General features: G+C 52.5%; 52 protein-coding genes, 4 tRNA genes and 1 pseudogene (2 of these 57 only partly in view). 24 read left to right on the top strand and 33 right to left on the bottom strand.

What is annotated here, in order from left to right:
- The 11 genes from ACM615_RS03780 to mdtD form a co-directional block, all read right to left on the bottom strand.
- Positions 1-540, bottom strand: the 5' portion of a protein-coding gene (locus ACM615_RS03780; protein WP_132967104.1) for a Zn-dependent oxidoreductase. The gene continues 474 nt to the left of window position 1, outside the view; 540 of the gene's 1,014 nt are visible here — the first part of the coding sequence; it begins with the start codon at positions 538-540; its stop codon lies beyond the left edge, outside the window.
- Between the two features lie 10 nt (positions 541-550).
- Entirely contained in the window at positions 551-1,765 is a 1,215-nt protein-coding gene (manD, locus tag ACM615_RS03775) for a D-mannonate dehydratase ManD (RefSeq protein ID WP_112288901.1), read from the bottom strand.
- Positions 1,766-2,047: 282 nt separating this feature from the next.
- Positions 2,048-2,575, bottom strand: coding sequence for a hypothetical protein (locus ACM615_RS03770; RefSeq protein WP_431011462.1), 528 nt, complete (start codon positions 2,573-2,575; stop codon positions 2,048-2,050).
- Positions 2,576-2,776: 201 nt separating this feature from the next.
- Complete coding sequence (gene yiaK, locus ACM615_RS03765; protein WP_129639114.1) at positions 2,777-3,790, bottom strand: 3-dehydro-L-gulonate 2-dehydrogenase; 1,014 nt, start codon at positions 3,788-3,790, stop codon at positions 2,777-2,779.
- Positions 3,777-5,339, bottom strand: coding sequence for an MFS transporter (locus tag ACM615_RS03760; RefSeq protein WP_129639113.1), 1,563 nt, complete (start codon positions 5,337-5,339; stop codon positions 3,777-3,779). Before ACM615_RS03760 ends, yiaK begins: the two co-directional genes overlap by 14 nt.
- Positions 5,340-5,580: 241 nt before the next feature.
- Positions 5,581-6,471, bottom strand: a complete 891-nt coding sequence (gene yegS / locus ACM615_RS03755; protein WP_113876005.1) for a lipid kinase YegS — start codon at positions 6,469-6,471, stop codon at positions 5,581-5,583.
- 387 nt (positions 6,472-6,858) lie between these two features.
- Positions 6,859-8,244: a tRNA 5-hydroxyuridine modification protein YegQ gene (yegQ, locus tag ACM615_RS03750; protein WP_129639112.1), complete on the bottom strand. Its 1,386-nt coding sequence runs from the start codon at positions 8,242-8,244 to the stop codon at positions 6,859-6,861.
- Positions 8,245-8,434: 190 nt separating this feature from the next.
- Positions 8,435-8,773, bottom strand: coding sequence for a YegP family protein (locus ACM615_RS03745; RefSeq protein WP_112288965.1), 339 nt, complete (start codon positions 8,771-8,773; stop codon positions 8,435-8,437).
- A gap of 189 nt (positions 8,774-8,962) precedes the next feature.
- Positions 8,963-9,682, bottom strand: coding sequence for a two-component system response regulator BaeR (gene baeR / locus ACM615_RS03740; protein WP_112288895.1), 720 nt, complete (start codon positions 9,680-9,682; stop codon positions 8,963-8,965).
- Positions 9,683-11,068, bottom strand: a complete 1,386-nt coding sequence (gene baeS, locus ACM615_RS03735; protein WP_431011461.1) for a two-component system sensor histidine kinase BaeS — start codon at positions 11,066-11,068, stop codon at positions 9,683-9,685. It lies immediately after the preceding gene.
- Positions 11,065-12,540, bottom strand: a complete 1,476-nt coding sequence (mdtD, locus tag ACM615_RS03730) for a multidrug transporter subunit MdtD (protein WP_159282019.1) — start codon at positions 12,538-12,540, stop codon at positions 11,065-11,067. Before mdtD ends, baeS begins: the two co-directional genes overlap by 4 nt.
- Before the next feature lie 262 nt (positions 12,541-12,802).
- Between mdtD and ACM615_RS03725 the strand changes: the two genes are divergently transcribed.
- Entirely contained in the window at positions 12,803-13,756 is a 954-nt protein-coding gene (locus ACM615_RS03725; protein ID WP_113876009.1) for an aldo/keto reductase, read from the top strand.
- 75 nt (positions 13,757-13,831) lie between these two features.
- On the opposite strand, the gene yegD is transcribed toward ACM615_RS03725, so the two are convergent.
- The 3 genes from yegD to tal form a co-directional block, all read right to left on the bottom strand.
- Positions 13,832-15,184: a molecular chaperone gene (yegD, locus tag ACM615_RS03720; RefSeq protein ID WP_431011522.1), complete on the bottom strand. Its 1,353-nt coding sequence runs from the start codon at positions 15,182-15,184 to the stop codon at positions 13,832-13,834.
- 138 nt (positions 15,185-15,322) lie between these two features.
- A complete protein-coding gene (gene tkt / locus ACM615_RS03715) occupies positions 15,323-17,317 on the bottom strand; it encodes a transketolase (protein WP_112288890.1) in 1,995 nt (664 codons plus the stop codon).
- A 110-nt stretch (positions 17,318-17,427) separates the two neighbouring features.
- Positions 17,428-18,378: a transaldolase gene (tal, locus tag ACM615_RS03710; RefSeq protein WP_431011460.1), complete on the bottom strand. Its 951-nt coding sequence runs from the start codon at positions 18,376-18,378 to the stop codon at positions 17,428-17,430.
- A gap of 384 nt (positions 18,379-18,762) precedes the next feature.
- Here tal and maeB point away from each other — a divergent pair, with 384 nt between their 5' ends.
- The gene (gene maeB, locus ACM615_RS03705; RefSeq protein WP_113876010.1) at positions 18,763-21,042 is read left to right on the top strand and encodes an NADP-dependent oxaloacetate-decarboxylating malate dehydrogenase; all 2,280 of its coding nucleotides are present in this window, start codon (positions 18,763-18,765) and stop codon (positions 21,040-21,042) included.
- A 120-nt stretch (positions 21,043-21,162) separates the two neighbouring features.
- Here maeB and ACM615_RS03700 read toward each other — a convergent pair whose 3' ends face one another.
- The 4 genes from ACM615_RS03700 to amiA all read right to left on the bottom strand — a co-directional run bounded on the left by ACM615_RS03700 (position 21,163) and on the right by amiA (position 24,583).
- Positions 21,163-22,110, bottom strand: a complete 948-nt coding sequence (locus ACM615_RS03700) for a nucleoside hydrolase (protein ID WP_113876011.1) — start codon at positions 22,108-22,110, stop codon at positions 21,163-21,165.
- A gap of 54 nt (positions 22,111-22,164) precedes the next feature.
- Positions 22,165-22,614: a YaiI/YqxD family protein gene (locus ACM615_RS03695; RefSeq protein ID WP_112288886.1), complete on the bottom strand. Its 450-nt coding sequence runs from the start codon at positions 22,612-22,614 to the stop codon at positions 22,165-22,167.
- Complete coding sequence (hemF, locus tag ACM615_RS03690; RefSeq protein WP_279918992.1) at positions 22,614-23,564, bottom strand: oxygen-dependent coproporphyrinogen oxidase; 951 nt, start codon at positions 23,562-23,564, stop codon at positions 22,614-22,616. Before hemF ends, ACM615_RS03695 begins: the two co-directional genes overlap by 1 nt.
- Before the next feature lie 134 nt (positions 23,565-23,698).
- Positions 23,699-24,583, bottom strand: a complete 885-nt coding sequence (gene amiA, locus ACM615_RS03685; RefSeq protein ID WP_112288884.1) for an N-acetylmuramoyl-L-alanine amidase AmiA — start codon at positions 24,581-24,583, stop codon at positions 23,699-23,701.
- A gap of 275 nt (positions 24,584-24,858) precedes the next feature.
- Here amiA and ACM615_RS03680 point away from each other — a divergent pair, with 275 nt between their 5' ends.
- Positions 24,859-25,284: a GNAT family acetyltransferase gene (locus tag ACM615_RS03680; protein ID WP_013574419.1), complete on the top strand. Its 426-nt coding sequence runs from the start codon at positions 24,859-24,861 to the stop codon at positions 25,282-25,284.
- Positions 25,285-25,357: 73 nt separating this feature from the next.
- Here the strand turns inward: ACM615_RS03680 and ACM615_RS03675 are convergent, their stop codons facing one another.
- On the bottom strand, positions 25,358-25,756 hold the full coding sequence (locus ACM615_RS03675; protein WP_181955542.1) for a YgiW/YdeI family stress tolerance OB fold protein: 399 nt from the start codon (positions 25,754-25,756) through the stop codon (positions 25,358-25,360).
- A gap of 203 nt (positions 25,757-25,959) precedes the next feature.
- On the opposite strand from ACM615_RS03675, the gene ACM615_RS03670 reads away from it, so the two are divergent.
- From ACM615_RS03670 to ACM615_RS03625, 10 genes are all read left to right on the top strand, one after another.
- Complete coding sequence (locus ACM615_RS03670) at positions 25,960-26,403, top strand: DUF2919 domain-containing protein (RefSeq protein ID WP_431011459.1); 444 nt, start codon at positions 25,960-25,962, stop codon at positions 26,401-26,403.
- A gap of 144 nt (positions 26,404-26,547) precedes the next feature.
- On the top strand, positions 26,548-27,177 hold the full coding sequence (locus ACM615_RS03665; protein ID WP_132967086.1) for an RpoE-regulated lipoprotein: 630 nt from the start codon (positions 26,548-26,550) through the stop codon (positions 27,175-27,177).
- Between the two features lie 105 nt (positions 27,178-27,282).
- On the top strand, positions 27,283-28,182 hold the full coding sequence (locus tag ACM615_RS03660) for a Dyp-type peroxidase (protein WP_113876015.1): 900 nt from the start codon (positions 27,283-27,285) through the stop codon (positions 28,180-28,182).
- A gap of 211 nt (positions 28,183-28,393) precedes the next feature.
- Complete coding sequence (locus tag ACM615_RS03655; protein WP_431011458.1) at positions 28,394-29,416, top strand: sulfate ABC transporter substrate-binding protein; 1,023 nt, start codon at positions 28,394-28,396, stop codon at positions 29,414-29,416.
- Entirely contained in the window at positions 29,416-30,246 is an 831-nt protein-coding gene (gene cysT, locus ACM615_RS03650; RefSeq protein ID WP_112290699.1) for a sulfate/thiosulfate ABC transporter permease CysT, read from the top strand. Before ACM615_RS03655 ends, cysT begins: the two co-directional genes overlap by 1 nt.
- The gene (gene cysW, locus ACM615_RS03645; RefSeq protein ID WP_112290701.1) at positions 30,246-31,121 is read left to right on the top strand and encodes a sulfate/thiosulfate ABC transporter permease CysW; all 876 of its coding nucleotides are present in this window, start codon (positions 30,246-30,248) and stop codon (positions 31,119-31,121) included. The genes cysT and cysW overlap by 1 nt, the downstream gene beginning before the upstream one ends.
- Positions 31,111-32,205 carry a sulfate/thiosulfate ABC transporter ATP-binding protein CysA gene (gene cysA, locus ACM615_RS03640; protein WP_431011457.1) on the top strand — a complete coding sequence of 365 codons (1,095 nt, stop codon included), beginning with the start codon at positions 31,111-31,113 and terminating at the stop codon, positions 32,203-32,205. Before cysW ends, cysA begins: the two co-directional genes overlap by 11 nt.
- Before the next feature lie 115 nt (positions 32,206-32,320).
- Positions 32,321-33,205 carry a cysteine synthase CysM gene (gene cysM / locus ACM615_RS03635; RefSeq protein ID WP_431011456.1) on the top strand — a complete coding sequence of 295 codons (885 nt, stop codon included), beginning with the start codon at positions 32,321-32,323 and terminating at the stop codon, positions 33,203-33,205.
- Positions 33,206-33,307: 102 nt separating this feature from the next.
- Positions 33,308-33,991, top strand: coding sequence for a response regulator transcription factor (locus ACM615_RS03630; RefSeq protein ID WP_101076260.1), 684 nt, complete (start codon positions 33,308-33,310; stop codon positions 33,989-33,991).
- Positions 33,992-33,995: 4 nt separating this feature from the next.
- Entirely contained in the window at positions 33,996-35,327 is a 1,332-nt protein-coding gene (locus ACM615_RS03625) for a HAMP domain-containing sensor histidine kinase (RefSeq protein ID WP_181955541.1), read from the top strand.
- Between the two features lie 190 nt (positions 35,328-35,517).
- On the opposite strand, the gene crr is transcribed toward ACM615_RS03625, so the two are convergent.
- The 5 genes and pseudogenes from crr to cysZ all read right to left on the bottom strand — a co-directional run bounded on the left by crr (position 35,518) and on the right by cysZ (position 40,474).
- The gene (gene crr / locus ACM615_RS03620; RefSeq protein ID WP_112290707.1) at positions 35,518-36,027 is read right to left on the bottom strand and encodes a PTS glucose transporter subunit IIA; all 510 of its coding nucleotides are present in this window, start codon (positions 36,025-36,027) and stop codon (positions 35,518-35,520) included.
- Positions 36,006-37,803: pseudogene (gene ptsI / locus ACM615_RS03615) on the bottom strand (phosphoenolpyruvate-protein phosphotransferase PtsI). The gene crr and the pseudogene ptsI overlap by 22 nt, the downstream one beginning before the upstream one ends.
- Before the next feature lie 50 nt (positions 37,804-37,853).
- A complete protein-coding gene (ptsH, locus tag ACM615_RS03610; protein WP_013574433.1) occupies positions 37,854-38,111 on the bottom strand; it encodes a phosphocarrier protein Hpr in 258 nt (85 codons plus the stop codon).
- A 401-nt stretch (positions 38,112-38,512) separates the two neighbouring features.
- Positions 38,513-39,478: a cysteine synthase A gene (gene cysK, locus ACM615_RS03605; RefSeq protein WP_112290710.1), complete on the bottom strand. Its 966-nt coding sequence runs from the start codon at positions 39,476-39,478 to the stop codon at positions 38,513-38,515.
- 210 nt (positions 39,479-39,688) lie between these two features.
- Complete coding sequence (gene cysZ / locus ACM615_RS03600; protein ID WP_120161611.1) at positions 39,689-40,474, bottom strand: sulfate transporter CysZ; 786 nt, start codon at positions 40,472-40,474, stop codon at positions 39,689-39,691.
- A 223-nt stretch (positions 40,475-40,697) separates the two neighbouring features.
- Between cysZ and zipA the strand changes: the two genes are divergently transcribed.
- From zipA to ACM615_RS03585, 3 genes are all read left to right on the top strand, one after another.
- On the top strand, positions 40,698-41,696 hold the full coding sequence (zipA, locus tag ACM615_RS03595) for a cell division protein ZipA (RefSeq protein ID WP_431011455.1): 999 nt from the start codon (positions 40,698-40,700) through the stop codon (positions 41,694-41,696).
- 71 nt (positions 41,697-41,767) lie between these two features.
- A complete protein-coding gene (gene ligA / locus ACM615_RS03590; protein WP_431011454.1) occupies positions 41,768-43,789 on the top strand; it encodes an NAD-dependent DNA ligase LigA in 2,022 nt (673 codons plus the stop codon).
- A 3-nt stretch (positions 43,790-43,792) separates the two neighbouring features.
- Positions 43,793-44,035 carry a DUF3820 family protein gene (locus tag ACM615_RS03585; protein ID WP_112290716.1) on the top strand — a complete coding sequence of 81 codons (243 nt, stop codon included), beginning with the start codon at positions 43,793-43,795 and terminating at the stop codon, positions 44,033-44,035.
- 79 nt (positions 44,036-44,114) lie between these two features.
- On the opposite strand, the gene ACM615_RS03580 is transcribed toward ACM615_RS03585, so the two are convergent.
- The gene (locus tag ACM615_RS03580; protein ID WP_129639103.1) at positions 44,115-45,104 is read right to left on the bottom strand and encodes a bile acid:sodium symporter family protein; all 990 of its coding nucleotides are present in this window, start codon (positions 45,102-45,104) and stop codon (positions 44,115-44,117) included.
- Positions 45,105-45,201: 97 nt separating this feature from the next.
- Here ACM615_RS03580 and ACM615_RS03575 point away from each other — a divergent pair, with 97 nt between their 5' ends.
- A complete protein-coding gene (locus ACM615_RS03575; RefSeq protein ID WP_431011453.1) occupies positions 45,202-46,128 on the top strand; it encodes a LysR substrate-binding domain-containing protein in 927 nt (308 codons plus the stop codon).
- A gap of 47 nt (positions 46,129-46,175) precedes the next feature.
- Here the strand turns inward: ACM615_RS03575 and ACM615_RS03570 are convergent, their stop codons facing one another.
- Both ACM615_RS03570 and ACM615_RS03565 read right to left on the bottom strand, forming a co-directional pair.
- The gene (locus tag ACM615_RS03570) at positions 46,176-46,517 is read right to left on the bottom strand and encodes a FlxA-like family protein (RefSeq protein WP_129639101.1); all 342 of its coding nucleotides are present in this window, start codon (positions 46,515-46,517) and stop codon (positions 46,176-46,178) included.
- Between the two features lie 97 nt (positions 46,518-46,614).
- A complete protein-coding gene (locus tag ACM615_RS03565) occupies positions 46,615-47,127 on the bottom strand; it encodes a nucleotidyltransferase family protein (RefSeq protein ID WP_198659748.1) in 513 nt (170 codons plus the stop codon).
- A 212-nt stretch (positions 47,128-47,339) separates the two neighbouring features.
- On the opposite strand from ACM615_RS03565, the gene ACM615_RS03560 reads away from it, so the two are divergent.
- Genes ACM615_RS03560 through eutC form a run of 3 tightly spaced genes read left to right on the top strand, consistent with a single transcriptional unit; the run spans position 47,340 to position 49,702 of the window.
- Positions 47,340-47,465 carry a hypothetical protein gene (locus ACM615_RS03560; protein ID WP_431011452.1) on the top strand — a complete coding sequence of 42 codons (126 nt, stop codon included), beginning with the start codon at positions 47,340-47,342 and terminating at the stop codon, positions 47,463-47,465.
- 33 nt (positions 47,466-47,498) lie between these two features.
- Positions 47,499-48,881: an ethanolamine ammonia-lyase subunit EutB gene (locus tag ACM615_RS03555; RefSeq protein ID WP_129639099.1), complete on the top strand. Its 1,383-nt coding sequence runs from the start codon at positions 47,499-47,501 to the stop codon at positions 48,879-48,881.
- 11 nt (positions 48,882-48,892) lie between these two features.
- Positions 48,893-49,702: an ethanolamine ammonia-lyase subunit EutC gene (gene eutC, locus ACM615_RS03550; RefSeq protein ID WP_112290726.1), complete on the top strand. Its 810-nt coding sequence runs from the start codon at positions 48,893-48,895 to the stop codon at positions 49,700-49,702.
- A 101-nt stretch (positions 49,703-49,803) separates the two neighbouring features.
- On the opposite strand, the gene ACM615_RS03545 is transcribed toward eutC, so the two are convergent.
- Positions 49,804-49,879 (bottom strand) — tRNA-Lys (locus ACM615_RS03545).
- A gap of 96 nt (positions 49,880-49,975) precedes the next feature.
- Positions 49,976-50,051 (bottom strand) — tRNA-Val (locus tag ACM615_RS03540).
- Between the two features lie 263 nt (positions 50,052-50,314).
- Here ACM615_RS03540 and gltX point away from each other — a divergent pair.
- Complete coding sequence (gene gltX, locus ACM615_RS03535) at positions 50,315-51,733, top strand: glutamate--tRNA ligase (RefSeq protein ID WP_120161621.1); 1,419 nt, start codon at positions 50,315-50,317, stop codon at positions 51,731-51,733.
- 89 nt (positions 51,734-51,822) lie between these two features.
- On the opposite strand, the gene ACM615_RS03530 is transcribed toward gltX, so the two are convergent.
- The gene (locus tag ACM615_RS03530) at positions 51,823-52,614 is read right to left on the bottom strand and encodes a formate/nitrite transporter family protein (protein WP_113876956.1); all 792 of its coding nucleotides are present in this window, start codon (positions 52,612-52,614) and stop codon (positions 51,823-51,825) included.
- 353 nt (positions 52,615-52,967) lie between these two features.
- Between ACM615_RS03530 and ACM615_RS03525 the strand changes: the two genes are divergently transcribed.
- Positions 52,968-53,043 (top strand) — tRNA-Ala (locus tag ACM615_RS03525).
- 75 nt (positions 53,044-53,118) lie between these two features.
- Positions 53,119-53,194, top strand: a tRNA-Ala gene (locus tag ACM615_RS03520).
- A gap of 138 nt (positions 53,195-53,332) precedes the next feature.
- Here the strand turns inward: ACM615_RS03520 and ACM615_RS03515 are convergent.
- Entirely contained in the window at positions 53,333-54,520 is a 1,188-nt protein-coding gene (locus ACM615_RS03515) for a NupC/NupG family nucleoside CNT transporter (protein ID WP_112290733.1), read from the bottom strand.
- Positions 54,521-54,936: 416 nt separating this feature from the next.
- Here ACM615_RS03515 and ACM615_RS03510 point away from each other — a divergent pair, with 416 nt between their 5' ends.
- Positions 54,937-56,166, top strand: a complete 1,230-nt coding sequence (locus ACM615_RS03510; protein ID WP_112290734.1) for an Nramp family divalent metal transporter — start codon at positions 54,937-54,939, stop codon at positions 56,164-56,166.
- 64 nt (positions 56,167-56,230) lie between these two features.
- Here ACM615_RS03510 and ACM615_RS03505 read toward each other — a convergent pair whose 3' ends face one another.
- The gene (locus ACM615_RS03505; protein WP_132967074.1) at positions 56,231-56,656 is read right to left on the bottom strand and encodes a DUF2502 domain-containing protein; all 426 of its coding nucleotides are present in this window, start codon (positions 56,654-56,656) and stop codon (positions 56,231-56,233) included.
- A gap of 159 nt (positions 56,657-56,815) precedes the next feature.
- Positions 56,816-57,339, bottom strand: partial view of an L-glyceraldehyde 3-phosphate reductase gene (gene mgrA / locus ACM615_RS03500; RefSeq protein WP_112290737.1) — the 3' portion only. Its footprint extends 466 nt past the window's final position; 524 of the gene's 990 nt are visible here — the last part of the coding sequence; its start codon lies beyond the right edge, outside the window; it ends in the stop codon at positions 56,816-56,818.

Here is a 57,339-nt window from a genome sequence, read left to right as displayed (position 1 = left end):
CAGTACCTGGATCACCGTCAGTCCCATCGGGCCAGCGCCGTAGATAAGCGCCGTGTCCTGAGGTGTCGGTTTGAGAAAGGCGGTGATATTGGCCGCGATAGTAAAGGGTTCAACCATGCTGGCGAGTTTGTCCGGGATAGCGGCCGGAACCACGTAGGCGTTTTTCGCCGGTGCGCAGGCATAATCACTAAAACCTCCATCGCGGTGGACGCCGATCACCTGCAATTGGGCGCACACATTCGGGCGGCCAATCGAGCACGGATAGCAATGTCCGCAGCTGACGACCGGATCGACTACCACGCGTTCCCCGATGCGTGAAGCCTCTACACCTTCGCCGACGCTGTCGATGTGGCCGAAAAATTCATGACCAATCACCCGCGGGTATTTCGCGAACGGATTATGACCGTGGTAGATATGCACATCGGATCCGCAGATTCCGGCGTAACTGACCCGAACTCGTACTTCACCGGCGGCAGGTACCGGCAAAGCACGTTGCTCGATGACTAATTTTCCGGGTTCTTGTATAACGACGCTGTTCATTTTTGTTCCCTCACCAGTTCCACAAAGTACCGTCTTCCAGACGGGCTACCGGCAGATAGGCCGGTTCATACGGATATTTCGCGGCCAGTTTTTCGTCGAACTCAATACCCAGCCCTGGTTTCTCGCCCGGATGCATATAGCCGTTGTCGAACGTCCAGTTATGCGGGAAGACTTCCAGCATCTGCTCGGAATATCCCATGTATTCCTGCACGCCAAAGTTCGGCACCCACAGGTCGAAGTGCAGGGCAGCGGCCATGCAAATGGGTGAGAGGTCAGAAGGCCCGTGTGAGCCGGTACGTACCTGATACAGCGAAGCAAAATCGGCAATACGACGCATACCGGTAATCCCTCCCGCATGAGTAATCGTGGTGCGAATATAGTCGATCAGTTGTTCTTCAATCAGCTGTTTGCAATCCCAGATGCTGTTGAACACCTCGCCGACCGCAATTGGCGTCACCGTGTGCTGGCGGATCAAACGGAAGCTTTCCTGATTCTCAGCCGGTGTCGGATCTTCCATCCAGAACAGGCGATATTCTTCGATGCTTTTGCCAAAGCGCGCGGCTTCAATTGGCGTCAGGCGGTGGTGCATGTCATGCAGAAGATGTTCATCAAAACCGAATTTATTGCGTACGGCCTCAAAGAGTTTTGGTGTGAAATCGAGATATTTTTCGGTTGACCACAATTGTTCTTCCGGCCAGTTACCTTTCGTTGCCGGTTCGTAAGCCAGGCCTTTGCCTTTCGCCATACCGTAAGTTGTTTTCATGCCCGGCACGCCGCATTGCGCGCGAATGGCTTTGAACCCAAGCTCTTTATGTTTGGCGTAATCGTCGAGTACTTCATCAATGGAATGGCCGGTGGTATGACAGTAAACCATCACGCCGGTGCGTGATGCGCCACCCAGTAACTGATACAGCGGCATATTGGCGGCTTTAGCTTTGATGTCCCACAGCGCCATATCGACGGCAGAAATGGCCGACATGGTAACCGGCCCGCGCCGCCAGTAAGCGCCTTTGTAAAAGAATTGCCAGATGTCCTCGATCTGATGCGCATCGCGGCCGATCAGTTGCGGACAAACGTGATCTTTCAGATAGGAAGCGACCGGCAATTCGCGGCCATTCAGCGTGGCATCCCCGATACCGGTCAGCCCGCTGTCAGTAGTAATTTTCAACGTAACAAAGTTGCGTCCCGGGCAAGTGACAAAGACTTCAGCATTCACGATTTTCATCGGTTAAGACCTTCTGCAGTAAAAGTAGGAAGCATTTTCTATGGTTATAAATACGCCATATGCAAACTACCATACAAGTATGCAAATCGCTTTTTGCCGGAGAAGATCACACTTTACGAGGTGAAAAGTGAATGTATGCAGAGGGGCAGGGGAGCAGGAAACTTGAGCGGGTAATAAAAAGCCTCCATGTCAGGAGGCTGTGCGATTTATGCCGTTTTTTGGTATTTCTCGATGAGTTTGAAACAAATCTCAAGAGTCTTTAATTTATCGGCGCGGTTACGTTCAAAGTCCTTTTGTGTTTGGCGTTTTGTAATACTTTGTTTTAATAACATAATAGCCTCCTCCATCTGAATGCGTTGATAACACCCGTTCGCTTTTTGAGCGAAAAACAAGCCGATCATACGCTTTTTGGTGCGACGACGTATAGGCGTTAAAAAAAATAATCTCCGGCTTTACGTCGCAGATATAATTTTCGATAACGGCGCTTAAGCCTTCAAAAAATCTCAGGTAGTTTGCCCGGCTAAGCAGTTTTTGCGGAAACAACTTATCGAACACTGATTTGCCATTGCGCTTATCTGCGGGTATGTCATCCCATGCAGTGTCGTAAAACGTCACGATATGTCCGTGTCTATCTTTTCCGGACTCACCGATGATTTCCGCCATCCGTTGAAAACTATCCGTTGAAGCGCAGGAAAAATGAAGAAACAAAACTCTGAAAACTTTGATTTCTTCGCAGGGAAGGGTGAACTGAATATCGTAAAAGCTTAAATCTGCCTGGTGTGAAAAATTGATAACCTGATAATAATCCATGAAATATCAGCGTGTTTTGTAAGGTGGCGCTTTTATATCATGGGTTTTTACTCTCAATGCTCATCGTTTTTGAATTCAGGAATATGCCTTCCAAAATAGTTTTGGTTTACATTGCAGGCAGTAGTTTTTATGAATCAACCTCGCATTTTTACGCCCGCATTTTGGCGGGCGTTTTTGATGCTCTTTGTCTTCTGAAGCAACTTATTCCGCCAGTCGCATCACTTCATCCCATACTGTTTGATCTGCCGGGATCCCCAGACGGCGGTTTTCCTCGCGGTTGGCGGCGGCTGTCTGGCCGGGGTAACGGACATCGCGGCTGTTTTCAGCCGGTTCTGACTGATTCACGTAGTCCGCGACGCTGTCCGCCATGCGTTCAGTGAATTCACCGCCACCTAACTGCGTCGGGTCGAATACCATGAAAATCTGGCTGGCGCCGGTGCAGCTCCCTTTACCGATTTTGTCTATTTCATTGGTGGGCGAGCCCGCTGAAAGCAATGCGGCCATAGCGTCCAGCACAATCGCCAGCCCCGAGCCTTTCCAGTAACCGGTGGGTAAAATGCGCATGGAAGCTTCGATCGGACCCGGATCATCTGTCAGATTTCCTTCTTTATCGTAGCCGCCAGGGAAGGGCAGTTTTTCGTTTTTCAGCCGCGTCACCTGCAATTTGCCGTAGGAATACTGCGACATTGCCATGTCCAGCACAATCGGACCTTTGGTTCTTGGTACCGCCATGACAAACGGGTTATTGCCGACGCGGGTGTTTTTTCCGCCCCAGGCGGGCATGCAGGATTCCGTATTGGTCCAGCAAATCGCCGCCATGCCTTGCTGTGCTGCATACCAGCCATAACTGCCGCCGCGCATCCAGTGACTGCTGTTTTTCAGCGCCACGATCCCCACGCCATACTCTTTCGCCATTTCGGTGGCTTTATCCACGGCGAAGAGTGCGTTGGTGATGCCGATACCGCGGTTGCCGTCGTAGATAGCAATGGCGCCGAGGGATTTTTCCAGTTCCGGTTTGGCGTGGATATCAATCCAGCCCTTATGAACGTAATCGACAAAACGCGCTACCCGGTTGAGGCCATGTGATGCGATACCGTCACAACTGGATTCTGTATGGATCCGTGCACAGGTCCGTGCATCTCTCTCATCAAGTCCCGCTTTTTGCAGGGCACGCTGGATGGTTTGTTGCATCAGGCTGAATTCAATTCTTTGCATGGTCGGCTCCGGTTGAAAGCTCTGTGGATGTCAGGGGAAGATGCTCTTCGGTCTGACTAAGAATATTGTTATCGCCCCATAATTTTTCATAAGGCCAGCCGGTGAGTTGCTCGGCGATTAAGCGCGTTTCCGGTGTGACGTCATATTTACTGCCACCGGCTTTAAGGCGTTCAATTTCATTTACCAGCAGGGCATGGTTATAGCGGGTGAGGCGGAATTTCATTGAGCTATATAATCCCACCAGCAGGAAGATGACCGATCCCGCGCCAAATACCAGTGTGATACCGTAAACGGCTTCGGCAGGTTGCGTGGCACTTTTCGGTGTGAATCCGTAATGCTGTAATAACAGGCCTACCCCAAATAACGCCACCGCCTGAACAGCTTTACGCACGAAAGTCATAACACCGGCAAAAATACCTTCGCGTCGTTTTCCTGTCAGCATTTCATCCACATCTGGGATAAAACTGTAAATATTCCAGCAAACATAACTGGTACCGGAACGTCCCACGCCCATTAAAATAACGGAGAGATAAAGCAGCGCCATATTAAAAGGTAATTGCAATAAATGGATGGCTAAAAATAACCCGACACTGGCCAGCATAAATAATTGTGCAATACGATATGACGCGCCATTGCCTAATTTCATACACAGGAAAATAAACAAGGCAACGCAGACGAACTGCACCAGTGTCATTAATGTCATCGCATTAGAAGCAGTAACGGTATTCTGGCCGAGAACAAAAATAATATAATACGCCAGCACAGCGCCAAGGACGTCGAGCGCCACATAGCCTCCCAGGTACATCCCGACATGCTGGCGGAAGGTGCGCACTCTCATGGTCGACACCAGCGATCTGAACAGATGCTTCATATCGCGGCGGAAAGAGAGTTTTGGCGTAGCGACATCAACCGGGATAGGCCGTTCCCAGGTGTAGAAATAAAGCATCAGGATTACCACGGCAAACAACACGCCGAAAATCACCCCCATAATCAGGAAAGATGAGGAGGAGTCTTCACCTAGATAAGCAATAATGCGCCCCGGCAACCAGGCCGCTAATATTGCGGCTCCGGTAGAGAAAAACATTCTGACACCGGTCAGTTTAGTACGCATTTTAAAGCTGGAGGTCATTTCGGCTGCCAGCGTTTCATAAGGTACAATCGCCAGCGTGTAAGCGGCGTAGAATAAAATATAGGTAAACAGGTAGTACCAGAATCCCATCCCGCTGACCCACATAATAATGTAAGTCACCATAATTAATGGTGCGCCGAATAAGAAGAAGAAGCCACGCCGTCCGTATTTTTTTCCCAGAGGGTTGCGGTAAAAATTATCCGTGACATAACCCATCAGTGGATCGAAAAAAGCATCCAGCAGGCGGGCGGTCGCAATAACAGCACCGGCCTCTGCCGGACTTAATCCGGCATAAGTGGTGTAGAAATACATTATCCACAGACCCAGTACTGCAAAACAGCCACCGCCGAAGAAATCACCCCCGCCGTAGGCCAGCATATTTTTTACCGATATCGGTCTTTCTTTATGATGATTAATCATACTACCCCTGGTTTCCGTCTCCGGATTAATAAGAGTCGTCAAAAGAAATGCGTCGTTTGTGCCCGCAGAAATTCAGAAATGAATTATTCAGCGACATCGGCAGAGTAAAATTAGGCAATGCGCATCTACCATACAAGTATGCGGATAAGCTTTTAGCGGAGAAGATCACAAAAATAACGGCAGATTTGCTCTGTACTGCAAGACGGATCACAGTACAGAGAATGAACAGAAGAAGAGAAGGTTAGCCTAAAAGTTCGCAGTGAGGGGGCAAACGACACTGGATTGCAGAGGGAAGAACTTCAATTTTGAACTGTTTACCGGTGAGCGGTTCGCCGTCGAGATTGAACGTCATATCGTGCGGTGCGGTGATTTCGAGCCAGGGCAGACTGGCGGACACAATATTTTTGTTCTCTTCATTATTGAGCAAGCTGCGCAGGAATGACGGCAGCAGCTCCTCTGAGGTCAGCAGACGTAATTGCAGCAGACCATCGTTAATCAGCGCATCCGGGCATATTTGTTGCCCGCCACCGGCCTGGCGGCCATTACCAATACCGATTACCAGCGCATCGCCTTCCCAGCGAAAATCCGGGCCTCTGATTTCACAGCGGTCAGCTTTCAGCGTATCCAGACGTAAGAGACCGTGGATGAAATAGGACACGCCGCCAAGCGCTGCTTTGAGTTTTTCTGGCGTTTCGGTTGTGATACGCGTGCCGAATCCGCCGGTCGCCATGTTGATAAAGAAATGCTGGTCATTCACTTTGGCCAGATCGATATCGACCGCGCGGCCTTTGACCGCCAGCTGTAACGCCTGCTCTGGCTCGAGGGGAATATTGCAGGCCGTTGCGAAATCATTTGCGGTGCCCAGCGGCACGATGCCGAGCACGGGGCGTCGTTGTCCCTCGTATTGTGCCAGCGCACCCGCCACTTCGTTAATGGTGCCGTCGCCGCCACCGGCAATCACGGTTTCGCAGCCCAGTTCAATGGCTTCGTCCACATATCGCGCGGCGTCTCCGTACTCCCAGGTGACACGCACATTGAGATCTTCGCCCTCTTTGCGTAGCGCGCCGATGGCTATCCGCAGCTCTTCGTTGCCTGCGCCTTTTCCATTTAAAATCAGCATTGCTGTGGTCATGTACGCTCCTTTTATCTACTTACACCAACAATAGATGAAAGTAGTGGTATTTGGCTATCGGATAAATCAGCGAAAAGTTGACAATGAGGTTAAATAATTGTGTTGATATTAATTAGAAAGGACGTTTATATTTCAGAAACGTATTTATTTAAAAACATGACATCACGTTATTAAGGTGAATAACTGAAGAGGATTAGTTAAATAAGACGGGTTTTCGTTTTAATGAATACAAAAAGAAAAGCCAGCTCAAGGGAGATTGAGCTGGCCAAGGAGGTGGTTCCTGGTATAGTCCGGTGCTTTATTTTGCATTCGAAGTAAATTGCGAATGCATATTATCCAGCCCGGTCAGAAATAGATGTGATCGAATTCTTGTTTTCGACCAAAACATTATTTCGAATGCGGATTACGGGTGTCCGTGTCTTCCAGATTACGCAATAAAATGGCGAACTCCAGACTGACGTCTTCCGGCAGTGCGACATACACCATGTGGCCGTTACCCGGCGCCACGTCAGTTGGCTGACCTTTCTTATTGCGCAGGGCTTCCAGTTTGAACTGGACGTTACCCTGCGGCGTCATCATTTCCACACTGTCACCGACGCAGAATTTATTCTTCACATCGATTTCTGCCCAGCCATCCATACGATTACCGGTGAATTCGCCGACAAACTGCTGGCGGTCGCTGACAGAGAAACCATATTCGTAGTTCTGCTGTGCATCGTGAGTATGGCGACGCAGGAAACCTTCGGTGTATCCGCGATGCGCAAGACCTTCCAGCGTGGAAAGCAGTGTCGGATCAAATGGCTTACCGGCGACGGCATCGTCAATGGCCCGGCGATAAACCTGTGCCGTGCGTGCGCAATAATAAAAGGATTTTGTACGTCCTTCGATTTTAAGCGAATGCACGCCCATTTTTGTCAGAGTTTCTACATGCTGAATGGCGCGCAGATCCTTAGAATTCATAATATACGTGCCGTGTTCGTCTTCAAACGCGCTCATGTATTCGCCAGGGCGCAGGGCTTCTTCGAGCATAAAGACTTTATCTGTTGGCTGACCGATGCCTAATGTTGGCTCTGCGGCTTCCACCTGCTGAACCGGGATCGGCTCGTACTGATGCACGATATTACCGATGGCGTCTTCTTTGCCTTCCTGAACTTTATATTCCCAGCGACAGGCGTTGGTACAGGTTCCCTGATTCGGGTCACGCTTGTTGATGTAGCCGGAAAGCAGGCAGCGGCCGGAATACGCCATGCACAGCGCACCGTGAACGAAGATTTCGATTTCCATATCCGGCACCTGTGCGCGGATCTCGGCGATTTCTTCCAGCGAAAGCTCGCGCGATAAAATCACACGCGTCAGCCCCATTTGTTTCCAGAATTTCACCGTCGCCCAGTTCACGGCATTAGCCTGCACCGAAAGATGAATGTCCATCTGCGGGAAGGCTTCGCGCACCATCATGATAAGGCCTGGATCGGACATGATCAGGGCATCGGGCCCCATGTCGATCACCGGTTGCAGATCACGGATGAAGGTTTTCAGCTTGGCGTTATGCGGGGCAATATTCACCACCACATAGAATTTTTTCCCCAGAGCATGGGCTTCGTTGATGCCGATTTCCAGATTCTGGTGGTTAAATTCGTTATTACGAACGCGCAGGCTGTAACGTGGCTGACCGGCATAAACCGCATCTGCACCGTAAGCGAAGGCGTAACGCATGTTTTTCAGGGAGCCGGCAGGGGAAAGCAGTTCCGGAACAAAAGAATCGCGGGTAAACATAGTCAATCTCAGTCTGATCACAGGTCAGGGCCGTCCCGGATGCGGGGCGACGAAAGGTCAGAATTGTAACGTCTGAGTTGATCAAAAGCAGCCATTTCGTGTGGGTATTACAGCGCTATTTAGACTATTCAGGAGCCAGATCAATTTCCTCCTCTGCTCCTGAATAGCTAAAAACAGAAATCATTGAGAACTATTGCGTCAAATCGCGAATATCAGTGCTTGCGCCGTTTTTCACCACCGACTGAACACCTTTTTTCGATGCACTTTCCGTGGTGTACATTTCGCTGATACCAATCACCTGATGGTTTTTCGCTTTCAGTACAAAGTAAAACTGACCGTCTTTCGAAGGTTTGATTTCGTACTGCGCTTCCTCAGGGGAGTTGGTCTGAACCGATGAAATCCCGTTTTCTGCTGACGCTTTACTGGCATACATTTCACTGGTGAGAATAATCTCTCCGTTCCCGGCCTTCAGGTTAAAGTGAAACTGTCCATTCTTCGCTTTTTTCAGATCATAGTGACCAGTAGCCATAAAGGTAATCTCCATCAGAGGGGTTATTTTCCAGAGATAAGTGTAGTTAATGGGAACAGTTTCGCGGCGGGAGGAAAGATTTAAGACATGAAATGTGAACTGGCCGACAGACTTTCAGAAACTTTACAAAACTCAATTGCCGGCCAGGTATTCGTTATTCGTTATTCGTTATTAGCTATGAGTCATACGTTATGCCAAATGACAGGGTTCCGCTTCCCAGCGATAGCCCACGCCATAGACGGCGCGGATAAACGCCTTTTCCCCGTCCAGAGATTCGAGTTTACGGCGCAGGTTCTTGATATGACTGTCGATGGTACGGTCAGTGACGACGCGGTAGTCGTCATAGAGATTATTGAGCAGCACTTCGCGGGTAAACACGTAACCCGGTTTGACGGACAGCGTTTTCAGCAGGCGGAATTCTGCCGGTGTCAGTTCAAGTTCATGACCCTGGAATGTGGCCTGAAAGCGCGCTTCATCAATGTGCAGACCGTTATCTCTCGGCACATTGTCTTCCTGACGCACGCAGCGGCGCAAAATAACCTTCACGCGGGCCACAACTTCACGCGGACTGTAAGGTTTGCAGATGTAATCATCTGCACCGATTTCCAGTCCGAGCAGGCGATCAATCTCTTCCGTTTTTGCCGTCACCATCATGATCGGTACATCGGAAAACTGGCGAATGTCTCGGCAAATGGATAATCCGCTGCTGCCTGGCAGCATCAGATCTAACAAAATCAGTGCCGGCGGCTGGTGCTTCACCTGCGAGATGACGTCATGTCCGTCCGCCAGCCATTGGGTGGCATAGCCTGCGGCTTCGAGATAGTCGATTAACAGCTGAGCAAGTTTTGGCTCGTCTTCCACAATCAGAATTTTTAACGGCGCCGGGCCGGACAATACAGAGTCGTTCATTCAGTTTCTCGGGCCTGATGTAACAGAGAGCGGCAGGACGATCGTAATACGAACGCCACCCGCCGGAGAATGGCTGGCGCTGATCTGCCCGCCGTGCGCTTCGACAATATTCTGGCAAATGGCCAGACCTAACCCCGAACCGCCACTGGCGCGGTTGCGCGAGCCTTCGGTACGATAAAACCGTTCAAAAATACGGCCAAGCTGTTCATCGCTGATGCCCGGCGCGCTGTCCTGGAACATCAGGTAAAGTGATTTATCCCGTATTTCGCCCCGGATCTCCAGACCGCCATTCGGGTCAGTATAGCGCAGACTGTTTTCCAGCAGATTGTTGAACAGCTGCGAAAGACGCTGCGGATCGCCAAACACTTCAGCGCTTTCCGGCAGGTGGCTGGTCAGGGTTAGTTGCTTGGCATGGAAACGATCACGCGAACCGGCTTCCGCCAGCTGCACCAGATGTACGACGTCGGTGTCCACCTTGCGGTATGCCAGCGCACCGGCATCGGAAAGCGAAAGCTGATGCAAATCGTCCACCAGTTTGGTCAGAATCGACACTTCAGATTGCAGTGATTCCAGCGATCCAACCGTCATTTTACGCACGCCATCCTGCATGGCTTCCAGCTCACCACGCAGAACGGCCAGCGGCGTGCGCAACTCATGGGAAATATCCGCCATAAACGCCCGGCGCATCTGCTCATTTTTTTCCAGCGTCATCGCCAGCTGATTAAAATCCTGCGCCAGTTTCCCGAGTTCATCTTCACTGTCGACTTCAACCCGTGTGCTGAAATTCCCCGCAGCCAGCTGATGCGTACCGTTCACCAGCCGTTTTACCGGCGCGAGCATTCCGCGGGACAACATCCAGGTGACGGCAGCGGCCAGCAGCGCGGTAAAGGCGACAATCATCCAGCTGGTGCGGCTTTGCTGGCGTTCGAAATTAATATCAGCATCGCGGGTCAGGCGTTCGGCAGGCGTCGAAATCACCGATCCGATGACCACACCATTAACGGTCATCACGCGGCGCGGACCTTGTAAATCCGGTGGGACCGGCTGATCGTAACCGCCGATCCGATTATCGTGGCTGTCGAGGATCCAGAACTTCGTGCGCCATCCCTGCGGCGGCATTCTCGGGCTGCTGTTTTGTTCAAATGAACGCATGATCTGATAGATCAACCGGTCATTGGTTTCCAGAAATTCCCAGCTGCCGTGTTGTTTGTACTGCTCCTGCAAGGTGTCAGCCAGCAGTTCGACGCGCTGTTCGTTGCTCTGACGGATGTAGTCGATAAAGCCCCGTTCAAAGCTCATCCGCACGCCCCAGTTCATGGTGATCAGCACCAGTGCGCAGGTACAAAAAATGGCCATAAACAACTTGGCGGTAATACCAGGTTTCATGATTTTCTCATCGGATCAGGGGAGCCGGCCGCAGCGCGACGACGGTCGATAATGGCATTTTTCTGCGTATCAGGTGGCACTTTGGAAAATACCCAGGCTGGCAGGGCGATCACCAGCGCCATCGACATATAACAATACAGGAACGCGGTGTGCATGGTGGCGCTGTCCGGTGTAATGGCCTGCTGATGGGCGAACACTCCAATCAACAAACCGGCGACACTGACGCCCAGACTCATCGACAACTGCATGATCATCGACAGCAAACTGTTGCCGCTGCTGGCAAGGCGCGACGGCAGATCTTTCAGCGTCAGCGTGTTCATCGACGAGAAGCGCAGGGAGTTCACCATGCCCTGGAAGAACAATACAATCGGGATCATCCAGACCGCACCGTAAATCGCCACCAGCGGGAAAATCAGCGTGATCAGCGCCAGCAGCAAGGTCGCGCTGACCAGTGCCTTCCGGTAGCCGAGCTGATTGACCAGCCGGACCACCACGCGTTTCATCCCCATACTGCCGAGCACCATGGGGATCATCATCAGTCCGGCATGGAAAGGCGTAAAGCCCATACCGAGTTGCAGAAATACTGGCGTCATGAACGGCAACATGCCGCTGCCGATACGCCCGAGCAGACTGCCGATCAGGCCAATTTTAAAGGTCGGGGTATGGAACAGACGCAGTGAAAACAGCGCAGAAAGATTGCCGCGCGCATGCATCCAGTAAACCCCCAGCGCGCCGCCACCGACGACGACCAGCAGAAAAATTTCCAGCACGCTCAGCCCCATACTGCGGCTGCCTTCCAGCGCCAGGGTTAGCGTCGCCATGCACACGGCCAGCATCACAAACCCGCTGATATCAAAGCGGCGGGTCTGCATTTTGTAATTGGGCATAATCATTAAAGTGGCGATACAACCGGCCAGACCGACCGGCAGATTAATCAGGAAGATCCAGTGCCAGCTGGCGTATTGCACCAGAAAACCGCCCAGCGCCGGGCCCAGAAGCGGACCGACCTGGCCGGGTAACGTGACCATCGTCATCGCCGCCATGTACTCGCTTCGCGGGACAATTTTCAGCACCGTCAGCCGCCCGACCGGCACCATCATCGCACCGCCAATCCCCTGAACGATGCGCGACATCACCAGTTCACGCAGACTTTCCGATTGCGCGCATAACAGCGAGCCAAGCGTAAACAGCACAATGGCCGAAAAGAATACCCATTTCACACCGACCTTATCCGCCAGCCAGCCACTGGCAGGCAGCATCACGGCGACCGTCAGCACATAAGCCACAACCACCGAATGCATGTGCAGCGGGTTTTCACCCAGACTGCGTGCCATCGAAGGCAGTGCAGTATTCACAATCGTGGTGTCGAGGGCCTGCATAAAAAAGCCGAAGGCGACAATCCACAGCTGCCAGCGCACCGAAGGCGGCAGGGGAGCAGAAGGCGGTAAGGTGTCTGTGTTTTCAGATTTCATGGGTTATCGCATCAGCACAATCATTGTCGCGGCATTTCAGGAGGGAGATCCACCTTAAAACCAGGCTCACAGTGTAGCCAGAATGTTTCAGCAGAAAATGGAGGAAATAAGGAGAGTCTTTCCCATTTTTTGACAATTCTTCTGACAATAAAGAATAGCTTTCAGCCTGACATTTTATATCAAAATGCTATGGTTGACCTTTGATCGCAAATCGTTCGCATGCAAAGTAAGTTAAATCTGACCTTATGAAAGGGAGAGAATAATGAGCAAAAGAGAACTGGGTCGTTCAGGTATTCAGGTGCCGTTGCTGACGTTTGGCGGCAACGTATTCGGCTGGACGGTCGATCAGGCGGCTTCCTTTAACCTGCTCGATGCCTTACTGGATCATAAACTGAATTTTATCGACACCGCCGATGTGTATTCAAGCTGGGTTGAAGGCAACAAAGGGGGCGAATCGGAAACCATTATCGGCAACTGGCTGAAAAAAACCGGTAAGCGTGACCAGATTATTCTGGCGACCAAAGTCGGCAAACCGATGGGCGAAGGCAAAGTGGGTTTATCGCCACGCTATATTAAAGAAGCGGTCGAAGCCTCGCTGAAACGCCTGCAAACAGATTATATCGATTTATATCAGTCGCATGATGATGATGCCGATACGCCGCTGGCCGAAACCATGGCGGCATTCGATGCGCTGATTAAAGAAGGTAAAGTGCGTGCCGTTGGCGCTTCAAACTACAGCGCACCACGCCTGGCCGAAGCGCTGAAAGTCAGTCAGGAAAACGGGCTGGCGCGTTATGAAACGCTGCAACCGCAGTACAATTTGTACGACCGCAAAGTGTATGAAGAAGCACTTGAAAAAGTCGTCAGGGATAACGGTTTAGGCGTGATCAACTTTTATGGTCTGGCCGCCGGGTTCCTGACCGGGAAATACCGTACCAAAGCGGATGCCGGTAAAAGTAAGCGCGGTGAAAGCGTGATCGCACGTTGCCTGAATGAACGTGGCCTGAAAGTGCTGGCGGGGCTGGATCAGGTGGCTGAGAAGCACGGCGCACAGCCAGGACAAGTTGCACTGGCCTGGCAGATTGCCCGCCCGAGTATTACCTCGCCGATTGTCAGCGCGACGTCACTGCAACAACTGAATGAGCTGGCGCAGGCTGCCACCCTCAAACTGGATGATGCGGATATTAAGACCTTAAATGACGCCAGCGCCTGGTAAACACTAAATCTGAGCCATAAAAAAACCGCCTTCAATTCAAATCAGGCGGTTTTTGTTTATCTGCATCTTTAAAACTTAACGGAACAACGTTTGTGCCCAGCGGGCCAGGCCAGCGGTGACCGAGCCGAAATCATTGCCACCGACCAGCGGAATACCCGGTAACTGCGTCTGTAATGCAGCACGCAGCAGCGGCGAACGCGCACTGCCGCCGGTCAGGTAAATTACGTCAGGTTTAATTTCGCTGCTGGCCAGTGCCAGACTGACCTGTTCCTGAATGCGTTCCAGCGGCTGAGAAATCGCGTCACTCAGTTGCTGCTGGCTGATGGTTTCCGCCAGACCGGATTCAATGAAGTCCATCGCAGCCGTAACGCTTTCACGTTCAGAAAGTGCAATTTTACTTTCTTCTGCGGCACGCACCAGACGATAACTCAGACGCTGTTGCTGGACTTTCAGCAGGCGTTTGATCAGATCCGGTTGCGCGGCATCGCGGATCAGATCCCGCAACATACGGCCATTCGCCACGCTGTAGAAATCTAACTGTGCAGGAACATCGTTGGTCGCCACTGCATTCCAGTAAGGCAGGGCCGGGATAGCGATCCCTTTTTGCGTTTCGCTGCCCATACCAAACTGCGGTGTGAGCTGTTTGAACGCAGTCATGATGTCCAGATCATTACCGCCAACGCGGCAACCACTGTGACCGAGCAGGCTGTTCTGACGCTCTGCTTTATCGCGCCACTGCGGGCCCATCAGCAAGACTGAGCAGTCCGTGGTACCGCCGCCGATATCGACGACCAGCACGGTTTTCTCTTCCGTCAGTGTCGCTTCGAAATCCAGACCTGCGGCGACCGGTTCAAACTGGAACGCAATATCGCGGAAACCGGCGCGCTCAGCGGCACGTTGTAAAATACCCTGCGCCTGAGCATTGGCCTCTTCACCACCCATACCCTGAAAGTTGATCGGGCGGCCGATCACTGTCTGTTCAATACTTTCCTGCAAGACGGATTCGGCCTGACGCTTAATGTGGTACATCATTGCGCAGACCAGATCTTCAAACAGGGCAATCTGTTGAGGTTTCAGGCCGTTCGCACCCAGGAAGGATTTCGGAGAGCGGACAAAGTACACCTCTTCCGGATCTTCCATATAGGTCGAAAGCGCCTGCAAACCGAAATGCACGCTGTTGGCATTAACCGGAATATCTTCCTCGCGGTTAAAGCTGATGCTGCGGCGCAACAGTGCCAGATTTTCATCACTGCCTGCCGGAACCTGTCCGTGACGGTTCAGCCATTCGCTGACCGCTTCACGTGTCGGTGCACAAAGCATGGAGGGTAAATAAGGATCGTTATTTTCTAACGCCAGCAGATGGGCGTTATTATCGCGCATTACTGCAATTGAGCAATTCGCTGTACCGTAGTCAAATCCAATAAACATCATTGTTCCCCATGCCAAAGAAGGGACGGGACTTTACCGGAGAGAGGCAGATTCATCAAGTCAGCGGGGCGGAAATAGAAGGAATTCCCTCTCCTGAGATGAAGAGGGAATAAACTACACAGAATTACTTCACATCTTTTACTTCAACAGCGCCTGCGCTTTTGCGACAACGTTATCAACCGTAAAGCCAAACTCTTTAAACAGTTGCTCTGCTGGTGCCGATTCCCCGAAAGAGGTCATGCCGACAATTGCACCGTTGAGGCCGACGTATTTGTACCAGTAATCGGCGATACCGGCTTCCACCGCCACGCGCGCAGTCACGGCTTTCGGCAGCACAGATTCGCGGTAAGCCTCGTCCTGTTTGTCGAACACATCAGTAGAAGGCAGAGAGACTACCCGCACTTTAGTACCCGCTGCAGCCAGTTTGTCCGCGGCTTCTACCGTAATACCTACTTCGGACCCGGTGGCAATCAGAATCACATCCGGCGTGCCGTCTGAGTCTTTCAGCACATAACCACCGCGTGCGACGTTTGCCAGTTGCTCAGCGGTACGCGGTTGCTGGGTCAGGTTCTGACGCGAGAAGATAAGTGCAACCGGACCGTCGTTGCGCTCGATGGCATATTTCCATGCCACGGCAGATTCGACCTGATCAGCCGGACGCCACAGGCTCATGTTTGGCGTCACACGCAGGCTGGCCATTTGCTCAACCGGCTGGTGCGTCGGTCCGTCTTCCCCCAGACCGATCGAATCGTGGGTATACACGAAGACGTTGCGTATTTTCATCAGCGCCGCCAGACGTACCGCGTTTCGGGCATATTCAACGAACATCAGGAAGGTCGCAGAATAAGGCAGGAAACCGCCGTGCAGCGCGAGACCGTTGGAGATGGCCGTCATGCCGAACTCACGCACGCCGTAGTGGATGTAGTTACCGGCGTGGTCTTCAATCAGTGATTTTGAGCCCGACCACATGGTCAGGTTACTTGGCGCAAGGTCTGCGGAACCGCCGAGGAATTCAGGCAAAATTTTGCCAAACTCTTCCAGAGTATTTTGTGAGGCTTTACGGCTGGCGATATTCGCAGGTTTGGCCTGCAAACCTTCGATGAATGCCTGTGCTTTGGATTCCCAGTCCGCAGGTAATTTGCCATTAACGCGGCGGTCAAATTCAGCGGCCAGCTCAGGATAGGCTTTGGCATAAGCGGCGAATTTATCGTTCCAGGCTTTTTCTTTGGCTTTGCCCGCTTCTTTGGCATCCCAGGCGTCATAAATATCTTGCGGGATTTCAAAGGCCGGATAGTTCCAGCCCAGCGCCTTGCGGGTGGCGGCGACTTCGTCGGCACCCAGTGCGGCACCATGTGCTTCGTGAGTCCCGGCTTTGTGCGGCGAACCGAAACCAATCACTGTTTTGCACATCAGCAGGGAAGGGCGGTCAGTGACTTTATGAGATTCTTCGATTGCCGCTTTTATGGCGTCGGAGTTTTGGCCGTCAATTCCACGGATGACATGCCAGCCGTAAGCTTCGAAACGTTTGGCCGTATCATCGGTAAACCAGCCTTCGACGTGTCCGTCAATGGAGATGCCGTTGTCATCATAAAACGCGGTCAGTTTGCCGAGTTTCAGGGTACCGGCCAGCGAGCAGGCTTCGTGGGAAATCCCTTCCATCATGCAGCCATCCCCTAAGAAAACGTAGGTGTGATGGTTGACGATTTCGTGATTTTCACGGTTAAACTGCGCGCCTAACGTACGTTCAGCAATCGCAAAACCCACGGCGTTGGCAACGCCCTGACCCAGCGGGCCGGTGGTGGTTTCCACGCCCGGCGTATAACCGTATTCAGGATGTCCTGGTGTTTTAGAATGCAACTGGCGGAAGTTTTCCAGTTCGCTCATTGGCAGGTCGTAACCGGTCAGGTGCAGCAGGCTGTATTGCAGCATCGAGCCGTGGCCGTTGGACATAAGGAAGCGGTCACGATCGGCCCATTTCGGGTTGGTCGGGTTGTGATTCATGTAATCACGCCACAAGACTTCGGCGATATCGGCCATCCCCATCGGGGCGCCGGGGTGTCCGGAATTCGCTTTCTGGACGGCATCCATGCTAAGTGCACGGATAGCATTCGCTAGTTCTCTACGAGAAGGCATATTTTTCTCCGGATGGGTCACTTTGCTGAGCCAGATGACAAAAGTGCGGAGTTGCCACCGTTCTGCCAGGTGACTCAGCTGAGGTTAGATTTTTTAAACTACGGCTGAAACTAAAGCTGTTCTGAAAGCATATCTTCGAGTTTCTTCTGATCGACGGCGAATGCGCGGATACCTTCCGCCAGTTTTTCAACGGCCATGGCGTCCTGATGGTGTTCCCAGAGGAATTCAGCCTGTGTCAGAGGTGCGGGTTTTCCCCCACCCTTGCCGGAAGGCTGTAATTTACGTTCAACCGGTTCATTGCTGGCTTTCAGTTCTTCCAGCAGATTTGGAGAAATGGTCAGGCGGTCACAACCTGCCAGCGCCAGGATCTGTTCCACTTTACGGAAGCTGGCACCCATGATGACGGTCGGGTAATCGTGAGATTTGTAGTAGTCGTAGATGTCGCGAACCGATTTCACGCCCGGATCTTTTTCCACGTCATACGTTGCGTTCGGCTCTTTGGCTTTGTACCAGTCGTAAATACGCCCAACGAACGGAGAAATCAGGTAGACGCCGGCTTCTGCACAGGCGCGTGCCTGAGCGAATGAGAACAGCAGGGTCAGGTTACAGTTGATGCCTTCTTTTTCCAGCTTCTCTGCGGCTTTGATCCCTTCCCAGGTGGAAGCCAGTTTGATCAGAATACGGGATTTATCAATGCCCTGATCCTGATACAGGCCAATCAGTTTACGGGCCTTTTCGATACACAATTCACTATTGAAAGACAGGCGGGCATCGACTTCAGTCGAGATGCGGCCTGGCACGCTTTTCAGGATTTCCCCCCCGATATTAACGGCCAGTTTATCTGTGGCATTGATCACCTGAGTCTCTTTGCTGCCGCCTTGCTTACGGGCATAGTCCAGCGCGTCTTTAATCAGGTTTTGGTATTGCGGCAGGTCGGCTGCTTTGAGGATCAGCGAAGGATTGGTGGTCGCATCCTGAGGCTCGAAATGACGGATAGATTCAATGTCACCGCTGTCGGCAACGACGGTGGTGATTTTTTTTAGTGCGTCTAACTGGTTCATCTCTTAGCTCCTTAGCGAGAAAAAACGATACAGCAATAAGGTCGTCTGACTCTGGTTCGTAGGGCTCCTACCCTGCATCATTCTGTTAACAAACTGAATGCGCTTTTTCTGATTACTGCAATGGGTCTCAACAATGGCGGCCTTTGTTGCTGCTTAAATTGGGCGTCTGACGAGAAAAGCGCAAGGACAAACTTTAAGCTTAGTTGATTTTTACGAGACGTCTTCCATGAATGAAAAGCAAACAATGTAACGGTCAATTTTTGGTCGTTATTCACCCTTCGTCGTGGCAGGGTTATCTATACTGGTCAGCGGGAAACCTGATGGCATGTTTACCCGTACCCTGTTGTCTCTGCAAAAAATAAGAAACAAGAAAAGGACCCTACGATGGACGAACAACTCAAGCAAAGTGCGCTCGATTTTCATGAATTCCCGGTGCCCGGAAAAATTCAGGTCTCGCCCACCAAACCCCTCGCCACACAACGTGATCTGGCGCTGGCTTATTCACCCGGTGTTGCCGCTCCCTGTCTGGAGATCGCCAGAGATCCGCAGGCCGCTTACAAATACACAGCTCGCGGCAATCTGGTGGCGGTAATTTCGAACGGAACCGCGGTTCTCGGACTGGGTAATATTGGCGCGCTGGCCGGTAAACCGGTGATGGAAGGAAAGGGTGTATTGTTCAAAAAATTCGCGGGTATCGACGTGTTCGATATCGAAGTCGATGAAAACGATCCGGATAAACTGATCGACGTGATAGCCGCACTGGAGCCGACATTTGGCGGCATCAACCTTGAAGACATCAAAGCGCCGGAATGTTTTTACATTGAGAAAAAGCTGCGCGAACGCATGAAGATCCCGGTATTTCATGACGATCAGCACGGCACCGCGATTATCTGTACGGCAGCGGTACTCAACGGTTTACGCGTGGTGGGCAAAAATATTTCGGATGTCCGGCTGGTGGTGTCCGGCGCGGGGGCTTCTGCTATTGCCTGTCTGAATCTGCTGGTCGCGCTCGGACTTAAGCGCCACAACATTACGGCCTGTGATTCCCGTGGCGTTATCTATAAAGGCCGCGAAGAAAATATGGCCGAAACCAAAGCAGCGTATGCCATTGACGACAACGGGCAGCGCACGCTGGGCGATGCCATTCCGCAAGCTGACATCTTCCTCGGCTGTTCCGGCCCCGGCGTTTTGACGCAGGAGATGGTGGTAACCATGGCGAAGGATCCGCTGATCCTGGCGCTTGCCAATCCTGAACCGGAGATTCTGCCACCGCTGGCGAAAGCAGTTCGCCCTGATGCCATCATCTGTACAGGTCGCTCGGATTATCCCAATCAGGTCAACAACGTGCTGTGCTTCCCGTTCATTTTCCGGGGCGCGCTGGACGTTGGTGCAACCACCATCAATGAAGAAATGAAACTGGCCTGTGTTCATGCGATTGCCGATCTGGCGATGGCAGAACAAAGTGATGTGGTGGCTTCCGCCTATGGAGAAGAAGAGCTGTCTTTCGGCCCGGACTACATCATTCCGAAACCCTTTGACCCGCGGCTGATTGTGAAAATTGCACCGGCGGTTGCCAAAGCGGCAATGGATTCTGGTGTGGCGATGCGCCCTATTGAAGACCTGGATGCGTACGCCGAGAAGCTGACGGAATTCGTCTATAAAACCAATTTGTTTATGAAGCCCATTTTCTCGCAGGCGAAGAAAGATGCCCGGCGGGTGGTGATGGCGGAAGGTGAAGAAGAACGCGTATTACAGGCCACGCAGGAGTTGATTTCCCTTGGGTTGGCCAAACCTATTCTGGTCGGGCGGCCAAGCGTTATTGCCATGCGCATTAAAAAGCTGGGGCTGCAACTGGAAGCAGGCCGCGATTTCGAAGTGGTGAATAACGAATCTGATCCGCGCTTCAATGAGTACTGGCGTGAATATTATGAGCTGATGAAACGGCGCGGTGTGTCGCAGGAGCAGGCGCGGCGCGCGGTGATTGGTAATCCGACACTGATTTCCGCCATCATGCTGTTGCGTGGTGAAGCTGATGCGATGATTTGCGGTACGGTCGGTACCTATCACGAGCATTACGACATCGTGGAGAAAGTATTTGGTTTTCGCGAAGGAGCGCACGTTGCCGGCGCGATGAATGCGTTGCTGCTGCCAAGCGGCAATACGTTTATTGCAGACACTTACGTTAACGACGATCCGACGCCGGAACAGCTGGCAGAAATCACGCTGATGGCGGCAGAAACGGTGCGGCGTTTTGGTATTGAGCCAAAGGTTGCATTGCTTTCGCATTCGAGTTTTGGCACGTCAGACAGTCCGGCGGCGCTGAAAATGCGACGTACGCTGGAGCTGGTAAACGAGCTTGATCCTGAGCTGGAAATCGACGGCGAGATGCATGGCGATGCGGCGCTGGTGGAGAGCATACGTCAGGACATCATGCCGGACAGTCCGCTGAAAGGTTCGGCCAATATCCTGATTATGCCGAATATGGAATCGGCGCGTATCAGCTACAACCTGCTGCGGGTATCGTGCTCTGAAGGCGTGACCGTCGGGCCGGTGCTGATGGGGGTGTCGAAACCGGTACATATTCTGACACCGATTGCTTCGGTACGCAGGATTGTGAATATGGTGGCTTTAGCCGTGGTCGAGGCGCAGACCGAGCCTCTTTAACTTTAACTTTAACTTTAACTCTAACTCCAACTCTAACTCTTTAACCCTGACTCTTTGAACCTGCCTGCTTAAACCTGAAAGGGCGCCGCAACGGGCGCCCTGTTTCATGAAATGACGGGCTCAGTATTTCACTTCGCCGATCCGCTCCAGCGCATCGACGATCAGATCCCAGAAACGCTGATGATCGAGTTTTACCGCGACCTGCGTGTGGCAATCCGGCGGCGGTGGGGTGCGGAAATCGGCAACAGTCATGCCCAGCGTCAGCGTGCCGGTCAGCTCAATATCCACCGGCACTTTTTGCACCGTCATTACGTTCGGATCAATCACGTAAGCCACGGCGCAGGGGTCATGAACCGGCGGGGAATCAAAGCCCTGACGATCTTTGTAGCTCAGACCGAAGAAATCGAGCAGCTCACCGACAAATTTGGCGGGCTGTGTGCCGACCGCAGCAATACGCGCAGCGACTTCCGGCGTGGCAAGTGCCTGATGGGTGAGATCCAACCCGACCATGGTCAGCGGCCATTTTTCGTTGAACACGATATGGGCGGCTTCCGGGTCAATTTTGATATTAAACTCGGCGACTGCGCTCCAGTTACCTACATGATAACCGCCGCCCATCAGCACCACTTCTTTGACACGGTCAGCAATGCGCGGCTCTTTGCGTACCGCCATCGCAATGTTGGTCAGCCCGCCGGTGGGCACCAGCGTGATGGTTTTCGGCGGGTGGGACATGATCAAATCAATGATCAAATCGATAGCGTGTACCGGCTCCAGTGTAATGGCGGCTTCCGGCAGCACCGGTCCGTCAAGACCTGATTCGCCGTGGATTTCGTCAGCCACTTCAATCTGACGCACCAGCGGACGCGTTGCGCCTGCGGCAAACGGCACGCCGGTGAGATTGATCACGCGGGCGACTGCCAGCGCATTGCGGGTGACTTTTTCCAGCGTCTGATTGCCGACCACCGTGGTGACGGCCAGCAGTTCGATGTCAGGGTTACCGTGAGCCAGTAACATCGCGATAGCGTCGTCGTGCCCCGGATCGCAGTCAAGGATGATCTTTTTGACCATTTCTTATTCCTTTAATTAATGTAGTGGTACTTCGGTTTCGACAGCCAGACCGGATTATTTTTTGGCTTGTTGCAGCCACTTATCCAGTTCATTGGCAAATTGCTGGCGGTCGCGCTGATTAAGCGCAGGTGGTCCGCCGGTCTGCACGCCGCTGGCGCGCATGGTGTCCATAAAATCACGCATATTCAGGCGCTCTTTGATGGTTTCAGTGGTGTACCGCTCGCCGCGAGGGTTGAGCGCTACACCGCCTTTTTCAATCACTTCCGCCGCGAGAGGAATATCTGCGGTGATCACCAGATCGCCGGGCTCGGTGCGTTTAACAATTTCGTTATCCGCGACGTCAAAACCGGCTTCCACGCGCAAAGTACGCAGGAATTTCGACGGTGGAGTTCGGATGATTTGGTTAGCCACCAGTGTCACCATCATGCCGGTGCGCTCAGCGGCGCGGAACAGCACTTCCTTGATGACATTCGGACAGGCGTCGGCATCAACCCATATTTGCATTAGCTCGGCTCTCCATTTACAGAGGATCCTTTTTCAGCCAGCCAGTCGCGAACCGGCAGGAAATCGCTGTACAGCGCGGCTTCCGGGCTGCCAGCTTCCGGCTCGTAGCCATATTCCCAGCGCACCAGCGGCGGCATCGACATCAAGATAGATTCTGTACGCCCGCCGGTTTGCAGGCCAAACAGTGTTCCGCGATCCCACACCAGATTAAATTCGACGTAGCGGCCACGGCGGTAAAGCTGGAACTGACGCTCGCGTTCGCCCCACGGCAGGGCTTTGCGTTTTTCCACGATGGGCAGATAGGCGTCAGTGAAGCCGTTGCCGACGGCCTGCATAAAGCTGAAACAGGTATCGAAATCTGGCGAGTTCAGATCGTCAAAGAATAAACCGCCGATCCCGCGTGCTTCATTGCGGTGTTTGATAAAGAAGTAATCGTCACACCATTTTTTGTATTTCGGATACACGTCATCGCCGAATGGCTGGCAAAGCTGCTGCGCGGTGAGGTGCCAGTGGCGGGCATCTTCTTCAAAACCATAATACGGTGTGAGGTCAAAACCCCCACCGAACCACCAGACCGGCGCTTCACCCGGCTTTTCGGCAATAAAGAAACGCACATTGGCGTGGCTGGTCGGAATGTAAGGGCTCAGCGGATGAATGACCAGTGAGACGCCCATGGCCTGAAAACTACGCCCGGCAAGTTCAGGGCGATGTGCCGTGGCGGAAGCCGGAAGGGTCGCGCCGGAAACATGCGAGAAGTTCACACCAGCTTGTTCGAACACTGCGCCATGGGTCATAACCCGGCTCTGACCGCCACCGCCTTCTTCGCGAACCCACTGGTCTTCAGCAAAATGACCTTTGCCATCGGCAGCGGCCAGTTGCTGGCAAATGTGGTCCTGAAGCTTGAGCAGGAAGGTTTTGACTTGCTGGATGTCGGGAATGGATTGGCTCACAGGCTAACTCGCAGACGTTGACTGAAAAGACATTCAGCGCCTTGCGGGCGCTGAATGATAGAAAAGTGGACGTTATTATATACCCAAAACCCTGCGGGTCACCAAAGACGGCTGCTTTGGGTGTGGGGGAAACGTTATCGGGGCTTGCGCTCGTTGGCATCGAAGTAACTGAAAAAGTTCACGATACCCTGGGAAATGGCCTGAGCAATTTCACGGCGGAACGCTGTTGTGCTGAGCAACTGTTCTTCCTGATGGTTGGTGATAAACGATGTTTCCACCAGAATTGACGGGATCGACGGGGATTTCAGAACGGCAAATGCGGCCTGTTCAGTTTGCTGGCTGTGCAGGTGATGGATAGGCCGGATCCTGTCGAGCACGTGATGCCCCAGCGTCAGGCTGTTTTTAATGGTGTCGGTCTGCACCAGATCGAATAACACCTGCTGCAGATAATTGTTGTCTTCTTTGGCGTACTTCGCTCCGGCAACCAGGTCGGCGTCATTTTCTTTCTTCGACATATAGCGCGCCATGGCGCTGCTGGCACCGCGGTTGGAAAGAGCAAAAACCGACGCACCGGAGGCCGTCGGGCTGGTGTAACCATCGGCGTGAATGGAAACGAACAGATCTGCCTGATGCTGATGTGCCAGTTCAACACGCTGATAAAGTGGAATAAAGTGGTCGGAATCGCGGGTCAGTTTGACTTCAATATGGCTTTGCTCGCCCAAAAATTCCCGCACATAGTTGGCGATTTCCAGCACCACGTGTTTTTCTTCCGAACCCTCATGACCGACAGCGCCGGAATCAATACCGCCGTGGCCGGGATCGATCATCACCAGTTTCTTCGCGCCAGGCGGCTTAGGTGCCGGGGCGGATTTGGTGATGTGTGCCTGTTGTGCTGCGCTGGCAGAGCGGGAACCAAAGGCGGCAATCGCTAAACCGAGTCCGGAAAGCAGTAACTGGCGGCGTGTGGCGGCAGCAGGAAGCGGCTGGAAATGTAGAAATTTGTTCAGGGGGTTTAACATCAGTCCGTTACCGTCAGAAAAAAGGCAGAATGCTCTATGTTATAGAGTATCTTTTTTATAGTTTCGATCTGAGAACTATTACTTTTTATGAATATTGTGTCGCGGATGAAATCAGGGCCGAATAAATGTCCGGTAACGGGCGGGAATATCTTCTTCAGGTGTTGAATTTGCGGTTTATATTCATTCTTAAAGCAGACAATCTGTGATTTTGATGTTGCGTATCAAACAGATCACGCGATAATCAAGTAAACCCCTATTAACAGCGGCGAACAGTGATGGAAATTCGCGTATACCGTCAAGAAGATTTTGAAGAAGTACTGACCTTATGGGAGCGTTGCGATCTGCTGCGCCCGTGGAACGATCCTGAGCTGGATATCGAACGTAAAATTAACCACAGCCCGGAGTTTTTCCTGGTGGCAGAAGTGGGTGGCGAAGTGGTCGGCACCCTGATGGGCGGCTACGACGGCCATCGCGGTTCGGCTAACTATCTCGGCGTACATCCGGATTATCGCGGACGAGGCATCGCTAACGCGCTGGTTAATCGTCTGGAGAAAAAACTGATTGCCCGCGGCTGCCCGAAAATGAATTTAATGGTGCGTGCAGAAAACGATGCCGTGGTCAGCATGTACGAAAAACTGGGTTATGAAATTTCGGATACGCTTTTACTGGGTAAGCGGCTGATCGAAGATCAGGAGTATTAATCTACCCGTTGTTCTTCATTGAATAAAATAGCCCCGGCAGAGTCACATCTGCCGGGGCTATTTACATCATGAATTACTTGATAATTTTAACGCTCTTGACGTCAACTTCCACAGAGTTCCAGTCTTTATCGACTTTACCTTCGATGCGGATTTTATCTTTCGGCGATACGTTCTGTCCCTGCCAGCGCTTGCCGTCAATTTCTACATTGAGGGTGCCGGTGTTATCGCGGAAAATGTATTTATCGTGGTCGATACGCTGATCGATAAAACCTTCCAGCATGATCCATTGATCATCTTTCATGGTTTGCGCGTCTTTCACGGTGCTCAGCGCCGTGGTACCGGTGAAACCGCCCTGTGCTGCAGGCTGTGTTTGCGTTTCCTGTGCTGACGGACCGTTAAAGCCGCCGGTTTGCTGAGCAAACGCCGTCGCTGAACAAAGTGCAATGAGGGTTGCCAGAGTGATCTTCTTCATCATAATAGGTCTTCCATAATTTAACGTTTCCGGAGTAACGACAACTATGACATCGTTTCGGATGTCTTGCCGTGCTGGAGACCATTAAAGCAGACTGTTCTTAACAGTTTCTTAAGCGTATACCCGGCATACATCAAATTATTTTAGGTATGTCCCTGGGGATTGTTAGATTTAACCTTATTTGCAGGAACGTTGTTCTTTTTATGAACCCGGATGATTATAACGACCACGGTATGTTGCGATTGCCACTGTGGTTCTGGACGATTTTAATTTTGCAGGCACGAACCTGGTTGTTGTTTGTGATGGCGGGTGCTTCCCGCCAGCAGGGAAGTGATTTGCTGACGCTGTTTTACCCCGATCAGCAAAGTTTCTGGTCCGGGATGTTGCTGGGGTTGCCGCCCGCGATGGTGTTTTTGCTCAGTGGTCGTCGTCATGTCTGGCCGCGCATCTGGCAGGCCGGATACTGGTTACTTCTTGCCGGGATGTTTGTCACTTTTGCATTGCAGGCTCTGGGATTATGGCAAAGTACTGACATGATTTCTGGTGTGGATATCGTGCTGGCATTACTGGATGCGGCCGCACTGGCGTATTGGTTATTGAGCCGCCGTTTGCGCGCCTGTTTTGATGCCTCACACCGTCTGGCCTGAAGCATATTCCCTTTTGGGCTGAACTTTTTTGCCAGAAATACACTCGAACTGGCGCTTAACAATAATTGTTAAAATATTAATTCACTGTCGGTTTGTCCGCCAGGCCGCGCCGGCCAACGGGAACGGGCAGAAAAGGAGTATGGAATGACTGTTCGCTTGCGGGTTCGCCCCCTGTTGCTGGTGCTGCCACTGATCCTGACTGGCTGTTCGTCGATGTCTAACATGTCGTGGCCAAGTGTTTCCTGGTCGAGCATGAATCCGCTCAACTGGTTTGGCAGCAGCCTGACGGTCAGCGATAAAGGAGTAGGCGGGATAACAGGTAGTACGGCGCTGACAGAAACGGCCATTAACGATGCGCTGGACGGTGATTATACCTTGCGCAGTGGCATGTCGATGAGCGGCGGAAAAATGCTGAGCTTCTTCCAGGCGATGGACGGCAAGGACGTGAAAATGTCGATCAGCGGCGAGCCGAAAGGCAACGTTCAGCGTGTTGACGTGGTGGATCCTAAAGTAGAAAGCGAATGGGGCGTTAAAATCGGCACGTCATTCAGCAGCCTTTACAGCAAAGCCTTCGATGTGTGTGTAAAAGGCGAGGGAGATGATGCGCAGAACGTCGAGTGTAAAGCGCCGCAAAGTTCTCACGTCACCTATGTCTTCAGCGGGATCTGGCATGGCCCGGAATCACTGATGCCTTCGGACGACGCGCTGAAAGACTGGAAGGTAAGTAAAATTATCTGGCGGGCTAATCCGGCTCAGGCTTCCACTGCTCAGTAAAACCTGTTTCTCAGCGTAATAACTCCTCAATGCCTTGCCTTCGCGCAAGGCATTTTTATTGACATCCGGTATGATGTCGCCGGTCAAATTAACGAGGATGAGAAGATGACTCAGGTTCAGAGCGGCATTTTGCCCGAACATTGCCGTTTCGCGATTTACATCGAAGCGAAAGCTCAGGGTGACCTGGATGCGCTCCGGCAGGGCTGCCGTGCATTTGTGGCTGTACTGGAAGACATGCAGAAAAAATTTCCCACCGAACATCTTGGTGCGGTCGTAGCCTTTGGCAACGATGTGTGGCGTGATTTATCCGGCAATCAGGGCGCGGATGAACTGAAATCTTTCCAACCGCTGGGCAAAGGTCTGGCACCTGCTACGCAGCGCGATATGTTGTTGCACATACAGTCCCTTCGTCATGACGTTAACTTTGCGCTGGCACGGGCGGCACTGAAAGCGTTCGGCAGTTCCATTGTCGTTGAAGAAGAAACCCACGGGTTCCGTGCGATCGAAGAACGTGATCTGAGCGGTTTTGTTGACGGCACTGAAAATCCGAAAGCAGAGGCCCGCGCACAGGTGGCGATTATTCCTGAAGGCAGCGTCGATGCTGGCGGCAGCTACGTGATGGTTCAGCGCTGGAAACATAATCTGGTGCAATGGGAACGTTTCTCCGTGCAGCAGCAGGAAGACGTCATCGGGCGTACCAAAGACACCGATGAAGAGCTGGATTCAGAAACTCGCCCGGACACTTCCCACGTCAGTCGTGTTGATCTGAAAGAAGACGGCAAAGGCCTGAAAATTCTGCGCCAGAGCCTGCCTTATGGCACAGCAAGCGGCGAACACGGTTTGTATTTCATCAGCTATTGCGCCCGTCTGTGGAACATCGAAAAACAACTGCTGAGCATGTTTGGCGATCTCGATGGTAAACGTGATGCGATGCTGCGTTTCACCCGTCCGGTGACCGGCAGCTATTATTTCGCCCCATCACTGACACGTCTTTTAGCGCTTTAAGTTCCTTCAGCGCGTTCCTTCACGGACGCGCTGCCTCTTCCCCTTCTGTTATTCCCCCTGCGTTTGTTAATGCCTTATAGCTTTTCATGCTTGAAAATCACCAAATGGTATATAAAACCGTTACAGCCTGACCCTCAGTTATAAATACACTGTGTGATATTGAGCGGCATTTATCAGCGTCGCATATCGGTTCACTCACCTAAGGCTAAGCATGAAAACATTCGGATTTACAGGCAGCGTGCTGAAAGGTTCCGTGGCGGCACTGCTGCTGGCCAGCGGCTCGGCTTCGGCGACTGAATTGCTCAACAGTTCTTATGATGTGTCCCGTGAACTTTTTGCTGCTCTGAACCCGCCATTCCAGAAACAGTGGGCTGATCAAAATGACGGTGAAAAACTCGATATTAAACAGTCACATGCTGGTTCTTCCAAGCAGGCGCTGGCGATTTTGCAGGGTCTGAAAGCCGATGTCGTCACTTACAATCAGGTGACCGATGTGCAGATTTTGCATGACCGCGGCAATCTGATCCCTGCCGACTGGCAAAGTCGTTTGCCCAACAACAGTTCGCCGTTTTATTCCACCATGGCGTTTCTGGTCCGCAAGGGCAATCCAAAGAACATTCACAGCTGGGACGATTTAGCGCGTCCGGGCGTGAGCCTGGTGTTCCCGAATCCCAAAACCTCCGGCAATGGCCGATATACCTACCTGGGTGCCTGGGGCGCGTTCAATCTGGAAGATAATAAAAACCAGACGAAAACCCGCGAGAAAATGGCGAGTTTCCTGAAAAACGTGCAGGTGTTTGATACCGGCGGCCGTGGCGCGACAACCACATTTGTGGAACGCGGACTGGGTGATGTGCTGATCAGTTTCGAATCTGAAGTGAACAATATCCGTAAGCAGTACGGTGACGATAAATACGAAGTGATTGTGCCGAAAGTGGACATTCTGGCTGAGTTCCCGGTGGCCTGGGTGGACAAAAACGTCGAGAAAAATGGCACAGAAAAAGCCGCAAAAGATTACCTGAATTATTTGTGGAGCCCGCAGGCGCAGAAAATCATCACCAGTTTTAACTACCGGGTGTATGACAAAACGGCGATGGCGGCGGCGAAAGGGCAGTTCCCGGATACCAAATTGTTCAAAGTCGAAGAGCAGTTCGGTGGCTGGCCACAAGTGATGGAAACCCATTTCAGTACCGGCGGTGAGCTGGACAAACTGTTAGAGCAAGGTCACAAGTAATGTTGTTGTCGAGCAAACGCGTATTACCCGGATTCACCCTGAGCCTCGGCAGCAGCCTGCTGTTCGTCTGCCTGGTGTTGTTGCTGCCACTGAGTGCGCTGGTGATGCAGTTGTCACAAATGACGCTGGCGCAATACTGGGATGTGATCACCAACGGTCAGGTTGTTGCGGCGTACAAAGTGACGCTGCTGGCGGCGGGTGTGGCGAGTATTTTTAACTGTTTCTTCGGCATGCTGATGGCATGGATCCTGACCCGTTACGAATTCCCCGGTAAAAGCCTGGTGGACGGGCTGATGGATTTGCCGTTTGCCTTGCCGACCGCCGTGGCTGGTTTAACGCTGGCAGGCCTGTTTTCTACCACCGGATTTTACGGTCAGTGGCTGGCACATTTTGATATCAAAGTGGCATACACCTGGCTTGGTATTGCAGTGGCGATGGCCTTTACCAGCATTCCGTTTGTGGTTCGTACCGTGCAACCGGTGCTGGAAGAATTAGGCCCGGAATATGAAGAAGCTGCTGAAACGCTGGGCGCTTCGCGCTGGCAGAGTTTCCGTCGCGTGGTATTGCCGGAAGTCATGCCTTCTCTGATGGCGGGCACGGCGCTGTCCTTTACCCGCAGCCTGGGCGAATTCGGTGCAGTGATTTTCATCGCCGGTAACATTGCGTGGAAAACTGAAGTGACCTCGCTGATGATTTTCATCCGCTTGCAGGAATTTGATTATCCGGCAGCCAGCGCGATTGCATCGGTTATTCTCGCCGCCTCGCTGCTGTTGCTGTTTGCAATTAACACCTTACAGAGCCGTTATGGCCGTCGTCTGGGAGGCCAGTAATGTCTGATATTCCGGCTTTTGCAGGCGAGAAACGCCAGCGTATCGACTGGGTAAAATGGTCGCTGATCGGCACAGGTTTACTGATTTGTATTTTGCTGCTGGTGATCCCGATGATCAGCATTTTCGTGCTGGCCTTTTCCGACGGGATTGCTGCTGTTTGGAAGAACCTGTCTGATTCTGACATGTTGCATTCCATCTGGCTGACCGTGCTGATGGCGCTGATTACCGTGCCGGTGAACCTGATTTTCGGCACGCTGCTAGCCTGGCTGGTGGCGCGCTTTAATTTCCCGGGGCGTCAGCTGTTACTGACGCTGATCGACATCCCGTTCGCGGTTTCGCCGGTGGTTGCCGGTCTGTTGTATCTGCTGTTTTACGGTACTAACGGCCCGATTGGCGGCTGGCTGGATGCGCATAATATTCAGTTTATGTTCGCCTGGCCGGGCATGGTGATGGTAACGGTATTCGTTACTTGTCCGTTTGTTATCCGTGAGCTGGTGCCGGTGATGTTGAGTCAGGGCAGCCATGAAGATGAAGCGGCGGTGTTACTGGGCGCGTCAGGCTGGCAGATGTTCCGCCGCGTGACCTTGCCGAATATCCGCTGGGCATTACTGTACGGCGTGGTGCTGACCAATGCCCGTGCGATCGGGGAGTTTGGTGCGGTATCTGTCGTTTCCGGTTCTATCCGCGGCGAAACTTACACGCTGCCATTACAAGTTGAGTTACTGCATCAGGACTACAACACCGCAGGCGCGTTTACTGCCGCTGCGTTGCTGACCCTGATGGCGATTGTCACACTGTTTCTGAAAAGCGGCCTGCAATGGCGTCTGAAACGCCATAACGACCGTCTTGAGCGGGAGGAAAGTCATGAGCATTGAAATTAACGGTATCAACAAATATTTTGGCCGCACGAAAGTGCTCAATGATATCTCGCTCGATATTGCTTCCGGAGAGATGGTAGCGCTGCTCGGGCCTTCAGGTTCCGGTAAAACCACGCTGCTGCGCATTATCGCCGGGCTGGAAAACCAGAGCGCCGGACATCTGAGTTTTCACGGTAAAGACGTGACGCGTCTCCACGCCCGTGACCGTCAGGTGGGTTTCGTGTTTCAGCATTACGCGCTGTTCCGCCATATGACGGTGTTCGACAACATCGCCTTTGGCCTGACGGTGCTGCCGCGCCGCGAGCGTCTGAACGCCGAAGCGATTAAACAGAAAGTCACTAAACTGCTGGAGATGGTGCAGTTAGCCCATCTGGCTAACCGTTATCCGGCACAGCTTTCTGGTGGTCAGAAACAGCGTGTAGCACTGGCCCGTGCGCTGGCGGTCGAACCCCAAATTCTGCTGCTGGATGAGCCTTTCGGTGCGCTGGATGCGCAGGTGCGTAAAGAGCTGCGCCGCTGGCTGCGTCAGTTGCATGAAGAGCTGAAATTCACCAGCGTGTTTGTGACCCACGATCAGGAAGAAGCGATGGAAGTCGCTGACCGCGTGGTCGTCATGAGCCAGGGGAATATTGAACAGGTGGGCGCGCCGGAAGAAATCTGGCGTGAACCGGCAACCCGCTTCGTGCTGGAGTTTATGGGGGAAGTGAATAAAATCGGCGGTGAAATTCGCGGCTCTCAGTTGTATGTCGGCGCGCATCACTGGCCGCTGGAGAACCCGCCGCTACATCAGGGCGCGGTCGATTTGTTCCTGCGTCCGTGGGAAATGGAAATTACCGCGCACAGTACTGCGCGCTGCCCGTTGCCGGTAAAAGTGCTGGAGGTCAGCCCGCGTGGTCATTTCTGGCAGCTTATCGTGCAGGCGGACGGCTGGCACGATGAACCGCTTTCCGTGGTGCTTTCTGAAGCTCACGGTAATAGCGCACCTCAGCGCGGCGATCGTTTTTATGTCGGCGGGCTGAATGGCCGCCTGTATGCCGGTGATCAGCAGCTACAACCCGTTGCGTTAGCGAAGAGCGCCTGATATTTTTTAATCAGCATGTTTCTCAGGGCGGTCTCCGAGCCGCCCTTTTTATCGTCTGATATCTGTTTATGTTTTTTTTATCAGTCAATATACCTTTTTAATATAAGGCAAGCCCGTGAGTACGCTCGAACACTACATCGATAATACACCTCTGGTGAAATTACAGCGTCTGACCGAGGGACTCGACAGCGAGATCTGGGTCAAACTGGAAGGCAATAATCCCGCGGGCTCAGTAAAAGACCGTGCAGCGCTGTTCATGATTGAGCAGGCGGAAAAGCGCGGTGAAATTCATCCCGGTGATACGCTGATTGAAGCCACCAGTGGTAATACCGGTATTGCGCTGGCGATGATTGCGGCACTGAAAGGTTATAAGCTGAAATTGCTGATGCCGGAAAATATGAGCTTAGAGCGTCAGGCATCAATGCGCGCTTACGGCGCTGAATTATTGCTGGTCAGCCGCGCGCAGGGGATGGAAGGTGCGAGGGACCTGGCGCAGGAAATGGAACGGCAGGGGCAGGGGAAAGTGCTGGATCAGTTCAATAATCCGGACAACCCGCTCGCGCACTTTACGACTACCGGCCCGGAAATCTGGCAGCAGACGCAAGGGCGTATTACGCATTTTGTGTCGAGCATGGGGACGACTGGCACCATCACGGGTGTCAGTCGCTTTCTGCGCAGTCAGCACGCGGGTGTGCAAATTGTCGGGTTGCAACCTTCTGAAGGCAGCAGCATTCCGGGCATACGCCGCTGGCCGCAGGAATATCTGCCGGGTATTTTCAGCCCTGAACTGGTCGATGAAGTGATGGATATGGGGCAGGGCGAAGCGGAAGACACCATGCGGGCTCTGGCGCGGCAAGAAGGCATCTTCTGTGGCGTGAGTTCTGGCGGCGCTGTTGCGGGCGCATTGCGTGTCGCCAGAAGTCATCCCGGCAGTGTGATTGTGGCAATTGTCTGCGATCGCGGTGACCGTTATTTATCCACTGGTGTTTTTAACGTTTAATTTTATATTCAGCTGGTGAATGTAAAATTAGAGTAAAAGCGGCTGCGTAATGCAGGGTTAGTGGTAAAAATGACCAAAATTTTAGCCAGGCGGAAATAAAGAATGAAAATTTTATTAGTCGATGACGATCTCGAATTAGGAACCATGCTCAGCGAATATCTGATTGCAGAAGGTTTTGACGCTTCTCTGGTGCTGACCGGTAAAGCGGGCGTGGAAGGGGCGATGTCCGGCGAATATACCGCGATGATCCTCGACATTATGCTGCCGGATATGAGCGGTATTGATGTCCTGCGTCAGGTGCGTAAAAACAGCCGTCTGCCGATCATCATGCTGACCGCCAAGGGCGACAATATCGATCGCGTTATCGGCCTGGAAATGGGCGCCGATGATTACATGCCTAAACCTTGTTACCCGCGCGAACTGGTTGCGCGTCTGCGTGCAGTATTGCGCCGTGTGGAAGAGCAACAGGAATCGCACTCTGATTCTTCATCCGTAAACTACGGTGACCTGACGCTGAATCCGGCTACCCGCAGCAGCGAATGGCGTGGGGTTCCTTTCGACCTGACGGCGTCTGAATTCAATCTGCTGGAGCTGTTACTGCGGTCTCCGGAACGTGTGGTTTCAAAAGATGAGTTGTCAGAAAAAGGCCTCGGCCGTCCGCGTGAAGCTTATGATCGCAGCATTGATGTTCACATCAGTAATATCCGCCAAAAACTGGGGTCACTGGAAGGTGGCGATATTCTGACTATTGAAACGGTGCGCAGCATTGGCTATCGCATACGCTAAACGAATGCGCGGAAAACTGTTCTGGAAAATCCTGCTGGGATTCTGGTTCACTTTTGTGGCGATCACTCAGGGACTTTGGGTGGTTTTTGCTTTTTATAATCCGCACGAACCGCCGGAAAGCGGGATTGCACGACGCTTTGTAAAACTGCAAATTACGTCAGCGGTGTCAACGCTGCACAACGGCGGTATGCCTGCACTTAACGCGATGATGGCGGACTGGCCGGATGATGACAGGCAGTTTTTCTCCGTAACACCTTCTTTGCTGCCTGCCAAAGGCAATACGATTAAGGATCTGGAACCCGGTAAAATCCCGCATGAAGTCGTGCAGTTTGTGCAGGGGCCGGACGGGCAGGGCTACCGGCTGAAATATGATGTAGACGGGCTGATGCATGAATATCGCCCGAGACGTCACAGGGACTGGCTGAATATGCCTCCGCCGTTGTTATGGCTGGGCGGACTGGGCGGATTACTCTTCAGCGCGATGCTGGCGTGGAACCTGACCCGACCTATGCTGCAAATGCGTAAAGCTTTCGGGCGGGTGGCGCAGGGCGATTTATCGGTACGCCTGTTTACCAGCATGGGTAAGCGGCACGATGAGCTGTCAGAAGTGGCTCGCGATTTCGACTCCATGGCCGAACGTTTACAGGTTCTGGTGAAGGCGCGTGAAGAACTTCTGCATGACGTTTCTCACGAGCTGCGTTCTCCATTGGCGCGTTTGCAACTGGCCATCGGCCTGGCGCGACAGAATCCTTCAAATGTTGAAAGCTCGCTGAGTCGCATTGAACATGAAGCGGGACGTCTGGACAAGATGATCGGGGAGCTGCTGGCGCTGTCGCGAACTGAAAGCAGTGAAATCCCGGATGAAGAGTACTTCGATCTGTACGGCCTGGTGGAAGCGGTGGTGAACGACGCGCGCTATGAGGCGCAGTTACCGGGCGTGGAGATTGCGCTCTTTCCCGAATCAGCGGATGACCTGGATTACACCGTGAAAGGCAATGCTGAGCTGATGCGACGCGCTGTCGATAACGTGGTACGCAATGCACTGCGTTTTTCTGCGCGCGGGCAAACAATCACTGTTTCACTGGCGCAGGTTGAAGAGTATCTGCAAATTGAAGTGGCCGATCAGGGGCCGGGTGTGGAAGAAGATAAGTTGTCGAGTATCTTCGACCCGTTCGTGCGAGTGAAATCACCGCTGTCAGGCAAAGGCTATGGTCTGGGGCTGGCCATTACCCGTAAAGTGATGCTGGCGCATGAAGGTAAAGTGGATGCGCGTAACGCACAGCCTCATGGCCTGATCATCAGCCTTCAGGTTCCGCACTGGAAATCCGCTTCATAATCCGAGCCGCAGAGGCGTTGGCTACTCTCAGCCACCCGAATCACTTACTTTTGTAAGCTCATCGGGATGGCTTCGTTTGCCGCCTTTCTGCGACTCGAATTATTTTGCGGATAGCTTTTTTACAGGCAATAAAAAACGGCGCTGATTAGGCGCCGTTTTTAACTTCTTGCTTTACAACTCGCTGAGCGAATTACTTCTTGATGCGGATGATTGGGGTTTCGCCCACAGTCACGCTACCCGTCAGTTTAATCAGCTCTTTGATCTCGTCCATGTTAGAGATAACAACCGGAGTCAGGGTAGACTTCGCTTTCTCTTCCAGCAGAGGCAGATCAAACTCGATAACCAAATCGCCTTTCTTAACACGTTGGCCTTCTTCAGCGATGCGTTTGAAGCCTTCGCCTTTCAGTTCAACGGTGTCGATACCGAAGTGTACGAACAGCTCAATGCCACTGTCGGATTCGATTGAGAAAGCATGGTTAGTTTCGAAGATTTTACCGATAGTGCCATCAACCGGAGCAACCATTTTGTTGCCAGATGGTTTGATAGCAATACCGTCACCTACGATTTTCTCAGCGAAAACAACGTCAGGCACGTCTTCAATGTTGACAATCTCACCAGAGATCGGCGCTACGATTTCAATAGTGCCAACGTCTTTTTTATCATCAGAAACCAATGATTTCAGTTTATCGAACAAACCCATGATCTTCTCCTAAGCATTAATTTGGGCAGCTTTACCAGCATCGCGCAATTAGCAGAGTGTTTTTTCTTCAATGAACTTGTTAACCAGGTTCATCAACTCTTGCGCCGTAGGTTGGGCCAGGGCCTGATCTGCCAGCGCTTTCACATCTTCGAAGTTTGTATTGCGAATAATTTTCTTGATGCGTGGGATAGAGATAGCGCTCATGCTGAACTCATCTAACCCCATGCCCAATAGAAGAAGTGTAGCACGTTCGTCACCGGCTAGCTCGCCGCACATCCCTGTCCATTTACCGGCAGCATGAGATGCGTCAATAACTTGCTTAATTAAACCAAGTACTGACGGAGACATTGGGTTGTACAGATGAGAAATCAGTTCGTTACCGCGATCCACAGCCAAAGTATACTGGGTAAGATCGTTTGTACCAATACTGAAGAAATCGACTTCTTTTGCCAGGTGATGAGCAATCACTGCAGCAGCCGGGGTTTCAACCATCACGCCTACTTCGATAGTTTCATCGAATGCCTGGCCTTTTTCACGCAGCTGAGCTTTCAGCATTTCCAGTTCTGCTTTCAGTTCACGCACTTCTTCAACAGAAATGATCATCGGGAACATGATGCGCAGTTTACCGAACGCAGAAGCACGCAGAATACCTTTCAGCTGGTCGTGAAGAATTTCTTTACGGTCCAGACAGATACGGATTGCACGCCAGCCCAGGAACGGGTTTTCTTCTTTTGGCAGGTTCATGTACGGCAGGTCTTTATCACCGCCGATGTCCATGGTACGGACGATAACTGCCTGTGAGCCCATCGCTTCAGCAACGGCTTTATATGCCTGGAATTGCTCTTCTTCGGTAGGCAGGCTGTCACGGTCCATGAACAGGAATTCTGTACGATACAGGCCGACACCTTCAGCGCCATTGCGCTCTGCACCGGCGACGTCGCGCACGGTACCGATGTTGGCACAAACTTCAACCTGATGACCATCCAGCGTAATAGCCGGTAAATCTTTCAGTTTAGTCAGTTCGTCTTTTTCTGAGATGTACTGGTTCTGAACGGCTTTCAGCTCGTCAATAACGTCTGCTGTCGGGTTGACATAGATTTTATTGTTTACAGCGTCGAGGATCAGGTAGTCATCATTTTTGACTTGTTTGGTCACATCGCTGGTACCTACGATTGCAGGTAATTCCAGGGAACGCGCCATGATTGAGGTGTGAGAAGTACGACCACCCAAATCAGTAATGAAACCCAGAACCTTGTTCAGGTTCAGCTGAGCCGTTTCTGACGGCGTCAGATCGGTCGCAACCAGGATAACTTCGTCCTGGATGGAGCTCAGATCAACGATGGTCATGTCGAGAATATTGCGCAGAAGACGTTTACCGATATCACGTACGTCAGCCGCACGTTCTTTCAGGTATTCATCATCAAGCTCTTCCAGGGCTTTCGCCTGACCTTCAATGACAGAGAAAGCAGCAGCGTCAGCAGAAGCATGCTCGTCTTTGATAAGGGCTATGATTTCCTGTTCAAGCTCTTCGTCTTCCAACAACATGATGTGGCCTTCGAAGATGGCTTCTTTCTCTTCACCGAAGGTCTCACCGGCTTTGGTCTTGATCACTTCCAGCTGAGCTGAGGCTTTCGCACGGCCAGCGAGGAAACGTTCAACTTCCTGATCAACCTGATCAGGAGAGATTTTTTTCCGGTTGATGACAATTTCATCTTCTTTCAACAGAAGTGCTTTGCCGAAAGCGATACCGGGAGATACTAAAATGCCTGAAATCATAACCCTACCTTTCTCTTGACTGGTTTAAACGATATAAGAGCGGCTGAGTGTTACTCGAGCTCTGCCATCAGTTTTACCAAGTGTTCAACGGCTTTCTGCTCGTCTTCACCTTCAGCTGAGAGGGTCACAACGGTACCTTGGGTCAGGCCCAGAGTTTGCAGTTTAAACAGGCTTTTCGCACTGGCGCTTTTGCCATTTGAAGTCACAGTGATGTCAGAAGCGAAACCTTTAGCTTCTTTCACGAACTGTGCAGCAGGGCGAGTGTGCAGACCATTAGGAGCGGTAATTGTAACTTCTTGCTGGAACATTGTTGTTTCCCCAACTTATTAAAGTAATGTTGTGGAGCTAAAGTTTAGCTTATGCGCTTCACTTTAGCCTGTAGAGATTAGCGCCTGACTATGGTTCAGGGGCAGGTTCAGATGCAACAGAAAAGAGAAAATAACGCACTCAGCGATAAAACTCTTTGCCCTAGATCTAGGCTTTTCTGTTATTTCTCCATTATGCCGTGATTTCCCCTCTTGTAACAAATCGGTAAATCGATTCAGCGGGCGGGTTCATGGAGGCGATTAATTTCGCGCATCGAAATAATTGACCGGTTAAATACTAAACCTGGCGGGTAAAATCAATGACAGAGTGGTGTAAACTTTGATGTAGCCCACAAAAAAGCACCCCGAAAGGTGCTTTTTTATCCGCTTTTAGGGATGTGGCATTATTGTTGCAATTCTTTTTCAGTAAACAAATCTGCAAATAATGCGGTACTCAGATAGCGTTCGCCGGAAGATGGCAGGATAACCACGATGGTTTTATCCGCAAACTCGGGTTCTTTAGATAATTTCACCGCAGCTTCAACCGCAGCACCGGAAGAAATCCCCGCCAGAATACCTTCTTCTTCCATCAGACGACGTGCCATCTGAATGGATTCATCGTTAGTGATCAGCGTGACGCGATCCAGCAGTTCCAGATCCAGGTTGCCCGGAATGAAACCAGCACCGATGCCCTGAATTTTGTGCGGGCCCGGTTTCACTTCTTCGCCATTCAGCGTCTGAGTAATCACCGGCGAATCCGTTGGCTCAACGGCCACCAGCTTCACGCTGCTTTTTTTGCTTTTCAGATAACGACCCGTGCCGGTGATGGTACCGCCGGTGCCCACGCCTGCAATCAGCACATCGACTGCGCCATCGGTGTCTTCCCAGATTTCCGGACCGGTGGTTTGCTCATGGATAGCCGGGTTGGCCGGGTTGCTGAACTGCTGAAGGATAAGATAACGGGAAGGATCGCTGGCCTGAATTTCTTCGGCTTTTGCAATTGCGCCTTTCATACCTTTCGCGCCTTCGGTCAGCACCAGATTGGCGCCGAGGGCTTTGAGCAGTTTACGACGTTCAACGCTCATGGTTTCCGGCATGGTCAGCGTCAGTTTATAACCGCGTGCGGCAGCGACGTAGGCCAGTGCAATACCCGTGTTTCCGCTGGTCGGTTCAACCAGTTCGATATCTTTGGTCAGGATGCCTTTCTTTTCAGCGTCCCAGATCATGTTTGCACCGATACGGCATTTCACGCTGAAGCTCGGGTTACGTGACTCGACCTTAGCCAGAATACGACCATTACCGATACGGTTCAGGCGAACCAGTGGCGTATGGCCGATTGTTAATGAATTGTCTTCATAGATCTTGCTCATAACCCGTCCTTTAACTGTATGAAATATTCACGGTGTGAAGCTTTCAACACTATGAAATTAGTGGGAATCGAGAAAGCATACGCGAACCGCTTTCCCAGTGAAGTAAGGTTTTGGTATTTGGTATATCGATACGTTATTAAGAAATAAGTTTGAGGACGAAAAGTCAAGCATAGCAGGCAGCCGCCCGCAGGCGGCTGTGAAGAGAAAACGTTATGCGCGGGTGGAATTCACGTCAACATTGTTTTTAACGTAAACATGCCGATAGCGGTCGCACCACATAGCAGTAGCACCGCACACCGCCACCGGCAGGATCACCAGATTGAGCACCGGGATCATCGTAAACAGGCTGACCAGCGAGCCAAACTGCATATTGTCGATTTTGTTGCTGCCGAGCGAGCGGCGCATATCCGCAAAACTCACTTTGTGATTATCGAACGGATAATCGCAATACTGGATAACCACCATCCAGGCGCTGAAGAAGAACCACAGCACCGGCGCGGCGGTCTGGCCAATCACCGGAATAAAGTAAAGCGCAAATAAGACGATGGCTCGCGGCAGGTAATACGCCAGTTTCTGCCATTCGCGTTTCATGATGCGCGGCAGGTCTTTCATGATGTCCCAGATGCCGGTATCCGGCAGCGGTTTACCGGTCAGGCGCGCTTCGAGTTGTTCGGCGAGCAATCCGCTAAACGGTGCCGCAATCCAGTTGGCGATGGTGCTGAAGAAATAGCTGAACACCAGCACCACGGATAGTACCGCTACCGGCCAGATGAGATAATCCAGCCAGCTCAGCCAGGCCGGAACCTTACTCATCATGGCGGGGATCCATTCTCCCAGTTTGGTAAACAGCCACCAAAACGCGCCGCCCATCAGCAATACGTTGACCGCCAGCGGTAAAATCACAAAACGTCGTATCCCTGGTAAGGAAATGAGCGTCCAGCCCTGTTTGAAATAATGCACGCCGTTTTCTTGTCTGGCGCTTTGCGATGAAGTCATAAACGAAATTTTCTCTCTGAGTTGAATGACATGGGCTATCATATCGGTATGATTTTCCACTGGCTACCAGTGGATTGGCTGAAAAAACAGCAAAAAAAGGTGCAACTGCCCTATTTATTAGCAGAAAGTAGAGTCCAGACTTGCACTTATCTACGTGGGCAAATAGAGTTAATATTGTGAATGTTTGCCGTGGTGGCAATGTATTAGAACAACAGAGATAGCAATGATGCAGGATTTGCGTCTGATATTAATCGTTGTTGGCGCGATCGCCATAATAGCGTTGTTGTTACACGGTTTGTGGACCAGCCGTAAAGAACGCTCTTCGCTGTTTCGCGATCGTCCAGCTAAACGTGTGAAAAAAGAACGGGAACAATCTCCGCCTGACGATTTCGTCGATGGAGTGGGGGAAGTGCGCGTGCGTCCTGCTTATCCTCAGGATGAACCGACTTTTGGTCAGTATGATGAGCCAGAACAGACTGCACCGCCACGTCAGCCGCAGGGTCAACCTGCGCAGCCAGCGCCAGCACCTGTTGCTCGTCCCCAGCCACCGGCTCAGCCACAGCATCATGCTGTGCAGGATGATCCGTTGCTGAGTGGTTATTCAGCCGCTGAACCCGCAGTTGCACCGCGACGCGAACCTGTTGCTGATTTTGCACCGCAGGAATATGCGCGTGAACCTAAAGCGAAAGCACCGGTTCCGCCGCAGGAAATTCATGCGGACGCGGCACCTGCTGCCAAAGCTGAACCTCAGCCTGCGCCTTTTGCTCCGGCAGAAGAAGCCCCGGCAGAGAAAGCGAAACTGAAAGAAACGGTGCTGGTGCTGCACGTTGCAGCGCATCAGGGTGGCGTTATCGGTGGTGAAGTCCTGTTAAACAGCGTGCTTCAGTCCGGCTTCCAGTTTGGCGCAATGAATATTTTCCATCGTCACGTTAGCCCGGCGGGCAGCGGTCCGGTGTTGTTCAGTCTGGCAAATATGGTCAAACCGGGTTCTTTTGACCCTGACAATATGTCCGACTTCTCTACACCTGGTGTGACGTTGTTCATGATGGTGCCTTGCTATGGCGACGCGCATCAGAACTTCAAACTGCTGTTGCAGTCCGCACAGCGCATTGCCGATGATGTCGGTGCGATGGTGCTTGACGATGAGCGTCGTATGATTACGCCGCAGAAGCTCGAAACGTACAAAGCGCGGATCCGCGAGGTCCTCGAAGCGACCGCCTGATTCTGGCGTTCGTGAAATACCCTTTCCCCAAACCCCCGCTTGCCGGGGGTTTTTTATCTCCACGGTGAGTCATGGCCACTATCGAAGAACAAATCAATCACTTACGCACTCAGCTGCGCCATCATGAATATCAGTATCATGTTCTGGACGCACCGGAAGTGCCTGATGCCGAATATGACCGTCTTATGCGTGAATTGCGGGAACTGGAAACCGCGCATCCAACGCTTATCACTGCGGATTCTCCCACGCAGCGCGTGGGCGCCGCGCCCCTTTCTGCTTTCGAACAGGTAAAACATCAGGTGCCGATGTTGTCGCTGGACAACGTATTTGATGAAGAAAGCTATCTGGCGTTTTATAAGCGTGTGCAGGACAGGCTGAAAACCACTGAACCGCTGACGTTCTGCTGTGAGCTGAAACTCGATGGTCTGGCGGTAAGCCTGCTGTATGAGAATGGCGAACTGGTGCAGGCGGCCACGCGTGGCGACGGCACGACCGGTGAGAACATCACCGCTAACGTGCGTACCATTCGCACCATTCCTCTGCGTCTGCATGGCGACAATATTCCGGCTCGTCTCGAAGTGCGTGGTGAAGTCTTTATGCCGCAACCGGGCTTTGAGGCGATGAATGACGAAGCGCGCCGCACCGGGGGCAAAGTGTTTGCCAACCCGCGTAATGCCGCTGCCGGTTCATTGCGTCAGCTGGATCCGCGCATTACCGCCAAACGTCCGCTGACTTTCTTCTGCTACGGCGTGGGTCTGCTGGAAGGCGGTGAACTGCCTCGCAGTCATATTGCCCGCCTGCAACAATTTAAGGCCTGGGGTTTGCCGGTCAGTGACCGCGTCCGCCTGTGCACCGGCAGTGAGGAAGTGCTGGCGTTCTATCGTCAGGTCGAAGCCGACCGTCCGTCACTGGGCTTTGATATTGACGGCGTGGTAGTGAAAATTGACTCGCTGGATATTCAGGAAACGCTGGGCTTTGTGGCGCGTGCGCCGCGCTGGGCAACAGCCTTCAAATTCCCGGCGCAGGAACAAATTACGCTGGTGAAAGACGTCGAGTTTCAGGTAGGGCGTACCGGTGCGATCACGCCGGTGGCACGTCTGGAGCCGGTTCTGGTGGCGGGCGTGATGGTCAGCAATGCCACGCTGCATAACGCAGATGAAATCGAGCGTCTTGGCCTGCGTATCGGCGATACCGTGATAGTGCGCCGTGCCGGTGATGTTATCCCGCAGGTAGTCGGTGTGGTGCTGGATGAACGTCCGGAAAATGCCCGCGAAGTGGTATTCCCGACGCAGTGCCCGGTCTGTCATTCTGATGTCGAACGTGTCGAAGGCGAAGCCGTGGCGCGTTGCACCGCTGGCCTGATATGCGGTGCACAGCGCAAAGAAGCGCTGAAGCATTTTGTCTCCCGCCGCGCGCTGGACGTTGACGGCATGGGCGATAAAATCATCGACCAGCTGGTCGAGAAAGAATATGTCAAAACGCCGGCTGACCTGTTCCGTCTGACGGCAGGCAAGCTCACCGGTCTGGATCGCATGGGGCCGAAATCGGCGCAAAACGTGGTGAATGCGCTGGAGAAAGCCAAAGAAACCACACTGGCGCGATTCCTGTACGCTCTGGGTATTCGTGAAGTGGGCGAGGCTACGGCGGCCAATCTGGCAGCGCATTACGGTTCAGTGGAAGCACTGAGAGCGGCGGATATCGAATCACTGAAAACCGTCCAGGACGTTGGTGAAGTGGTCGCCAAACACGTGGTGAATTTCCTGTCGGAAGAACATAACCGGCAGGTGATTGACGAGCTGTTAAGCCCGGAAATCAACATTCACTGGCCTGAAGTGCAGGTCATTGTACCGGAAGAAATCGACAGTCCGTTTGCCGGTAAAACCGTGGTATTAACCGGATCACTGTCGATCCTTTCCCGCGATGAAGCCAAAGATCGTCTGACCGCGCTGGGTGCGAAAGTGTCCGGCAGCGTGTCGAAGAAAACCGATCTGGTGATCGCCGGTGAAGCCGCGGGTTCCAAACTGGCGAAAGCGCAGGAACTGGGGATCGACGTGATCGACGAAGCGGAGATGATCCGCCTGCTGGGTGAATAAAAGATGGAAAAAGAAGATCTGATCCAGATTGCCAATGTGGTGATGCCGTTCGGTAAATATGCCGGACGGGTGCTGATCGACTTGCCGGAAGAATATTTGCTGTGGTTCGCCCGTAAAGACGAATTTCCGCAGGGAAAACTGGGTGAACTGATGCAGCTGACGCTGGCGATTAAAACGGAAGGGCTGCAAAGCCTGATCAATCCGCTGCGCCGTAATGGCCCCGGACTGAGCGGTACCGACGAATAAACGCTGTTCAGAACGAGTCACTTCTCTAAAATAAAGGCGCTGAACTCAGCGCCTTTTTTCTGCCTGCTATCCAGCCAGCTTATTCAGTCACAGGCTTTTGTTTCAGCGCCGCTTCCCGCTGTTTTTTCTGGTAACGTTTCGCCAGAACCGCACAGGTCATCAGCTGCACCTGATGGAAAATCATCAGCGGCAGCACCATCATGCCAATCGCGCTGACCGGGAACAGAATGTTCGCCATCGGGATACCGTTCGCCAGGCTTTTCTTCGAACCGCAGAATACAATGGTGATTTCGTCCGGTTTGCTAAAGCCCATCCAGCGCGCCATGTAGGTGTTGATCACCAGAATAAAGGCCAGCAGCACCAGACTGAACACCACGATAAACAGCAGTGAACCGAGGCCTACCTGATGCCAGATCCCCTGTGTGACCGCTTCGCTGAAAGCGGAATAGACCACCAGCAGAATCGACGTCTGGTCAGTTTTGCCGATCATCTTACGGTGACGCTCTACAAAGCCGCCGATCAGCGGACGCAACAAATGTCCGGCGATAAACGGCACCAGCAGTTGCAACACGATATGCCCGACCTGCGCCAGACCATTGCCAGTTTCGCCCTGCACATGCATCAGCAAACTGACCAGCAGCGGCGACACAAATATTCCCAGCAGGCTTGACGCCGACGCGCTGCACACCGCGGCCGCCACATTACCGCCCGCCAGTGAGGTAAATGCAATCGCCGACTGCACGGTGGCAGGCAGAATACACAGATAGACAAAGCCGCTGTAAATCTGCGGGCTGACATCTACCGGATGCCACCACTGGAACAGCAGGCCAAGGATCGGGAACAGAATGAAGGTGCTGAACATTACCCACAAATGCAGCCGCCAGTTGTTACTGCCCTGAAAAATCGCTTCACGCGAAAGTTTGGCGCCGTGCATAAAAAACAGCAGGCCAATGGCGAAAATCGTCAGGTTGTTGAAGAACGCCACAAACATGCCGCTGGCCGGAAAGAAGGTGGCCAGCAGGACGACGGCGATAAGTGTCAGGGTAAAGCGATCGGGTAAGAAGCGCATAACAAGTCTCGAATAGTTGTTTCTGAATGCGGCTATTCTGTGCCTTTGCGATACAATTAAAAAATTGATTTATTTAATCCATTAATGCAGAAAATTCATGAATTATTCTCTCCGACAGCTTCGCGTATTTGTGGCGGTTTCACGCTACGGCAGCTTCAGCCGGGCTGGTGAGTCCATTGGTTTAAGTCAGTCGGCGGTCAGCCACAGTATGAAAGAACTGGAAGCCGAAATGGGCGTGCGGTTGCTGGACAGAACCACGCGTGAAGTCGCGCTGACTGACGCCGGTCTGCGGCTGGCCAACCGTGTGGAACCGCTGCTCGATGAACTCCACGCCATGCTGCTCGATACCCGCAGTTTCGGTACGCAGCACAATGGTCGCGTGCGTATTGCTTCCAGCCAGACCATTTCCGCGCAACTGATGCCGCAATGTATCGCCAGCGGTGCGCTGCAATATCCCGATATCCGCGTGTTACTGCGCGACCAGGCTCAGCAACTGGTGCTTAACAGTGTGAGAAACGCGGAAGTAGATTTCGGGATTGTGATTGATCCCGGTGAGAATACTGATCTGGATTGCGAACCGATTTTGCATGAACCGTTTTTGATGATGTGCCGCGAAGATCATCCTCTGGCTGCGCTGCCGGAGGTTAAATGGCAGGCGCTGAACGGTCAGAAACTGGTGCTGCAGGACTACGCGTCAGGCAGCCGGATCCTGATCGACGGCGCGCTAAAGGCGCAGAAAGTGAAGGCGGAGATTGTCCAGGAAATAGGCCATCCGGCTACGTTATTCCCGATGGTGGAAGCCGGGATTGGTATCAGCGTTATCCCGGCGCTGGCGTTGCCCGGACCGGAAGGGAGCAAGCTGGTGGTTAAAAGTCTGGTGCCGGAAATCAACCGCGTACTGATGCTGGTGAAACGTAAAAACCGGTCTTTATCGCCCGCGGCGCAGGCTATCTGGCAGGTAGTCAAAGAGCAGGCGGTATTGCTGAGTGAAAAACGCAGCCAGCAGGGCGTGCTTGGATCCTGACGTCTTGCCGGCTGTTTCATGCATTAACTGCGATGACACGTATGTTATTAGACGTAAATGTCGATGGCGTTGGTTTCCGAAGGTTTATTCACACCTACTTCTTTTTTCGCTTCGGCCGCGGCTTGCTGTTGTTGCTGCTGCTGAAGTGCCTTCTGAGCCTGCTGCTGTTCGATTTGAGCAATCTGCTGTTGCAGCATCTCGATTTGCTGTTGCAGAAGTTCCTGCTGCTGCTGAACGTCTTCAGAACTGCCGCCTGAGCTGCTCAGGTTTTTCACCTGCTCAGTCAGTTTGGCAATCTGTTTAGTCAGCTGAGCAATCTGGCTGGCACTGCCGGAGTCACTGGTGGACGCCGTGCTCACCGAACTGCTGGTGGCGCTGATAGTCGTCATAAAAGCCTCACTTTGTGGGAATCAAATTTTCTGCACGTACCGGTGCTTAACTGGTATCGGCATCGCGCTGTGAGGCTTTACCTGCTTTTCATATTCCTTACAGATTTAACGATTTTCTTTCGTCCAAACCCTGCACTTTTAGCTTAGGCCAGCGTTCCAGCCAGCCTTTACTGCTGACACGTCCGGCAAAAACACTCGCAATCGCATGGCGCGGATTGGGCGTGATGGTGAAGGTAAACAGGGTATCCAGCCCGAGCGGGGCGTTAAGCTCAATTTGTCCGGCGTCATTCATCCTTGCGCCGATGGCGGTTTCCACCTCAACCCAATGACTTATGGCCTCTGCGCTGGAAACATAAGGCGCGTGTCCGTGGCGTTCATGCATGCGTGCCTGATTTTTTACCGACCAGGGCAGGTCTGGAGATTTTTCCTGCAGAAGTTGCTCGTACCGCTCATCTGCTTCTGCCGAACAATCCTCAGGATTGAAATACACCACGTCGATATCGTTAAGCGGCGTGGCATTTTCATAACCGTGCAGCCGGTCCCAGACCAGATTGCGAACAAATCCCGCCGCCAGCCAGGCATCGTTCAGCCCCAGTTCGCTGGCCTGCATCAGCGCCCGCAGATGCAACGGTTCTTCCCTGAGCCAGGTGATAATTTGCAGTTCCCGGTTGATCACGTGCAGTACTCCTTTTTTGGCGATGCCCGAATTGTAACGCGATTTTGTGACGTTTTTTCAGCGCACCGTTTCGGGTTCGCCGCTCCCGGAGCCCGCGCCAAAATGAAGCAGACAGTCCGTGAATACGGCGCCAGGCCGCGGCGGCTATGGGTTTCTCAAGTGGTACAGCCTTTGCAACAGTCTGCCTGATGGCTATGATTTACTACAATACCTTACTGTTTCTGATCTTCGCCGCCATGATGTTGCTGGCCTGCGACCGGTGCCTGCAATAAAGGGGTAAATAACCCGGTGAGCTAAGGAGTGTTATGTTTCAGACGACATTAAATCACCGCAGTTATCAGTTTAAGGATTTGCGCGAACTGATGGCAAAGGCCTCGCCCGCACGGTCGGGAGACTATCTGGCTGAAGTGGCTGCCTCCAGCGCAGAAGAACGCATGGCGGCGAAAATGGCGCTGGCCGACGTGCCGCTCAAAACGTTCCTGCAACAGTTACTGGTGCCCTATGAAGACGATGAGGTCACGCGGCTGATTGTTGATACCCACGATGTCGCGGCGTTTGCTGCGATTTCACATCTGACCGTCGGGGATTTTCGTGACTGGCTGTTGAGTGAGAAAACCGACAGTCATGTGCTGGCGGCTGTCGCCCGTGGGATCACGCCGGAAATGGCCGCTGCGGTCAGCAAACTGATGCGCAATCAGGATCTGATCCTGGTGGCGAAGAAATGCCGGGTGATCACCAAATTTCGCAATACCATCGGGTTGCCGGGACACATGAGCGTGCGCCTGCAACCGAATCATCCGACGGATAATTTGCAGGGCATTGCCGCCAGTATGCTCGACGGTTTGCTGTACGGTTCCGGCGATGCGGTGATCGGCATTAATCCCGCCAGCGACAGTCTGCCGCTGCTGGAAAATCTGAATTACATGCTGGATGACATCATTACGCGTTTTGAAATTCCCACGCAATCCTGCGTTCTGACGCATGTCACCAACACCATCAAACTGGTGGAACGTGGCGCGCCGGTCGATCTGGTGTTTCAGTCGATTGCAGGAACCGAAGCGGCGAACAGCGGTTTTGGTATCAATCTGGCGCTGCTGGCGGAAGCACAACAGGCGGCTCTCAGCCTGAAACGCGGCACGCTGGGCGATAACGTAATGTATTTCGAAACCGGGCAGGGCAGTTGTTTATCCGCCAATGCGCATTTCGGGGTCGATCAGCAAACCTGTGAGGCGCGCGCGTATGCCATCGCCCGCCATTTTTCGCCGCTGCTGATCAATACCGTGGTCGGTTTTATCGGCCCGGAATATCTGTATGACGGTAAACAAATCATTCGTGCCGGACTTGAAGATCATTTTTGCGGCAAATTACTCGGCGTGCCGCTGGGCTGCGATGTGTGTTACACCAACCACGCTGAAGCGGATCAGGATGATATGGACACTTTGCTGACGCTGCTCGGCACCGCCGGACTGACGTTCCTGATTGGCGTACCGGGCGCGGATGACATCATGCTCAATTATCAGAGCACGTCTTTCCACGATGCGTTGTACATCCGCGAATTACTCGGGCTTAAACATGCGCCGGAATTTGCCGTCTGGCTGGAGAAAATGAAAATAATTGATCCGCAGGGCGCCTTGCAGGATACCCGTGCATCCCATCCGTTACTGCGTCAGTTGCCGCAACTGAGCTGAGGTCTGTGCTGATGAATAAAGAAAAAGGGCAGGAGGTGTCGCCTCTGGTGCATAACAACCCGTGGGAAACGCTGCGTCAGTTTACCGCCGCACGTATCGCGCTGGGGCGCACCGGTTCGAGTTTGCCGACGGACGAGCTGCTGCGCTTTGGTTTAGCCCATGCGCAGGCGCGTGACGCAGTGCATCAGCCATTCGACAGTCAGTCGCTTGAGCCTGAATTATTCGCGCTCGGGCTGGATACCCTGACGGTGGCCAGCGCAGCGCCTGACAGGGCGACCTATTTGTGCCGTCCGGATCTCGGACGCAAATTATCTGAACAAAGCCGTCAGGCATTACAACGGCTCACGCCGGAGCCTGCTGACGTGGTGCTGGTCATCGCCGACGGTTTATCATCGAAAGCAGTACACCGGCAGGCCGTGCCGCTGATTGCGGCATTATTGCCCTATCTGCGCACGCTGGAGCTGAAAATCGGGCCGGTAGTGCTGGCGCATCAGTCACGGGTTGCGCTGGGCGATGATATTGCGCAGGCGATGAAAGCCAGAGCAGTGGCAATTTTGATCGGCGAGCGTCCGGGATTGTCATCTCCCGACAGTTTAGGGATTTACATGACCTGGGAGCCGCATACCAAAAGGCTGGAATCAGAACGAAATTGTATTTCGAATGTGCGTCCGGAAGGGCTGAACTATCCGCAGGCGGCTTTTAAGCTGGCGTGGCTGCTCGAACAATCTTTCCAGCGGAAATTGTCGGGGGTAAATCTGAAGGATGAAAGCGATAACCCGGCGCTGCACAATAAAGTCGTGCCGATGTTTAAGCTGGAATAGGGGGAGGGGAAAAATAGAACCAGCAGCTGGTTCGCCTCCATCACGGATTTTCTCCGGAGTACAGATGCGAAAAAAGCGCCTAAAGGCGCTTTTCTCTGAATTGGTGGGCCGTGCTGGATTCGAACCAGCGACCAATTGATTAAAAGTCAACTGCTCTACCAACTGAGCTAACGGCCCGCAGAAGTGGTGGGCGATGACGGGCTCGNNACCAACTGAGCTAATCGCCCATTTCTCAATTCTTCCTACTTATCACAACGCGGCACTCTTAAAGAGTGGTGGGCGATGACGGGCTCGAACCGCCGACCCCCTCCGTGTAAAGGAGATGCTCTACCAACTGAGCTAATCGCCCCCGTCGTGATGGAGTCGCATTATAGGGATACTTGAAATTACGTCAACGCTTTTTAAAAACAAAAATGATCGTTCGGCTTATTTTTAGACAACATGACGCGTTTCTCGCCCGCGTAGTCGATTCTTTACGCATTCATGGCCTTAAACCACACGACTGCCCGTGGTTGTGCGTTGAGGAATCAGGGCAGAGTGGTAGAATGTCAGCCACTTTTTGTTAATTGATAGCGACGTTTTTCGGCGTTGCGTTATTAAGGTTGCACCCAGATGAAAATCAAAACCCGTTTTGCCCCAAGCCCGACCGGCTATCTGCACGTCGGTGGCGCCCGTACCGCGCTTTATTCCTGGCTCTTTGCCCGCAACCTGGGCGGCGAGTTTGTGCTGCGTATCGAAGATACCGATCTCGAGCGTTCCACTCAGGAAGCAATCGACGCGATTATGGATGGCATGAACTGGCTGAATCTGGACTGGGATGAAGGCCCGTATTTCCAGACCAAACGTTTTGACCGCTACAATGCAGTTATTGATGAGATGCTGGAAAACGGCACCGCGTATAAATGCTATTGCTCTAAAGAACGTCTGGAAGCGCTGCGTGAAGAACAAATGGCCAATAACGAGAAGCCTCGTTATGACGGTCGTTGCCGCGACAGCCACGAACATCACGCTGCCGATGAGCCGTGCGTGGTGCGTTTTCGTAACCCGCAGGAAGGTTCTGTCATCTTTGATGACCAGATCCGCGGCCCGATCGAATTCAGCAATGACGAGCTCGATGATCTGATCATCCGCCGTACCGACGGTTCCCCGACCTATAACTTCTGTGTTGTAGTTGATGACTGGGATATGGAAATCACTCACGTTATCCGTGGCGAAGACCATATCAACAATACCCCGCGTCAGATCAACATCCTGAAAGCGCTGGGCGCACCGGTACCGGTTTATGCGCACGTTTCCATGATTCTGGGCGACGACGGTAAAAAACTGTCCAAACGCCACGGCGCGGTCGGTGTAATGCAATACCGCGACGACGGCTATCTGCCGGAAGCGCTGCTGAACTATCTGGTGCGTCTGGGCTGGTCTCATGGCGATCAGGAAATTTTCAGCCGCGACGAAATGAAAGCGCTGTTCTCACTGGAGAACGTCAGCAAATCTGCCAGTGCGTTTAACACTGAAAAACTGCAATGGCTGAACCATCACTACATCAATACGATGGATCCGCATTACGTGGCGACCCATCTGCTGTGGCATGTGGAGCAGGCCGGTATCGAAACCCGTAACGGCCCGCAACTGTTCGAAATCGTGACCCTGCTGGGCGAGCGCTGCAAGACGCTGAAAGAGATGGCAGAATCCTGCCGTTACTTCTACGAAGACTTTGCAGAGTTTGATGCCGATGCGGCGAAGAAACACTTACGTCCGGTTGCGCGTCAGCCGCTGGAAGTCGTTCGCGCCAAACTGGCTGCGATCACTGACTGGACTGCTGAGAACATTCACCATGCTATTCAAGGCACGGCGGATGAACTGGAAGTCGGGATGGGTAAAGTCGGCATGCCACTGCGCGTTGCGGTAACAGGTGCAGGTCAGTCTCCGGGTGTTGACGTGACCGTTCACGCTATCGGCCAGAGCCGTGTGCTGGCGCGTATCGATATGGCGTTAGCCTTTATTGCTGAGCGCGAAACACAAGCTCAGTAATCGCTGTTAAAAAGCGATAAAAAAAGCCAGCTCGGGAAACCGGCTGGCTTTTTTACTTTCTGCGAAACGCTCGCGTGAAAACGTCTTAATTAACGTTGTTCAGTTGCAGGAGCCTGAGCGGTAGGGCGGTAGGCGAGGAAGTACATCAGCCCGACGAAACCAGCGCCACCGACAGCGTTACCGAGGAATACGGCCACGAAGTTCGGGAAATACTGAGACCAGCTCAGCGCACCAGCAAAAATAGCGGCTGGAACGATGAACATATTCGCCACCACGTGCTGGAAGCCGATGGCCACGAACGCCATGACCGGGAACCACATACCGATCACTTTGCCGCCGACTTCTTTACTGGCGAAGGCCAGCCAGATTGCCAGACACACCAGCCAGTTACAGCCGATACCGGAAATGAATGCGTGCATAAAGTCAGCGTTCACTTTCGCGGTGGCGGTGGCCACGGTTTTGCTCAGGAAGGCGCCTTCCGTCAGACCCAGAACGTGGCCGAAGAAATAGGCCACTGCCAGGCTGCCCAGCAGGTTAGCGAGGGTCACCCAGAACCAGTTACGCAGAACGGCGTAAAGACTGATCTGACGCGCGAACCAGGCGATAGGTAAGGTCATCATGTTACCGGTCAGCAGTTCTCCCCCTGCTAATACCGTCAGTATGATGCCCACCGGGAAGACTGCCGCGCCCAGCAAGTTACTGAATGAACCCCAGGATGCAGGTAACGTCCCTATTACGTGCAGATCCAGCAGGAATCCGGTGGCGATGAATGCGCCAGCCAGGAAGCCCAAAATTAACAAATTCAACACGGAAGCATGGCTTTTATTAACGCCCGCCGTGACAGCGATGGATGCGATTTCTTTAGGTGAATACAAGGACATGGGAGTGCTCGAATGTAGTGAGTTATGATTATTGCGCGAGCAGTCTATTCTGAGATTTATCTCAAAACAAGACGATTTTCATAGTCTGCTAACATTCCATTAATCATTCAGACATAGATGTTAAGAAAATGCGTAGCGAGATCAGAAAGCTAGGAAAAACGCGGGCTGGCGGCCAAATTGTAAAACAATGCATCCGGCTAAAAATTTGCGTCAGGTCAGCGGATTTTTCCCTGCGAAATGGGGTATTTGGCGGCTTTTTCAGCGCTTGAATTCAGAAACGGATTTAGCCGTTGACAGGGGTAGCGACGTTTCATATTATGCGCCCCGTTCACCCGTTTTTACGGGCATGAATTGGGGGTATAGCTCAGCTGGGAGAGCGCTTGCATGGCATGCAAGAGGTCAGCGGTTCGATCCCGCTTATCTCCACCAACTTCCTTTCCAGAGCAAGTTGGCTGTTTCCTTACCAGGGGAAACAAAAGAAGTAAAATGTGGACTACCTCGTGTGGGGGTATAGCTCAGCTGGGAGAGCGCTTGCATGGCATGCAAGAGGTCAGCGGTTCGATCCCGCTTATCTCCACCAAATATTAGAGAAACCCGCTTCGGCGGGTTTTTTGCTTTCTGCGATCCTGTGATTTCCTCACGTTCTGTTTATCCCTGAATTATCGCCATAAAAAAACCCGCCGAAGCGGGTTTCTTAGTCTTTCAGTCGTTTGCTTACTTACGCCAGTACCAGACCCGCGATAGAAGCAGACAACACGCTGACCAGCGTTGAGCCGTACAGCAGTTTCAGGCCGAAGCGTGAAACCACGTTGCCCTGGTGCTCGTTCAGGCCTTTGATCGCGCCAGCAACGATACCGATAGAAGAGAAGTTTGCGAAAGACACCAGGAATACGGACAAGATGCCCACGCCGCGTGGTGACAGTTCGGTCGCAACTTTCTGCAGATCCAACATCGCAACGAATTCATTGGAAACCAGTTTGGTTGCCATGATGCTGCCTACCTGCAAGGCTTCGTGGCTTGGTACGCCCATCATCCATGCGAATGGATAGAAGACATAACCCAGCACGCCCTGGAAGCTGATGCCGAATACGACGTCGAACAACGCATTCAGGCAGGAAATCAGTGCGATGAAACCAATCAACATGGCTGCAACGATGATAGCCACTTTGAAACCGGCCAGGATGTATTCACCCAGCATTTCAAAGAAACTCTGACCCTGGTGCGTGTTACCGATTTGCAGGTCTTCTTCTGAATCAACTTTATAAGGGTTGATCAACGACAGTACGATGAAAGTACTGAACATGTTGAGCACCAGCGCAGCAACAACAAAGCGCGGTTCCAGCATGGTCATGTACGCACCCACAATCGACATAGAAACCGTCGACATGGCTGTGGCTGCCATGGTGTACATACGTTTTTCAGACATTTTGCTCAGAATATCTTTATACGCGATAAAGTTTTCTGACTGGCCCAAAATCAGGGAGCTGATGGCGTTGAAAGATTCCAGTTTTCCCATGCCATTAATTTTCGACAGAACCGTACCGATAATACGGATGACGAAAGGCAGTACGCGAATGTGTTGTAAAATACCGATCAGTGCAGAGATAAACACGATCGGACACAAGACTTTCAAGAAGAAGAACGCTAATCCTTTATCGCTCATGCCTCCAAATACGAAGCCGGTCCCTTCCGCAGCGAATCCTAATAATTTCTCAAACAAGTCTGAGAAGCCTTTCACAAAACCTAAACCTATTGAAGAGTTCAGGAAGAAATAGGCTAATAAGACTTCGATGACCAAAAGCTGAACAATGAAACGTAAACGGATATTCTTCCGGTCACGGCTCACCAGTAAAGCGAGTGCAGCGACAACGGCCAACGCTAATACAAAGTGCAATATTCGGGACATGGGTGCTCCAAATTAGAGGCAGGCTATATTTCGACGGACATTTTATGTAACGCGTACATTTAAAACGTGAAGTCGATTGCAAATATAGAAATTACAAACACGAATTGCAACAAATCGCGGCCTATCACACAAAAAATCAAGATGTTAATAAAACTAAGCACAATTAGCTTTCCTGTGCTAGTTTTATCATGTGCCGTAATGCGTTCTGAATCTGGCCTGTAAATGTCTGTTTTAGGAAAGTGCGCTGCGTCTGGCTTTCTGAAGTCGGGTGAGCGATTCACCTTTCAGTTATCACCCTCTCGCTTACTGCTACTGCCTATCAGAGTAATTACTCAGATCATTCTAAATGCACTTGATAATCATTATCAATTAGATATGATTGATGTAAGCGTAATAATTGTAAGGGTTAACTAACTATGCTGAACAGCCGGGCCGAATCCTCAGGCCGCGCGTCCAGAAAGATGAAGCTTTCACTGATGGGGCCAGCCTTTATTGCCGCCATCGGTTATATCGATCCGGGCAACTTTGCGACTAACATTCAGGCCGGTGCCTCTTATGGCTATCAGTTGCTATGGGTGGTGGTCTGGGCCAACGTCATGGCGATGTTGATCCAGTTGTTGTCTGCCAAACTCGGTATTGCGACCGGTAAAAATCTCGCCGAACATATCCGTGACCGCTTCCCGCGTCCGGCCGTGTGGGCTTACTGGGTGCAGGCGGAAATCATCGCCATGGCCACCGATCTTGCTGAATTTATTGGTGCGGCGATCGGCTTCAAATTGCTTCTCGGCGTATCGCTGTTACAAGGCGCGGTGCTGACCGGGATTGCCACCTTTATTATCCTCGGGCTGCAAAAGCGTGGGCAAAAGCCGCTGGAACTGGTGATCGCCGGTTTACTGCTTTTTGTCGCAGCGGCTTATATTGTCGAATTGTTCTTCTCGCAGCCAAGCATGATGGCGCTCGGTAAAGGGATGCTGATCCCCTCGCTGCCGACGGCGGATTCCGTCTATCTGGCTGCCGGTGTCCTCGGTGCGACCATCATGCCGCACGTCATTTACCTGCACTCCTCGCTGACCCAGCGGGGCGGCAAGGCATCTAAAGCGCAGCGTTATTCCGCCACCAAACTGGATGTCGGCATTGCCATGACCATTGCCGGTTTCGTGAATCTGGCGATGATGGCAACCGCTGCTGCCGCGTTCCATTTCAGCGGACACAGCGGGATCAGTGAACTCGATGAAGCCTATCTGACCCTCCAACCCTTGCTCGGTCACGCCGCTGCGACCACTTTTGGTCTGAGCCTGGTGGCGGCGGGGTTATCGTCGACAGTGGTCGGCACACTGGCCGGACAGGTGGTGATGCAGGGCTTTGTGAAATTCTACATTCCGCTGTGGGTGCGCCGTACCGTCACCATGATGCCGTCATTTATTGTGATTTTGATGGGATTAGACGCCACACGTATTCTGGTCATGAGCCAGGTATTGCTGAGCTTCGGGATTGCGCTGGCGCTGTTGCCGCTGCTGGCCTTTACCGGTAACCGCAGCCTGATGGGCGATATGGTCAACACCAAAACCGTGCAGTGGGCAGGGCGGCTGATTGTACTGATAGTCGTCAGCCTCAACCTTTATCTGCTGATCGGCATGTTGAAATAGCGTCCGGACACACGTCAGGCAATAAAAAACGGGACAGCGCAAACTGTCCCGTTTTTGTTTCTGTTCAGTGGCGATGATCGCCGTGACCGCCACGGTGATCGTCGTGGCCGCGTCCTTTGTCATGTCCGTGACCGTGACCGCGCCCGTAGTCATTATGCGGACGCCCATGGTCGCCATGATAATAATGCGGCGGTGGCATCGGGCGACGCGGCGGATGGCGCTGATCCCACCAGCCCTGATCGCGCCAGCGGTAACCATCCCAGTAATGACCACGCGGCCCACGGTAACCATAATGATGACCGCGATAGCTATTCCACCAGCCTGGGTTACGCCAGTCGTAGCCGTCCCAGTAATAACCCCGGTTATCGCGGTCACCGATATTGATAGAAAGGCCCGGCGTATTCAGGCTGAAGCTGCTGGCCTGCACGGTGGGTACCGCCGCAGGGAGCAGGGCAAAGAACAATGTGGCGAATAATACTGGCTTTAACATGAGCGGCCCCAGATTCCTTATAATTTATGCTGACAGTTATAAGGTGAAGCGGGCACGGGTTCTATTGCTTACAATCCTGTTTTGAATGATTTACGCGCCTTAACGCAAAGCTTACACACTCTCCATAAAGGCGCGTTTTTTGCTCATTCGGGTAAGCGTTTACACCAAAATGCCTTCGATTGATGCCAGCTCTTCCGCGCTGAACTGGCGGTTGGCGATCATGCCCACCGCATCATCAATCTGGCTGGTTTTACTGGCACCAATCAGCACGGAGGTCACGCGGTCGCCGCGCAGAACCCACGCCAGCGCCATCTGCGAAAGCTTCTGACCGCGCGCTTGCGCAATCTCATTAAGCTTACGCACTTTCTCCAGCTTTTCTTCGGTCAGCTGATCGGTGGTCAGGAATTTACTGTCGCTGGCGGCTCGTGAATCTTGTGGAATGCCTGCCAGATAACGGTCTGTCAGCACGCCGCCCGCCAGTGGCGAGAAGGCGATTGAACCCACACCATTATCCGCCAGCGTATCCAGCAGATCCGCTTCTACCCAGCGCTCAAACATGGAATATTTCGGCTGATGGATCAGGCACGGCGTGCCGAGATTTTTCAGGATGTCGAAGGCTTTTTTGGCGCGATCAGCCGGATAATTCGATAAACCGACATACAGCGCTTTGCCCTGACGCACGA

The organism is Rahnella sp. PAMC25617 (assembly GCF_050606005.1).
Lineage (GTDB): Bacteria > Pseudomonadota > Gammaproteobacteria > Enterobacterales > Enterobacteriaceae > Rahnella > Rahnella variigena.
The sequence above is the reverse complement of the archived record's forward strand: the minus strand, read 5'-3'. Positions and strand labels throughout refer to the sequence as shown.

What these genes read in the sequence shown, in the direction of transcription:
- amiA (WP_112288884.1), bottom strand. Translation starts at nt 24,583, where the DNA reads ATGTTAAACCCCCTGAACAAATTTCTACATTTCCAGCCGCTTCCTGCT.
- ACM615_RS03670 (WP_431011459.1), top strand. Translation starts at nt 25,960, where the DNA reads ATGAACCCGGATGATTATAACGACCACGGTATGTTGCGATTGCCACTG.
- ACM615_RS03745 (WP_112288965.1), bottom strand. Translation starts at nt 8,773, where the DNA reads ATGGCTACTGGTCACTATGATCTGAAAAAAGCGAAGAATGGACAGTTT.
- tkt (WP_112288890.1), bottom strand. Translation starts at nt 17,317, where the DNA reads ATGCCTTCTCGTAGAGAACTAGCGAATGCTATCCGTGCACTTAGCATG.
- baeS (WP_431011461.1), bottom strand. Translation starts at nt 11,068, where the DNA reads ATGAAACCTGGTATTACCGCCAAGTTGTTTATGGCCATTTTTTGTACC.
- ACM615_RS03555 (WP_129639099.1), top strand. Translation starts at nt 47,499, where the DNA reads ATGTTTCAGACGACATTAAATCACCGCAGTTATCAGTTTAAGGATTTG.
- cysA (WP_431011457.1), top strand. Translation starts at nt 31,111, where the DNA reads ATGAGCATTGAAATTAACGGTATCAACAAATATTTTGGCCGCACGAAA.
- ACM615_RS03700 (WP_113876011.1), bottom strand. Translation starts at nt 22,110, where the DNA reads ATGGTCAAAAAGATCATCCTTGACTGCGATCCGGGGCACGACGACGCT.
- ACM615_RS03575 (WP_431011453.1), top strand. Translation starts at nt 45,202, where the DNA reads ATGAATTATTCTCTCCGACAGCTTCGCGTATTTGTGGCGGTTTCACGC.
- crr (WP_112290707.1), bottom strand. Translation starts at nt 36,027, where the DNA reads ATGGGTTTGTTCGATAAACTGAAATCATTGGTTTCTGATGATAAAAAA.
- ACM615_RS03560 (WP_431011452.1), top strand. Translation starts at nt 47,340, where the DNA reads ATGGGTTTCTCAAGTGGTACAGCCTTTGCAACAGTCTGCCTGATGGCT.
- ACM615_RS03725 (WP_113876009.1), top strand. Translation starts at nt 12,803, where the DNA reads ATGAGCAAAAGAGAACTGGGTCGTTCAGGTATTCAGGTGCCGTTGCTG.
- ACM615_RS03510 (WP_112290734.1), top strand. Translation starts at nt 54,937, where the DNA reads ATGCTGAACAGCCGGGCCGAATCCTCAGGCCGCGCGTCCAGAAAGATG.
- cysW (WP_112290701.1), top strand. Translation starts at nt 30,246, where the DNA reads ATGTCTGATATTCCGGCTTTTGCAGGCGAGAAACGCCAGCGTATCGAC.
- cysK (WP_112290710.1), bottom strand. Translation starts at nt 39,478, where the DNA reads ATGAGCAAGATCTATGAAGACAATTCATTAACAATCGGCCATACGCCA.
- tal (WP_431011460.1), bottom strand. Translation starts at nt 18,378, where the DNA reads ATGAACCAGTTAGACGCACTAAAAAAAATCACCACCGTCGTTGCCGAC.
- cysT (WP_112290699.1), top strand. Translation starts at nt 29,416, where the DNA reads ATGTTGTTGTCGAGCAAACGCGTATTACCCGGATTCACCCTGAGCCTC.
- ACM615_RS03585 (WP_112290716.1), top strand. Translation starts at nt 43,793, where the DNA reads ATGGAAAAAGAAGATCTGATCCAGATTGCCAATGTGGTGATGCCGTTC.
- manD (WP_112288901.1), bottom strand. Translation starts at nt 1,765, where the DNA reads ATGAAAATCGTGAATGCTGAAGTCTTTGTCACTTGCCCGGGACGCAAC.
- ACM615_RS03665 (WP_132967086.1), top strand. Translation starts at nt 26,548, where the DNA reads ATGACTGTTCGCTTGCGGGTTCGCCCCCTGTTGCTGGTGCTGCCACTG.
- yegS (WP_113876005.1), bottom strand. Translation starts at nt 6,471, where the DNA reads ATGACCACAGCAATGCTGATTTTAAATGGAAAAGGCGCAGGCAACGAA.
- ligA (WP_431011454.1), top strand. Translation starts at nt 41,768, where the DNA reads ATGGCCACTATCGAAGAACAAATCAATCACTTACGCACTCAGCTGCGC.
- maeB (WP_113876010.1), top strand. Translation starts at nt 18,763, where the DNA reads ATGGACGAACAACTCAAGCAAAGTGCGCTCGATTTTCATGAATTCCCG.
- ACM615_RS03530 (WP_113876956.1), bottom strand. Translation starts at nt 52,614, where the DNA reads ATGTCCTTGTATTCACCTAAAGAAATCGCATCCATCGCTGTCACGGCG.
- ACM615_RS03680 (WP_013574419.1), top strand. Translation starts at nt 24,859, where the DNA reads ATGGAAATTCGCGTATACCGTCAAGAAGATTTTGAAGAAGTACTGACC.
- gltX (WP_120161621.1), top strand. Translation starts at nt 50,315, where the DNA reads ATGAAAATCAAAACCCGTTTTGCCCCAAGCCCGACCGGCTATCTGCAC.
- ACM615_RS03515 (WP_112290733.1), bottom strand. Translation starts at nt 54,520, where the DNA reads ATGTCCCGAATATTGCACTTTGTATTAGCGTTGGCCGTTGTCGCTGCA.
- yegD (WP_431011522.1), bottom strand. Translation starts at nt 15,184, where the DNA reads ATGTTTATTGGATTTGACTACGGTACAGCGAATTGCTCAATTGCAGTA.
- ACM615_RS03660 (WP_113876015.1), top strand. Translation starts at nt 27,283, where the DNA reads ATGACTCAGGTTCAGAGCGGCATTTTGCCCGAACATTGCCGTTTCGCG.
- ACM615_RS03695 (WP_112288886.1), bottom strand. Translation starts at nt 22,614, where the DNA reads ATGCAAATATGGGTTGATGCCGACGCCTGTCCGAATGTCATCAAGGAA.
- ACM615_RS03570 (WP_129639101.1), bottom strand. Translation starts at nt 46,517, where the DNA reads ATGACGACTATCAGCGCCACCAGCAGTTCGGTGAGCACGGCGTCCACC.
- baeR (WP_112288895.1), bottom strand. Translation starts at nt 9,682, where the DNA reads ATGAACGACTCTGTATTGTCCGGCCCGGCGCCGTTAAAAATTCTGATT.
- ACM615_RS03505 (WP_132967074.1), bottom strand. Translation starts at nt 56,656, where the DNA reads ATGTTAAAGCCAGTATTATTCGCCACATTGTTCTTTGCCCTGCTCCCT.
- ACM615_RS03565 (WP_198659748.1), bottom strand. Translation starts at nt 47,127, where the DNA reads ATGCAGGCCAGCGAACTGGGGCTGAACGATGCCTGGCTGGCGGCGGGA.
- ACM615_RS03760 (WP_129639113.1), bottom strand. Translation starts at nt 5,339, where the DNA reads ATGATTAATCATCATAAAGAAAGACCGATATCGGTAAAAAATATGCTG.
- ACM615_RS03625 (WP_181955541.1), top strand. Translation starts at nt 33,996, where the DNA reads ATGCGCGGAAAACTGTTCTGGAAAATCCTGCTGGGATTCTGGTTCACT.
- ACM615_RS03675 (WP_181955542.1), bottom strand. Translation starts at nt 25,756, where the DNA reads ATGAAGAAGATCACTCTGGCAACCCTCATTGCACTTTGTTCAGCGACG.
- cysZ (WP_120161611.1), bottom strand. Translation starts at nt 40,474, where the DNA reads ATGACTTCATCGCAAAGCGCCAGACAAGAAAACGGCGTGCATTATTTC.
- ptsH (WP_013574433.1), bottom strand. Translation starts at nt 38,111, where the DNA reads ATGTTCCAGCAAGAAGTTACAATTACCGCTCCTAATGGTCTGCACACT.
- ACM615_RS03770 (WP_431011462.1), bottom strand. Translation starts at nt 2,575, where the DNA reads ATGGATTATTATCAGGTTATCAATTTTTCACACCAGGCAGATTTAAGC.
- ACM615_RS03580 (WP_129639103.1), bottom strand. Translation starts at nt 45,104, where the DNA reads ATGCGCTTCTTACCCGATCGCTTTACCCTGACACTTATCGCCGTCGTC.
- mdtD (WP_159282019.1), bottom strand. Translation starts at nt 12,540, where the DNA reads ATGAAATCTGAAAACACAGACACCTTACCGCCTTCTGCTCCCCTGCCG.
- zipA (WP_431011455.1), top strand. Translation starts at nt 40,698, where the DNA reads ATGATGCAGGATTTGCGTCTGATATTAATCGTTGTTGGCGCGATCGCC.
- ACM615_RS03655 (WP_431011458.1), top strand. Translation starts at nt 28,394, where the DNA reads ATGAAAACATTCGGATTTACAGGCAGCGTGCTGAAAGGTTCCGTGGCG.
- yegQ (WP_129639112.1), bottom strand. Translation starts at nt 8,244, where the DNA reads ATGTTTACCCGCGATTCTTTTGTTCCGGAACTGCTTTCCCCTGCCGGC.
- ACM615_RS03630 (WP_101076260.1), top strand. Translation starts at nt 33,308, where the DNA reads ATGAAAATTTTATTAGTCGATGACGATCTCGAATTAGGAACCATGCTC.
- eutC (WP_112290726.1), top strand. Translation starts at nt 48,893, where the DNA reads ATGAATAAAGAAAAAGGGCAGGAGGTGTCGCCTCTGGTGCATAACAAC.
- yiaK (WP_129639114.1), bottom strand. Translation starts at nt 3,790, where the DNA reads ATGCAAAGAATTGAATTCAGCCTGATGCAACAAACCATCCAGCGTGCC.